The organism is Moraxella sp. K127, assembly GCF_015223095.1.
In the GTDB taxonomy this organism is placed as follows: Bacteria; Pseudomonadota; Gammaproteobacteria; order Pseudomonadales; family Moraxellaceae; genus Moraxella.
This window is the reverse complement of record NZ_JADFBZ010000014.1, coordinates 1-53,671: the sequence shown is the minus strand read 5'-3', so window position 1 is coordinate 53,671 and position 53,671 is coordinate 1. Positions and strand designations below refer to the sequence as shown.

Annotated in this window: 56 protein-coding genes; 13 read left to right on the top strand and 43 right to left on the bottom strand. The window is 45.5% G+C overall.

Annotated features, from left to right (window positions below):
• The first annotated feature begins 143 nt into the window (after positions 1-143).
• Complete coding sequence (locus IM753_RS04695; protein ID WP_065255739.1) at positions 144-608, top strand: Lrp/AsnC family transcriptional regulator; 465 nt, start codon at positions 144-146, stop codon at positions 606-608.
• On the opposite strand, the gene IM753_RS04690 is transcribed toward IM753_RS04695, so the two are convergent.
• The 8 genes from IM753_RS04690 to IM753_RS04655 form a co-directional block, all read right to left on the bottom strand.
• A complete protein-coding gene (locus tag IM753_RS04690) occupies positions 605-1,204 on the bottom strand; it encodes a manganese efflux pump MntP family protein (protein WP_065255740.1) in 600 nt (199 codons plus the stop codon). The two genes, IM753_RS04695 and IM753_RS04690, sit on opposite strands and share 4 nt — an antisense overlap.
• Positions 1,205-1,213: 9 nt before the next feature.
• A complete protein-coding gene (mfd, locus tag IM753_RS04685) occupies positions 1,214-4,888 on the bottom strand; it encodes a transcription-repair coupling factor (RefSeq protein WP_194108779.1) in 3,675 nt (1,224 codons plus the stop codon).
• A gap of 57 nt (positions 4,889-4,945) precedes the next feature.
• Entirely contained in the window at positions 4,946-6,766 is a 1,821-nt protein-coding gene (locus tag IM753_RS04680) for a SurA N-terminal domain-containing protein (protein WP_227713072.1), read from the bottom strand.
• Between the two features lie 108 nt (positions 6,767-6,874).
• On the bottom strand, positions 6,875-7,600 hold the full coding sequence (locus IM753_RS04675) for a DUF1345 domain-containing protein (protein WP_083141350.1): 726 nt from the start codon (positions 7,598-7,600) through the stop codon (positions 6,875-6,877).
• Positions 7,601-7,676: 76 nt separating this feature from the next.
• Positions 7,677-8,306 carry a MarC family protein gene (locus IM753_RS04670; RefSeq protein ID WP_065255742.1) on the bottom strand — a complete coding sequence of 210 codons (630 nt, stop codon included), beginning with the start codon at positions 8,304-8,306 and terminating at the stop codon, positions 7,677-7,679.
• Positions 8,307-8,486: 180 nt separating this feature from the next.
• Positions 8,487-9,194: a hypothetical protein gene (locus tag IM753_RS04665; RefSeq protein ID WP_065255743.1), complete on the bottom strand. Its 708-nt coding sequence runs from the start codon at positions 9,192-9,194 to the stop codon at positions 8,487-8,489.
• A 132-nt stretch (positions 9,195-9,326) separates the two neighbouring features.
• Positions 9,327-10,526, bottom strand: a complete 1,200-nt coding sequence (locus IM753_RS04660; RefSeq protein ID WP_227713071.1) for a glycosyltransferase — start codon at positions 10,524-10,526, stop codon at positions 9,327-9,329.
• 5 nt (positions 10,527-10,531) lie between these two features.
• On the bottom strand, positions 10,532-11,029 hold the full coding sequence (locus IM753_RS04655; RefSeq protein ID WP_227712958.1) for a peroxiredoxin: 498 nt from the start codon (positions 11,027-11,029) through the stop codon (positions 10,532-10,534).
• Between the two features lie 74 nt (positions 11,030-11,103).
• Between IM753_RS04655 and IM753_RS04650 the strand changes: the two genes are divergently transcribed.
• Complete coding sequence (locus IM753_RS04650; RefSeq protein WP_194092573.1) at positions 11,104-11,250, top strand: hypothetical protein; 147 nt, start codon at positions 11,104-11,106, stop codon at positions 11,248-11,250.
• Positions 11,251-11,426: 176 nt separating this feature from the next.
• Positions 11,427-12,740, top strand: coding sequence for an NCS2 family permease (locus IM753_RS04645; protein WP_194108776.1), 1,314 nt, complete (start codon positions 11,427-11,429; stop codon positions 12,738-12,740).
• Between the two features lie 83 nt (positions 12,741-12,823).
• Here the strand turns inward: IM753_RS04645 and IM753_RS04640 are convergent, their stop codons facing one another.
• The 3 genes from IM753_RS04640 to queC all read right to left on the bottom strand — a co-directional run bounded on the left by IM753_RS04640 (position 12,824) and on the right by queC (position 14,636).
• Entirely contained in the window at positions 12,824-13,414 is a 591-nt protein-coding gene (locus IM753_RS04640) for a TetR/AcrR family transcriptional regulator (protein ID WP_194108775.1), read from the bottom strand.
• Between the two features lie 45 nt (positions 13,415-13,459).
• Positions 13,460-13,801, bottom strand: coding sequence for a multidrug efflux SMR transporter (locus IM753_RS04635; RefSeq protein WP_194108774.1), 342 nt, complete (start codon positions 13,799-13,801; stop codon positions 13,460-13,462).
• A gap of 85 nt (positions 13,802-13,886) precedes the next feature.
• Positions 13,887-14,636, bottom strand: coding sequence for a 7-cyano-7-deazaguanine synthase QueC (queC, locus tag IM753_RS04630; RefSeq protein WP_194108773.1), 750 nt, complete (start codon positions 14,634-14,636; stop codon positions 13,887-13,889).
• A 229-nt stretch (positions 14,637-14,865) separates the two neighbouring features.
• Here queC and IM753_RS04625 point away from each other — a divergent pair, with 229 nt between their 5' ends.
• Positions 14,866-16,173: an NCS2 family permease gene (locus IM753_RS04625; protein WP_065255751.1), complete on the top strand. Its 1,308-nt coding sequence runs from the start codon at positions 14,866-14,868 to the stop codon at positions 16,171-16,173.
• A gap of 46 nt (positions 16,174-16,219) precedes the next feature.
• On the opposite strand, the gene lptB is transcribed toward IM753_RS04625, so the two are convergent.
• From lptB to IM753_RS04555, 15 genes are all read right to left on the bottom strand, one after another.
• The gene (gene lptB, locus IM753_RS04620) at positions 16,220-16,945 is read right to left on the bottom strand and encodes an LPS export ABC transporter ATP-binding protein (protein ID WP_065255752.1); all 726 of its coding nucleotides are present in this window, start codon (positions 16,943-16,945) and stop codon (positions 16,220-16,222) included.
• Positions 16,942-17,442, bottom strand: a complete 501-nt coding sequence (gene lptA, locus IM753_RS04615; RefSeq protein ID WP_370582575.1) for a lipopolysaccharide transport periplasmic protein LptA — start codon at positions 17,440-17,442, stop codon at positions 16,942-16,944. Before lptA ends, lptB begins: the two co-directional genes overlap by 4 nt.
• A 44-nt stretch (positions 17,443-17,486) precedes the next feature.
• Complete coding sequence (gene lptC, locus IM753_RS04610; RefSeq protein ID WP_065255754.1) at positions 17,487-18,062, bottom strand: LPS export ABC transporter periplasmic protein LptC; 576 nt, start codon at positions 18,060-18,062, stop codon at positions 17,487-17,489.
• Positions 18,063-18,119: 57 nt separating this feature from the next.
• Positions 18,120-18,641, bottom strand: a complete 522-nt coding sequence (locus IM753_RS04605) for an HAD family hydrolase (protein WP_066887790.1) — start codon at positions 18,639-18,641, stop codon at positions 18,120-18,122.
• A gap of 35 nt (positions 18,642-18,676) precedes the next feature.
• Complete coding sequence (locus tag IM753_RS04600) at positions 18,677-19,666, bottom strand: SIS domain-containing protein (protein WP_194108782.1); 990 nt, start codon at positions 19,664-19,666, stop codon at positions 18,677-18,679.
• 164 nt (positions 19,667-19,830) lie between these two features.
• On the bottom strand, positions 19,831-20,433 hold the full coding sequence (gene hfq / locus IM753_RS04595) for an RNA chaperone Hfq (protein ID WP_065255757.1): 603 nt from the start codon (positions 20,431-20,433) through the stop codon (positions 19,831-19,833).
• 65 nt (positions 20,434-20,498) lie between these two features.
• A complete protein-coding gene (gene miaA, locus IM753_RS04590) occupies positions 20,499-21,638 on the bottom strand; it encodes a tRNA (adenosine(37)-N6)-dimethylallyltransferase MiaA (RefSeq protein ID WP_065255758.1) in 1,140 nt (379 codons plus the stop codon).
• Positions 21,635-22,072, bottom strand: coding sequence for a tRNA (adenosine(37)-N6)-threonylcarbamoyltransferase complex ATPase subunit type 1 TsaE (gene tsaE, locus IM753_RS04585; RefSeq protein ID WP_194108781.1), 438 nt, complete (start codon positions 22,070-22,072; stop codon positions 21,635-21,637). Before tsaE ends, miaA begins: the two co-directional genes overlap by 4 nt.
• Positions 22,044-22,175, bottom strand: coding sequence for a hypothetical protein (locus IM753_RS13445; protein WP_370582826.1), 132 nt, complete (start codon positions 22,173-22,175; stop codon positions 22,044-22,046). Before IM753_RS13445 ends, tsaE begins: the two co-directional genes overlap by 29 nt.
• A gap of 41 nt (positions 22,176-22,216) precedes the next feature.
• On the bottom strand, positions 22,217-22,813 hold the full coding sequence (locus tag IM753_RS04575) for a 6-carboxytetrahydropterin synthase (RefSeq protein ID WP_065255760.1): 597 nt from the start codon (positions 22,811-22,813) through the stop codon (positions 22,217-22,219).
• A 125-nt stretch (positions 22,814-22,938) separates the two neighbouring features.
• Entirely contained in the window at positions 22,939-23,340 is a 402-nt protein-coding gene (locus IM753_RS04570; protein WP_065255761.1) for a biopolymer transporter ExbD, read from the bottom strand.
• Positions 23,341-23,349: 9 nt separating this feature from the next.
• Complete coding sequence (locus IM753_RS04565; RefSeq protein WP_065255762.1) at positions 23,350-23,904, bottom strand: MotA/TolQ/ExbB proton channel family protein; 555 nt, start codon at positions 23,902-23,904, stop codon at positions 23,350-23,352.
• 43 nt (positions 23,905-23,947) lie between these two features.
• Positions 23,948-24,751: a cell envelope integrity protein TolA gene (gene tolA, locus IM753_RS04560; protein WP_227713073.1), complete on the bottom strand. Its 804-nt coding sequence runs from the start codon at positions 24,749-24,751 to the stop codon at positions 23,948-23,950.
• Positions 24,705-24,992, bottom strand: a complete 288-nt coding sequence (locus tag IM753_RS12960; RefSeq protein WP_227713074.1) for a hypothetical protein — start codon at positions 24,990-24,992, stop codon at positions 24,705-24,707. Before IM753_RS12960 ends, tolA begins: the two co-directional genes overlap by 47 nt.
• A gap of 177 nt (positions 24,993-25,169) precedes the next feature.
• Positions 25,170-26,366, bottom strand: coding sequence for an AI-2E family transporter (locus tag IM753_RS04555; protein WP_065255764.1), 1,197 nt, complete (start codon positions 26,364-26,366; stop codon positions 25,170-25,172).
• Between the two features lie 351 nt (positions 26,367-26,717).
• On the opposite strand from IM753_RS04555, the gene ilvD reads away from it, so the two are divergent.
• Positions 26,718-28,616, top strand: coding sequence for a dihydroxy-acid dehydratase (ilvD, locus tag IM753_RS04550; protein ID WP_065255765.1), 1,899 nt, complete (start codon positions 26,718-26,720; stop codon positions 28,614-28,616).
• An 87-nt stretch (positions 28,617-28,703) separates the two neighbouring features.
• Here the strand turns inward: ilvD and IM753_RS04545 are convergent, their stop codons facing one another.
• Positions 28,704-28,919, bottom strand: coding sequence for a hypothetical protein (locus IM753_RS04545; RefSeq protein ID WP_065255766.1), 216 nt, complete (start codon positions 28,917-28,919; stop codon positions 28,704-28,706).
• A gap of 70 nt (positions 28,920-28,989) precedes the next feature.
• On the opposite strand from IM753_RS04545, the gene IM753_RS04540 reads away from it, so the two are divergent.
• The 4 genes from IM753_RS04540 (at position 28,990) to IM753_RS04525 (ending at position 33,848) form a co-directional block, all read left to right on the top strand.
• Positions 28,990-29,415 (top strand): helix-turn-helix domain-containing protein, encoded by a 426-nt coding sequence (locus IM753_RS04540; protein ID WP_156065075.1) that lies wholly within the window; start codon positions 28,990-28,992, stop codon positions 29,413-29,415.
• A 12-nt stretch (positions 29,416-29,427) separates the two neighbouring features.
• Positions 29,428-30,006, top strand: a complete 579-nt coding sequence (locus tag IM753_RS04535; protein ID WP_065255768.1) for a hypothetical protein — start codon at positions 29,428-29,430, stop codon at positions 30,004-30,006.
• Between the two features lie 246 nt (positions 30,007-30,252).
• Positions 30,253-31,977 (top strand): Hsp70 family protein, encoded by a 1,725-nt coding sequence (locus IM753_RS04530; protein ID WP_194108772.1) that lies wholly within the window; start codon positions 30,253-30,255, stop codon positions 31,975-31,977.
• The gene (locus IM753_RS04525; protein ID WP_194108771.1) at positions 31,977-33,848 is read left to right on the top strand and encodes a J domain-containing protein; all 1,872 of its coding nucleotides are present in this window, start codon (positions 31,977-31,979) and stop codon (positions 33,846-33,848) included. The genes IM753_RS04530 and IM753_RS04525 overlap by 1 nt, the downstream gene beginning before the upstream one ends.
• A 67-nt stretch (positions 33,849-33,915) precedes the next feature.
• On the opposite strand, the gene gloB is transcribed toward IM753_RS04525, so the two are convergent.
• The 5 genes from gloB to IM753_RS04500 form a co-directional block, all read right to left on the bottom strand.
• Positions 33,916-34,701, bottom strand: a complete 786-nt coding sequence (gloB, locus tag IM753_RS04520; protein ID WP_227713070.1) for a hydroxyacylglutathione hydrolase — start codon at positions 34,699-34,701, stop codon at positions 33,916-33,918.
• Between the two features lie 88 nt (positions 34,702-34,789).
• Complete coding sequence (serC, locus tag IM753_RS04515; RefSeq protein WP_194108769.1) at positions 34,790-35,872, bottom strand: 3-phosphoserine/phosphohydroxythreonine transaminase; 1,083 nt, start codon at positions 35,870-35,872, stop codon at positions 34,790-34,792.
• Between the two features lie 88 nt (positions 35,873-35,960).
• Positions 35,961-36,878: a hypothetical protein gene (locus tag IM753_RS04510; protein ID WP_194108768.1), complete on the bottom strand. Its 918-nt coding sequence runs from the start codon at positions 36,876-36,878 to the stop codon at positions 35,961-35,963.
• A 275-nt stretch (positions 36,879-37,153) separates the two neighbouring features.
• A complete protein-coding gene (locus IM753_RS04505) occupies positions 37,154-39,553 on the bottom strand; it encodes a M48 family metalloprotease (RefSeq protein ID WP_194108767.1) in 2,400 nt (799 codons plus the stop codon).
• A gap of 14 nt (positions 39,554-39,567) precedes the next feature.
• On the bottom strand, positions 39,568-40,158 hold the full coding sequence (locus tag IM753_RS04500) for a LemA family protein (RefSeq protein ID WP_065255775.1): 591 nt from the start codon (positions 40,156-40,158) through the stop codon (positions 39,568-39,570).
• Between the two features lie 217 nt (positions 40,159-40,375).
• On the opposite strand from IM753_RS04500, the gene rodA reads away from it, so the two are divergent.
• From rodA to IM753_RS04490, 3 genes are all read left to right on the top strand, one after another.
• Entirely contained in the window at positions 40,376-41,518 is a 1,143-nt protein-coding gene (gene rodA / locus IM753_RS04495; RefSeq protein ID WP_194108766.1) for a rod shape-determining protein RodA, read from the top strand.
• Between the two features lie 218 nt (positions 41,519-41,736).
• Positions 41,737-41,859: a hypothetical protein gene (locus IM753_RS13275; RefSeq protein WP_255518641.1), complete on the top strand. Its 123-nt coding sequence runs from the start codon at positions 41,737-41,739 to the stop codon at positions 41,857-41,859.
• A gap of 342 nt (positions 41,860-42,201) precedes the next feature.
• Positions 42,202-42,771 (top strand): septal ring lytic transglycosylase RlpA family protein, encoded by a 570-nt coding sequence (locus IM753_RS04490; RefSeq protein WP_079325281.1) that lies wholly within the window; start codon positions 42,202-42,204, stop codon positions 42,769-42,771.
• Between the two features lie 166 nt (positions 42,772-42,937).
• Here IM753_RS04490 and folD read toward each other — a convergent pair whose 3' ends face one another.
• The 11 genes from folD to moaA all read right to left on the bottom strand — a co-directional run bounded on the left by folD (position 42,938) and on the right by moaA (position 53,101).
• Positions 42,938-43,792: a bifunctional methylenetetrahydrofolate dehydrogenase/methenyltetrahydrofolate cyclohydrolase FolD gene (gene folD / locus IM753_RS04485; RefSeq protein ID WP_194108765.1), complete on the bottom strand. Its 855-nt coding sequence runs from the start codon at positions 43,790-43,792 to the stop codon at positions 42,938-42,940.
• A 153-nt stretch (positions 43,793-43,945) separates the two neighbouring features.
• Positions 43,946-46,285 carry an ATP-dependent Clp protease ATP-binding subunit ClpA gene (gene clpA / locus IM753_RS04480; RefSeq protein WP_194108764.1) on the bottom strand — a complete coding sequence of 780 codons (2,340 nt, stop codon included), beginning with the start codon at positions 46,283-46,285 and terminating at the stop codon, positions 43,946-43,948.
• 350 nt (positions 46,286-46,635) lie between these two features.
• Positions 46,636-47,646 (bottom strand): tRNA dihydrouridine synthase DusB, encoded by a 1,011-nt coding sequence (gene dusB, locus IM753_RS04475; protein WP_065255780.1) that lies wholly within the window; start codon positions 47,644-47,646, stop codon positions 46,636-46,638.
• 20 nt (positions 47,647-47,666) lie between these two features.
• A complete protein-coding gene (locus IM753_RS04470) occupies positions 47,667-48,686 on the bottom strand; it encodes a ribonuclease Z (RefSeq protein WP_065255781.1) in 1,020 nt (339 codons plus the stop codon).
• A gap of 115 nt (positions 48,687-48,801) precedes the next feature.
• The gene (locus tag IM753_RS04465) at positions 48,802-49,290 is read right to left on the bottom strand and encodes a molybdenum cofactor biosynthesis protein MoaE (RefSeq protein ID WP_194108763.1); all 489 of its coding nucleotides are present in this window, start codon (positions 49,288-49,290) and stop codon (positions 48,802-48,804) included.
• Position 49,291: 1 nt separating this feature from the next.
• Positions 49,292-49,561, bottom strand: a complete 270-nt coding sequence (locus IM753_RS04460; protein WP_065255783.1) for a MoaD/ThiS family protein — start codon at positions 49,559-49,561, stop codon at positions 49,292-49,294.
• On the bottom strand, positions 49,551-50,024 hold the full coding sequence (moaC, locus tag IM753_RS04455) for a cyclic pyranopterin monophosphate synthase MoaC (RefSeq protein ID WP_065255784.1): 474 nt from the start codon (positions 50,022-50,024) through the stop codon (positions 49,551-49,553). Before moaC ends, IM753_RS04460 begins: the two co-directional genes overlap by 11 nt.
• A complete protein-coding gene (locus IM753_RS04450; RefSeq protein ID WP_227514679.1) occupies positions 50,021-50,731 on the bottom strand; it encodes a molybdenum cofactor guanylyltransferase in 711 nt (236 codons plus the stop codon). Before IM753_RS04450 ends, moaC begins: the two co-directional genes overlap by 4 nt.
• A 14-nt stretch (positions 50,732-50,745) precedes the next feature.
• Positions 50,746-51,312, bottom strand: coding sequence for a molybdenum cofactor biosynthesis protein B (gene moaB, locus IM753_RS04445; RefSeq protein ID WP_065255785.1), 567 nt, complete (start codon positions 51,310-51,312; stop codon positions 50,746-50,748).
• Positions 51,313-51,346: 34 nt separating this feature from the next.
• Positions 51,347-52,048 (bottom strand): MOSC domain-containing protein, encoded by a 702-nt coding sequence (locus IM753_RS04440; RefSeq protein WP_065255786.1) that lies wholly within the window; start codon positions 52,046-52,048, stop codon positions 51,347-51,349.
• Between the two features lie 48 nt (positions 52,049-52,096).
• On the bottom strand, positions 52,097-53,101 hold the full coding sequence (gene moaA / locus IM753_RS04435) for a GTP 3',8-cyclase MoaA (RefSeq protein WP_227514680.1): 1,005 nt from the start codon (positions 53,099-53,101) through the stop codon (positions 52,097-52,099).
• 338 nt (positions 53,102-53,439) lie between these two features.
• On the opposite strand from moaA, the gene IM753_RS04430 reads away from it, so the two are divergent.
• Positions 53,440-53,613, top strand: a complete 174-nt coding sequence (locus IM753_RS04430) for a hypothetical protein (RefSeq protein WP_156065081.1) — start codon at positions 53,440-53,442, stop codon at positions 53,611-53,613.
• The last annotated feature ends 58 nt before the right edge of the window (positions 53,614-53,671 follow it).

Below are 53,671 nucleotides of genomic sequence, written 5' to 3'. Positions count from 1 at the left end.
TTTAATAAATCATTGTATTATCATACCAAAATTTTGCACTAATTTTTACCAATTTTACAAAAATTTTTGGCATATTTTAGCCATATTTACCAAAAAATGATGATTTTATGGTAAAATCCGCCAAATTTTGATAATTTCCCAACATGAACGCTATTAACCTAGACCCCATTGACCATAAAATCCTAAAACTACTCACGGGCAATGCTCGCCTTGCCGTTGCCGACATATCTGAGCAAGTCAATCTCTCCGCCACGCCTGTCATTCGCAGGATTAAACGGCTTGAAGACATGGGCGTTATCACAGGCTATCACGCTCATACGTCCGCACGCTCGCTGGGTAACACACTATCCGTCTTTGTGGCGGTTAGCATGGATAAGCACACTGCCGAACGCTTTGGCGAATTTGAAAATCACATCAAAACCTTTGATGAAGTGGTGTCGTGTAGCCTTGTTACAGGGCGGTCGGAAGATTATCTGTTAAAGGTCGTGGTGCGTGATATGAGTCATTATGAAGAGTTTTTGCTTCATAGACTTAGCAAAATTGACGGGGTCAGCCAGCTTCATACCAGTTTTGAGTTACGGGAAGTGTTTGAGAGAAGTGCGGTTTAACCATGCTCCACCAAATGCGTCCCTAAAATAAACATGCCAATGCCAATTAGCATCGCCCCACCCACGCCCATGGCATAACGCCCAAAACTCGCTCCCAAACGGTTGCCAAGATACAGTCCGCCTGTTGCCATAACAGTCGTGGCAAGCCCTATCAGCACGCACGCCAAAACGATGTTCACGTCCAAAAACGCCAGCGACACGCCCACCACCACCGAATCAACGCTTGTGGCAATGGCGGTAATGAGCATTAGGGCGATGTTTGAAGTGTTTGCTTGTTTTTGCTTGGTTTGTTGTTCATTGGTTTGCTTATCTACTTGTTCATCATGACACACCGCCCCATAAATAAACCGCACACCCAACACCCCAAGCAGCCCAAATGCAACCCAATGGTCAAAGGCTTGCACCCAGCTTTCAGCAGCCTTACCCAAGCAATAACCGACAAACGGAGCAAGTCCTTCCACCACCCCAAAGAATAGCCCGCCCTGCACCGCTTGCCATAGGCGTGGATGTCGCTCGCTCGCCCCTTTTGCCACCGCCACCGCAAAAGCGTCCATTGCCATGCCAAAAGATAGGGTGGTGAGTGTAAGTGCGTTCATGATTTATCCTTATTCTTTGATGATATGCCCATGCAAATATTTTAACAGCTCAAACACCGCATTCGTCCGCCCCACCACGTCTTTTTCGTCTTTAAAGGTGTATTTTAGTCCTGTCGCCCCGTTCATGCGATAGCCGTCATTAGACTGAATGAGCTTGATAATTGCAAGTCCGTCCACAGGCATGTCCGCTTTAAATTCCATACTAAGCCCATGAGCGGTTACGTCAATTTTACCAATGCCAAGCGGTATGCTCTGCACTCGCATTTTATGTACCAAAAACAGATTGGCAAGGGCGGTCGGCATCGCCCCAAAACGGTCAATCATCTCGGCACGCATCTCGTTTAGCTCGTCCATCGTCTCGGCATTGGCGATACGCTTGTAGCACAAAAGCCTCTCATGCACGTCCGCCAAATAATCGCTCGGTATCAAGGCAGACGCATGAATGTTAATATCACTCACCAAATCAAGCGGTGTGGCGAGACTTGGCGTATTGCCCGATTTTATCGCCTTGGTGGCACGTTCTAGCATATCCATATACAGCCCAAAGCCAATGGTCTGCATGTTGCCAGACTGCTGCTTACCCAAAATCTCGCCTGCCCCACGAATCTCCAAATCCTCGCTCGCCAGCATAAACCCTGCCCCAAGCGTATTGGCTCGGCTAATGGCATCAAGGCGTTTTTTGGCATCAGCCGTCAGCCCCTTGATAGACGGCACAAACAAATAACAATACGCCTGATGATGAGACCGCCCCACTCGCCCACGCAGTTGGTGCAACTGGGCAAGCCCAAACTTATCGGCTCGGTTGATGATAATCGTATTGGCATTTGGCACGTCAATGCCTGTTTCAATAATGGTACTGGCGACAAGCACATTGGTTTTTTTATGATAAAAATCACTCATGACATCGTGGAGTTCTTTTTCCGCCATTTGCCCATGAGCCACGCCCACACGCACCTCAGGAATCAGCTCGGACAAGTTCTCTGCCACCGTGTCAATGCTCGCCACGTCATTGTGCAAATAATACACCTGCCCCCCACGCAAAATCTCACGCAAAATCGCATCTTTGGTTGTCTGCTCATTTTTTTCGGCGACAAATGTTTTAATGGCAAGCCTTCTGGCAGGCGGTGTGGCAATGATAGAAATGTCCTGCATACCCGACAAAGCCATATTGAGCGTGCGTGGAATGGGCGTGGCGGTCATCGTGAGCGTGTCCACGTCCGCTTGCATGGCTTTGATTTTTTCTTTATGGCGTACGCCAAAACGGTGCTCTTCGTCAATTATCATCAAGCCTAGATTTTTAAATCTAACATCGTCCTGCAAAAGCCTATGCGTACCGATGACAATATCCACCTTGCCGTCCGCTAGGTCAGCCAGCACCTTATCTTGGGCTTTTTTACCAACAAAACGGGACAGGCTTTCAATCTTAATCGCCCAATCGGCAAATCTGTCCTTAAAACTGTCCTCGTGCTGTCCCGCCAGTAGCGTGGTTGGCACAAGCACCGCCACCTGATAGCCTGCCTGCACCGCAATGAATGCCGACCGCATGGCGACTTCCGTTTTGCCAAAACCCACATCGCCACAGATGAGCCTATCCATGGGCTTGGTCTGTTTCATGTCAAACATTACCGCTTCAATGGCACTTTGCTGGTCGGGCGTTTCGTCATAGGCAAAGCCACTGGCAAACAGCTCATAACTTGCCATGTCAATGTCAAAACTAATGCCCTGCTTGGCATTTCGCCTTGCCTGCACATTTAACAGCTCCGCCGCCACGTCATAAATGTCGGTCAAGGTCTTTTGGCGTGCCTTATCCCACTTGCCTGAGCCAAGTTTTGACAATTGCACCGCTTCGCTGTCCGTACCGCTATACCGCCCAATCAAAGCAAGATTGGTAATCGGTACATAGACGTTGGCATCATCGGCATATTTGATATGGATAAATTCCTGCTCGCCCTCACCCACATCAAGCACGACAAGCCCTTGATACCGCCCAATGCCATAGGACAAATGCACAACAAGCGACCCTTCGGTCATCTCGCTTACCGACTTTATCAAAAAGGCTTGCGATAAGGCATTCTGGCGTTTGCGTTTGGTAGTGGCGACCACTCGCCCAAAAATTTGGGTTTCGCTGATGACACAAAAGCCTTGATTTTGCTCATTTTTTAGCCATAATCCACGCTCTATCGGAGCAACGGTTAGGGCAATTTTGCCAAAACCGTACCCTTCGACAGGCTCAGGGCGAACGGTTTTGTTAGGGTTAAATTTATCCAAATTTGCCAAAAACTCACCAAAATCCGCCACCGTGTCGCTGTCAAGTTTGCCCTTTAATAATTCTAAAATAATCTCACGGCGACCAGCACTTTCACACACCAATAAAATCGGCTCATCGCACGCCCCCACAAAGTCCAAAAATTCGCCCAATGGTTCGTCTTTTTGATGATTGATTGGCAAATTGGGGACGGTGTGGGCGGTAAATTGGCGAAATAAGGAAAGCGGATTTTCTTTGTTGCCATTCGCTGTTTTCCGTTCGCCCTGAGCCATGCCTGCGGGTGGCGGAAAACCGTCATGGTTCGACAGGCTCACCACGAACGGTTGTTGGAATACTGCTCTTGGGTAAGTTTTTAAGGCTTGAAAAAATTCATTGCTTGGCAAATACAAATAATCAGGGGGCAGGATTGGCACGTCCTTATCAAACGCCCGAGAATGATAGCGTGCGTTTACCTGCTCCCAAAAGTTGTGATGATGAGCGGACAAATTGTCATCACAGACAACCAGTGTATTTTTGGGCAAATAATGAAACAGCGTGCCTGTCGTTTGCCATTCGTGCAAGTCAAAAAACAGCGGTGCGTAATATTCCACCCCAGACGGCTGTATGCCATTCATAACGTCATTATAAAATTCCACCTTGCGAGCGGACGCATTGGGAAAAAGGCTTGCAAAATTTTGGCGGAACGTCTCTTTGTCGTCTAGGTCAAATTCACGGGCAGGCAGTAGGCGAAAACTTGCCACTTTGGGCGACGTTGGGGCGGTTTTGTCGTCAAATACGCCGTCTTTTTTGAGCTTATCAAGCTCTTCATCGGTAACGGTTCGCTGAGTATCAGGATTAAAAAATTTAATCGTTTCTATCTCATCATCAAATAATTCCAAACGAAACGGCAAGGCTTGCCCCACCGCAAAAATATCCACAATGCTCCCACGCACGGCAAATTCGCCTGCCATATAGACGTTGTCCACCGCCTTGTAGCCTGCCTTGGCAAGGCGTTCACGCTCACGCTCTATATCAAAGTTATCGCCCACATTCAAATCAAAAAACCGCCCCAACAGATAGCTTGGCGGTGTGATTTTTTGCATGAGTGTCTGTACGCTCACCAGTAGCACACCCCTTGTTGGCATATGCGTCAAAAGGTCAATCCGCTCGGAGATGATGTCTTGGTGTACCGACAGATTGTCATAAACAAGCGTCTCATAATCGGCAAACACATGGGTAGATATGCCAAAAAAATGTAGCTCATCGGCAAGGCGTTGCAGTTCGCTTTGGGATTGGCAAATGACTAAGGTCAAATCCGTGCCGTCTTTGGCAAGGGTAGCAAGCCACAGGGCGAAACTTGCATCCGCTTGGGTGGTAAAGTGGGTGTGGAAGTTGGGTTTATGAGTAGGGGTATTGATATTGATATTTATCATTAACATGACTCGTCTAATGAAAAACCCATATTTGGCATATGGGTTTTTGGTATTGTGCTTGTCTTAGTGCGACATGGCTTGTTCGTTGATTTGTACTTCTTTGGTGTCACGCAAGTAGTGCAAATAGTCTTGGAGTTGGTCTTGACCGACATTATCACGGATGATTTGTGATGCTGACAGACGTTCTGCATCCGAGATTTGGGCGGTTGCCGTGCTTTGGGCTTTATCGCCCACCATGACACTCGCCCCTGCGTCCGTCTCTACCACCCATGCACTCATGCCGTCTTTATTATGCACAAACAGGCTGGCACGCTCGGCAGGCAGTAGCTCTGGGCTTTGGCGAGTAACCACACCCAAACGCTGGGCAGACTTGGTAAGGGTCGCTGGGTCTTCTTTGGCACGGGCATTGGCTGTGTCTAAGGCAAGTTTGATGGCTTTTTGCTTGGTTAGGGTCGCCTTGATTTGCTCACTCGCTTCTGCCAATGTCAGCTCTCTGGCATCTTGGTAGTTGGTCGGCTGTACCCACACCGTTTTGTCAGCGAGCGTGATGTTGGGGCTGACCGACTGGTCGCTGATGGCAAAGTCATCAAAGGCCGCCGATACCACCACAGGAGCGGACAGCTCGCTGGTGTTATTGTCCTCGGTGTAACCCTTAATGCTACGGGCGGTCAGTCCCGTCTCTTGGGCGATGTCGCTAATGCCCATGCTGTCGGTCGCCATGGTGTTGATTTTGGTAATCATCTCGTTCATGGCATTGGCACGCTTACGCTCGGTCGCTCGTTTGGTCAGCTCATCACGCATGCTATCAAGACTTGGAGCGTCACCCATTTTGGTGACTTTAAAGATGTGATAACCAAACCCTGTCTGCACAGGCTCACTCACACCCCCTGCCGTCAGCCCACTGATGGCATTCTCCACAGCACTGCTACTGTCGCCAAAAAAGGCAGGGTTATAGCTTCCGATGTCGCCACCGCTCTCGCCCGTGGGGTCATCTGAATGTGCCTTGGCAAGTGCTTCAAAAGACTCGCCTGCATCGAGTTTTGCCTTGATGTCTTTGGCACGACTCTCAGCATCATCGCCTGTTAGCAAGATGTGCGACAGCTGTCTGCCATCGCCTTGACCTTGTAGGCTGGCTTGATATTCTACACGAATCTCATCTTCACTCACGGCATCCACTTTAATGTCAGCATCGCTTAGAGTTACATAAGCCAAATCCACGCTTGGCGACTGAATCATGTCCTGCTTATTGGCGTTATAATAGGTCTCAATCTCGGCAGGGCTGACCGTTACTTGGTCGGCAAAATCCTGCCAGTTGTAACGCACCACCCACGCTTCACGGCTTTGGGTTTGCAAATCTATCAAGCGACTGATTTGGCTGTCAGGATAAACAGCCGTTCCCAAAATACTGTTTGTCAGCTGTCGTAGCGACAACTGCGTGCGGAACATGGCAAAGAGCATGTCCTTATTCATGCCACGGCTTTGTAGATAATGAGCAAAGATGTCATTAGAAAATCTACCATTAGCATCATGGAAAGTCGGGTCAGCTTGTAGCAGGCGAGTGATGGCATCATCAGAGACAGTCATGCCAAAAAACTGAGCTTGGTTTTCTAGCAACGCTCTGTCAATCATACTGTCTAGCACTTCATCATTTAGAGCTTTGTTATTAATCAGACTGCCATCCACTTGTTCAAGCAGGCGAGCCCGATAGTTATTGACTTCTGACTGAAAGGTTGCGGTATCAATGGCGGTATCGCCCACTTTGACGATTTGGTTGGGAGCAATCTGTCCGCCACCGCTAAATGACTGCACGCCCAAAAATGCCATGGGAATGAGCGTGATGACAAGTACCGCCTTACCCACCCAACTCTGCATAAAATTACGCATCTGTTCCATAATACATCACTTTTTTAAAATCATAAAAACTCTTTATGATACAACATTTTGGCAAAATTCTCCACCACTTTTACGCCCATTTGACCACATAAAACCATTTTATGGCGAAACCAGCGACCCCATCATCTCCATCACCAGCGACAGCACTGCCGTATTAAAGAAAAAGGACAATACGCTATGAAACGTTCCCACACGACGCAGTTTTTTGCTGGTAAATGAGACGTCAGGCACACCCCCTGTCGCCCCAATGCCCAAGGCAAAATACAAAAAATCCCAATAATCAGGGTTGTTTTCATAAGGAAAATCAAGCGGATACTTGTCATCATGTGTGGTGTCATAATAGCCATGAGCATAATACAAGGCAAATAAGGTGTGGATAAACAGCCATGAGACAATCAGTGTACCAAAAGTGATACAAACATGCAAAGTAGAGAGCCAGCCTTCGTACTGAGCACTGATACGCATCTCATTGATGATGGCAATCATGCTAATAAAAGACGTGATAAGAATCAAAATGAGCATGGTGCGTTTGCGTTCATACTGCTCATGGGCTCGTTTTTTGATGTCTTCGGAGTTCGTTGTGATGAACATTCTAAGTGCCAGTAGCAAATATGCCACCAAAAAGCTGTCCCACGCCAGCAAATACACCGTCTCCATGTTGATGCTTGGCACAAACCGCTTTAAAAAACGCACATCAGACAAAGAAAAATACACACAAATGGCGACGATGACCGAGATAACAAGATTGATGTTGTCCCGCAAAAAGTCATAGATTTTATAAAGCAAGGTGCCTTTTTTGGGTGTTTTGATATTAAATATTGACATGGATGCGTTCAAAAAACAAAAAGGCAAAAATTATAACACAAGCCCCATCTTGGCATGTTTGGTTTTTGTAGTGTGGTTAGCTCATCAGCTGTGGAAACAAGGTTCGCAATCCATTAATCAAAATCTCAATCGCCACCGCCGCAAGTAGCATGCCCATGATACGACTTAGGATATTGAGCCCTGTATCGCCCAAAAAGCGACTGATTTTACCTGCCGCCATGAGCGATGCATAACAAAACACACTGATACACAGCCCTGCCGCCAAAATCATGCCCACCTGAAACACGCCTTTGACCTGACTTGAATAAATGATGACCGTTGAGATACCCCCCGGCCCTATCATCATGGGAATGGCTAGGGGCACCACCGCTGATGCTGTCAAAGACGAGCTGACTTCCACATCTTCTTCGTTGGGCTTGACAGGATTACCACCGCCATTCATCATATTAATGGCAATCAAAAACACCAACACCCCGCCTGCCACCTGAAACGACCCCACCGAGATGCCCAGTACTTTTAGCAAACTCTCGCCTAAAATGGTAAAAAAAGTGATGCCCACAAACACCGTCAAACAGGCGATTTGGGCGACTTTTTGGCGGTCTTTGGCAGGATAGCCTTTGGTTAGATTTAAAAAAAGCCCCAAAGCACTAAATGGGTTTATCAACACCACAAAGGCAAGAATGATTTTGATGAGTTCGGTGTCCACAAGATGTCCTTGATGTCGTTGTCATGGCAAAGAGCGTATTTTATCATGACTTCTTTGTTTTTCCTATGACAATCATCGCCATCACAGGGCAATCATCCGCAAAAACTTATGGTACATGAGATAGGCATAAAAATAGGACGCAGCCAAATACGTCCTATGTATCAACCATAAACTTTAATATCAGTCAAAAATTTGCCCGATGATTTGCAGTGGCAAGGTGACCACGTCAAAAGCGGCGGCGAAAGGAAACAGCACCAGTTTTTCAACAGGGTTGCTTTGCCCTTCACGGTAAGCTGTGGTTTGCTCGTTGGTGTAGATGGTGACAGGGTAGGCTTTGCTCAGTGCTTTTAGGCTAGACTGATTGCTCACGGCAGGATAGGTGTGACCTTTTAGGGGGATGTCGAAGCAGTAGCTTTGAGCCCCAAGCTGTGATTCGCTGTGGCTGGTGCATTCTTTGACGCCATTTTGCAAAAAGAAGTTTAGTTCTTCGTTGGTCACTTCGGCTTTTAGCTTGGTGTATTTAAAGGCAAGCTCACCAGTAAAACTGCCGTCATTATTGGCAGAATAAAAGTCCAAGCCTTTGGTGAGATTGATGTGGCGTGGGTCAAGGCGAGTGATGAGATTGTTAAAGCGAGTACCGCCTTCAACCAACACATAGCTGTTACGCTGACCGACAATCACGATCGCATCCGATGGGATGTTGGGTAGCTTTAATGACGGCTTACCAAATGCCACAACGACATCATTGGTGAGTACTTTCTTTTGGGTGGTGGTGTAAGTACCGCCTGAGTCCTTTTCTAACAATGCACTGGTTGCACAGCCTGATAGTAGGGTTGCTGATAGGGCGGATGTTAGGGCGATTTTGCCAAGCTTGCTTAGTTTTTTCATAAAACAGCCTTATATAACCAATAAAAAGGTAGATTATTTTTATAAAACCAAATAATCTACAAAACCGATTATAAATAATTTTAAAACGCCTGTAAACGCTCCGCATAAAAATAACTTGCAAACCCATGATTTTTAGGCACTTTCGGCTTTGACACAGACCAGATTATCATGTTTATCTTTATCAACCAAATGACAGTCTGGCACGAGCGACTGATACACCGCCAAAGTCTCAGCGGTCATCTGCTCGATGGTGTATTCGTGCGTCATTGGGGGGCGAGTTTTGTTTTGTAGGTGGAATTTGATGTTTTTGCACAGGACAAGGGCGGTCTCTTCTTTGACCAGTCCTTGAGGGTAGGTGGTTTGTAGGATGTCGGCAAAAGCCCCCTTTGCCCAGCCGATGACAGGCGTGCCAAGATGTATCGCTTGAATGGCGGTAATGCCAATACTCTCGGGGCGTTCGGCAAGGGCAAGCACCACGTTGGCAGATGACAGCCATTCTTTCATGTCGGGGGGTCGCCGTCCGATGAACGTCACACGGCTGTTTAGTCCTAAGGCATGCAGGCGTTGGACGAACTCTTCGTGGGCGACGTCTTGGTCGGTGACGTTTGCCAAATCATCTTCCATGATGATGGCGTGGATATTGGGGAATTTCTCTTGTAAGTTGCCCAAAATGTCCACAAGCCAGTCTTGACCGTATTCATGCCCGACAGGCGTGGGGAATACGAGCCATTTTTTGTGTTCAAGTTCGGGATATTCGGCAAACACGCCATGAAGCCAATGCACGGACGCATGATGGCGATAGGGGTATTTACGAGTGTCCACGCCACGGCGGACGCAGACGATTTTAAAGGGGAATTCTTGGATGTTGTATTCTTCTTTTTTGATGGCGAGCTTTTCTTTGAGATATTTATCAATACTGCGAGACGCACTGATGATAACATCAGAGAAAAACAGGGCTTTGCCGTAGTTGTTAAACGGATAAAAGCCATAGATGGTCGCCACGATTTTGGGTTTTTTGTCGTCAGGTAGCGGACGGATTGCCCAATGTAGCACCCATGCAGGCGTGCGAGAATGGACGTGGACGATGTCGGGTTCGTGTTCGCTGATGAGTCGTCTAAGTTTTAGGACGTGTACCAATGACAGCCACGATTTTTTTGCCATGGGAATGCGATAATACTCGGTGTCATCACGAAGCAGGCGAAGCACAAGCTCATCATCAGTGGTGGCAGAGCCGATGACCACGGATTCATGCCCCGCTTTGGACAGGGCGTGCGTGATGGCAAAAATACCCCGTTCGGATTCATCGTGCTTTAACGATGATGATAAGTGCATGACTTTCATAGGGGTTTTAAAAAGTCCAATAGGGCGTTGGCGTGTTCTTTGGCTTTGACGTTGCGAAAACTTGCGACCATCTCCCCTGTTTTGTCAAACACGAATGTTGAACGCACCACGCCTAGGTGGGTTTTGCCATACATCATTTTTTCTTTGATGACATCAAAATGTTGGCACAGCGTCTCATCAGGGTCGCTGATAAGCCCAATACCCAGCTCTTTTTTGCTGATAAAATTCTGATGTGAGCGTACGCTGTCACGAGACACGCCAAGCACCACATAGCCAAGTTTGGCAAACTCATCGGACAAGGCGGTAAAGTCACTCGCCTGCACGCTACATCCTTGGGTGTTGTCTTTGGGATAAAAATACAAAATCAAGCCTTGACCATAGGTGCTGATATACTCTGCCAAATTAATGTCTTCATTAATAAAGTCATCATCATGCTGACGAACCAGATGAACATTAAAGTTGGGTAGGCGGATATTTTCTTGGGAGTTTTTCATGATGGTGTTTTGTAATTTAAGTGGGCAAAAGATGATAAAAACAATCTAGGGCGTGCTGAATATTGGTATTTGCCATGAAAAATGAGAAAAATCGCCCGTTTTTCAAGGAAAAAACGCAGGCTGATAGTCATTCTATCAGACAAGTTTTTGACGATGAAAAACAAGATTTAGCCATTTTTCATGCAAAAATTGATAAAAGCGTTAAATTTTCATCATTTTAATAAATAATGTTATCAATGTTCAACACGTCCTATCTATTTTACCCAAAAACCGCCTAAATTACCAATGTTAAAAAAGCATACATAATGAAAAAAATTTTCGTTAATATTTGTAAAAATTGTAATTATACGGTAAAATTACCCGCTAATTTTTTGGGCAATTTAAGATAAGGCGATTTATGTCTTTGCTTTCTTTTTTTAACATCAATGAGCGTGGCTCAACGGTACGCCAAGAAATCATCGCAGGCTTGACCACGTTTTTGGCGATGGTGTATTCGGTGATTGTCGTTCCGGGGATGCTTGCTGATGCTGGCTTTCCTGCCGAGTCGGTATTTATTGCCACCTGTCTTGTGGCGGGGCTTGGCTCTATTTTGATTGGCGTGTTTGCCAATGTACCAATGGCAATCGGCTGTGCCATTAGCTTGACAGCATTTACCGCGTTTAGCTTGGTGCTGGGTCAAGGCATTAGCATTCCTGTCGCCTTAGGAGCGATTTTTTTAATGGGGGTGCTGTTTACGCTGATATCGGTCACAGGCATTCGGGCGTGGATTTTAAAGAATCTACCCAGTTCTATCGCTCACGGGGCAGGGATTGGCATTGGCTTATTTTTGCTACTCATCGCTGCCAATGGTGTGGGACTGGTCATCAAAAATGATGCAGGACTGCCTGTCAAAATGGGTGAGTTTACATCTTTTGGGGTCATCATGTCGCTCTTGGGTTTGGCGGCGATTGTTGGTCTTGAAAAACGTCAAGTCAAAGGCAGTATTCTATGGGTTATTATCGCCATCACCATCATTGGGCTAACTTTTGACCCAAATGTCAAATTTGGTGGTTCTGTTTTTAAACTGCCCACCTTTGGCAATGAATCGCTGTTTGGGGCGATGGACATCATGGGAGCATTAAATGCCGCCGTACTGCCTGCGGTATTCGCCCTTGTCATGACGGCGGTGTTTGATGCCACAGGAACGATTCGTGCGGTGGCAGGACAGGCGGGTCTCATTGACAAAAATGGACAAATCTTAGGCGGTGGCAAGGCACTCACAGCAGACTCGGTATCATCAATCATGTCGGGGGTGTTCGGTACTGCCCCTGCGGCGGTCTATATTGAGTCAGCGACAGGTACAGCGGTGGGGGGCAAAACGGGACTTACGGCGGTGGTCGTGGGTGGTCTGTTCTTGCTCATGCTGTTTTTTGAGCCATTGGCATTTTTGGTGCCAAACTATGCCACTGCTCCTGCACTCATGTATGTGGGTTTGCTCATGCTAAGCAATGTCTCAAAACTTGATTTTGATGACTTTGTGGGAGCGATGAGTGGGCTTATCTGTGCTGTGTTTATCGTCTTGACGGCAAATATCGTTACAGGCATCATGCTCGGTTTTGGTTCATTGGTGCTAGGTCGCATCATCTCTGGTGAGTTTAAAAAACTGAACACCGGCACGGTTGTCATTGCCATCTCTTTGGTGGCATTCTATGCGTTAGGCTATGCCATTTAAATTTCAATACTGTAAAAATAAAAATCATTTACCAACGGTGAATGATTTTTTGGTAAATAGATGTTATACAATAAATGGTTATGTTAATGCACATCGTCTGCCAATTTTAGCAAATACGCCCGCATGGCAGGCAATTCATCATGGGGGATGCCATTGAGCCATGCACCATCTACGGCACAGCGTATGGCGGATAAACGTGGGTTGCTGTCGGTGCCTGCATGAGTTTTGATTTTTTGGGCAAGCCAATTTCTCCATAGCCCATACATCTGCACATTGGTGGTCATGGCTCTAATAAGACCTGCCCAATCGCTTTTTAGTCCAATCTCTTGATTGTCAAACATCACCCGAACATAGGCTTTGGTAAACGCTCCCATCTCGGTGGGGTGTGCGTCCATGTCGGCTAAGATGGCGGTGTTAATTTGGGCAATAAATAGCTCCACCACGCTGGTGATGAGTTCATCTTTGGATTTGAAATGATGAAACAGTCCACCCTTGCTCACACCTGCCATGTCTGCCACTTTTTGCATGGATAAATTGCCAGTGGGGGCATCAAGCATGAGATTTTTGGTACAGACCAAAATGGTATGGCGTAACAGCTCGGGGTTGTTTTTACGTTTGGGGGTTTTATCATCAGGTGTGGGCATGGCGGTGTTGGTGGTAAATAAGTCATTCATAAGAATCTCTTGGGGTTAAAATGATTTAAAGAATAATCTTGAAGGCTAATGGGCGGTGGCAGACGAGAAGACATTCATAATCACCACACCTGCCACGATAAAAGCCATGCCGATGATGGCAGGCGTGTCTAAGGACTGTTTTAGGATAAACACGCCAATCAAGGCAGTCAAGATAATGCCCACGCCCGACCAAATGGCATAGGTCATGCCAAGGGGAATGACCTTGACGACATGAGACAGAAGGTAAAAAGCGATGGCAAAACAGATGAGCGTAATACAAGTGGGAATGAACCTGCTAAATCCGTCTGATTTTACCAAAAAAGTCGAACCTGTTACTTCGCTGATGATGGCAAGGGCGAGCAAGGCGTAAGCGGTGGGTAGTTGCATGATGATTTCAATGTTAACTATGATGAATAAAACCGACTGGTCGGTTTTGTATTTTACAAAAAATCATAGCTAAGTGCAAGTTTTTTTAATTTATCCCTGTCTTATCTTGATAACGAGTGGGGTCGGATATGCCTGCTTGCACAAAGCCTTGATGACGTAACACACAGCTGTCACACTCGCCACAGGCTCTCCCATCACTGTCGGCACGGTAGCATGACACGGTTTGGGCATAGTCCACACCCAACGACAATCCAAGTTTTAGAGTTTGGGCTTTGGATAAATATTGCAAAGGGGCGATGATGGATAAGCGTCTGCCTGCTCGCCCTGCCACGGTGGCAAGATTTGCCATGGTCTCAAAGGCACGAATATAGTCATCTCGGCAGTCAGGATAGCCTGAAAAATCAACCGAACTTACCCCGATGATGATGGCACAGGCTTCGGTTACTTCTGCCACAGCCAAGGCATAAGACAGAAAAATGGTATTACGTGCAGGGACGTACGTGACAGGCACAGCATCGCTGTCTGCTTGATGGTCAGGCACCTCAATACTGCTGTCAGTCAGTGCCGAGCCACCAAGCTGAGCGATGTCAATATCAATGATGCGGTGCGACACACCAAGCATCTGGGCAATGGCGGATGAAAAAGCAAGTTCGCTTAAATGACGTTGTCCGTAACGAAAACTGATGGCGGTAATCTCTTTAAAAACTGCCTTCGCCCAATACAGGCAAGTGGTGGAGTCAAGCCCCCCTGAGAGCAAAACGACCGCTTTTTGGTGGGCAAAATCATCAGAATGGGGGATGTTTAGGCTATTGTTATCGGGGCAAAATGTCGTCATGAAGTACAAACCATGCAAATAATCAAACGGTTAATTTTAGCATAAAATTTAAAAATTCGTTCAATTTTAATAGGGTGTGTTGAGCCTTTACAACCCCATTTACATTTTAGAAAGTTTATAGAAAGAAAATGATTGTATTTTCCCAAACAATTTGCTACAATTCGCCAGAAAAACAAGCCTTTTGTTTTTCATTGGTCTTTTTATATCTCGCTTATCTTTTGGCTCACCAATGAAAACTCTCCTAGACAACTTCTTTAAATTATCCGAACATCACACCACCGCCAAAACCGAACTCATCGCTGGCATTACCACGTTTTTTACCATGGTTTATATCGTCTTTGTCAATCCGTCCATTTTGGGCGTGACAGGCATGGACACACAGGTCGTCTTTGTCACCACTTGTCTTATTGCCGCCTTTGGCACGATAGCGATGGGACTGTTTAGCAACCTGCCCATCGCCCTTGCTCCTGCCATGGGGCTTAATGCCTTTTTTGCGTTTGTGGTCGTCTCTAAGATGGGCTATTCGTGGCAGACAGGCATGGGGGCGATTTTTTGGGGGTCGGTGGGACTGTTCTTGATGACGATTTTTCAGATTCGTTATTGGCTCATGGCAAGCATTCCTTTGGGGCTGCGTGTGGGTATTAGTGCAGGCATTGGGCTGTTCATCGCCTTGATTGGTTTTAAAAACATGGGACTGGTCATACCTAACGAAGCCACGCTTGTGACGGTGGGCGATCTACATTCGCCCACGCTACTGATGGGCGTGCTTGGCTTTTTCATCATCGTTGTGATGGCAGCCAAAGGTCGCCACTCTGGGGTGTTGGTCTCTATCGTGGTGGTTACCGCCCTTGCCCTGATGTTTGATGACAACGTCAAATTCTCAGGACAGATTCTCTCACTACCCCCTGCGCTCACGCCCGTGGTCGGACAGGTGGACATCATGGGGGCGTTGGATGTGGCATTGTTTGGGATTATTTTCTCATTTATGCTCGTGAACTTGTTTGACTCATCAGGCACGCTCATTGCGGTGGCGGACAAGGCAGGTTTTGCCGACAAAGACGGTAAATTCCCCAAAATGAAGCAAGCCCTGCTCGTGGACAGCACCAGTGCCATGGCGGGGTCATTCATGGGAACATCCGCCATCAGCACCTACATCGAAAGTGGCTCGGGCGTGTCGGTCGGTGGTCGCACGGGGCTAACAGCGGTGGTCGTGGGCGTGCTGTTTTTACTTACCATTTTCTTCTCGCCACTTGCCAGTATCGTCCCCGCCTACGCCACGGCAGGTTCACTCGTGTTTGTGGGGATTTTGATGGCGAGCAGTCTTATCAAGGTAGAATGGGACGATTTGACCGAAGCCACGCCTGCCTTTATTACCACTGCCATGATGCCGTTCACCTACTCCATCACCGAAGGCATTGCCTTTGGCTTTATCAGCTACTGCGTGATGAAGTTTGCCACAGGTCGCTACAAAGAAATCAACGCCCCTGTTGCGGTGGTCGCCCTGTTATTTATTATTAAATTTGCATGGGTGGGTTAGGTGTGTATTTTTGTAAAAACACCATCAATGGCAGTCACGCTCCAACCTACACCACAAAATCTTTACCCAGATACACCCGTTGCACCAACTCATTTTGTAAAATATCATTGGGCGAGCCTTGGGCGATGATGTTGCCTTCGGACACGATATAAGCCTTTTCGCAGATGGATAAGGTCTCACGCACGTTATGGTCAGTAATCAGCACACCAATGCCCCGCTGTTTTAGGGCAGTGATGACGTCCTTGATGTCGCCCACCGAAATGGGGTCAACCCCTGCAAACGGCTCATCCAATAAGATAAACTTAGGGTTGCTTGCCAACGCTCGGGCTATCTCACAGCGACGACGTTCGCCCCCTGACACACTCATGCCCAGCGAATGCCGTACATGTTCTAAGTGGAACTCGCCAATGAGCTTTTCAAGCTCGGCATGTTGGGCAGGTTTGTCCAAATCCTGACGGATCTGTAATATCGCCAAAATGTTCTGCTCAATGGTCAGCTTACGAAAAATAGACGCTTCTTGGGGCAGATAGCCAATGCCCGCCTTGGCACGTTCATGCATGGCTTTTTTAGACAAATCAGTATTGCCCAGCATGACTTGCCCTTTATCCATCGGCACAAGCCCGATAACCATATAAAAACTGGTGGTCTTGCCCGCCCCATTAGGCCCTAAGATGCCCACCACTTGCCCTTCGTCTATCTCAAAGGAGACATCTTTGACCACCCAACGCTGTCCATAGCGTTTGCCCAAATGGTGCATGGCAAGCGTGGTCATGGGCGAACACCTGTTTGACTGTTGGACTCGCTCGGCGGAAACACCAACTCCACACGGCGGCCATCGCCAGCATTAGCCTCCACATCGCCCAGTTTTAGGCTATAACGGATGGTATTACCTGAAAAGCTCGCCCCTGCTTGGGTCAGTTTGGCATTGCCTGTAAGCGTGATGATGCCCGTCAGTGCATTATAATCAATCCTATTTGCTCGCCCCTTGGCAAGCCCCTTTTCTTGGGTAACGATTTGTTGCATGGTTGCAGGGCGACCTGTTGCCACGGCAGTTTTGATACTGCGTTTGTCATCTAAGTTTAGCGTAATGTTGTCAGCGGTGATTTTAAGCGTGCCTTGTTCAATGATGACATTACCCAAATAATTGGTTACACCTGTACGCTCACTATATGTTGCTTTATCGGCAAGCAGACGAATGGGCTGATTGGCATCCGATGGCAGTGCATGGGCGGATGATGCCATGCCAATACCTGCCACAGCCAGCAACATTTTGGGTGATATTAAGTGTGATGTTCTCATAAACTGTCCAATGGTTAAAATAATGATTTATCTACACGCTTAGGCGGAGTAAATTCCATTTGAATGTGGTAAAATTCATATTCACCTGTCTGCAAATCCCCAGTAAAGCCCTGTGCTATAAAACTATCTGCACCTTGGGTGATACTGATGGGTTTGTTGCTTGCCACTTGATACTGTTTGGTATTGGCTGTTAGCAAGTCGCCTTTGATGGTCATCTTAGGTTTGGTATCATCGCCTTGTCGTACCAACACAAAACCCTCTTGCAATAACAAATCACCCGTGGTCTGCTCCAAAATGGCAAGATTGGCTTCTAAATAATGGCTTTGCCCATTTGGGGGTGTCCAGTCCATTTTGACATTTCTCATCTCATCCATGCCTGCACTATTTTTTATCAAACTGTCTGCCATTAACGTGTATTCAATCTCACCTGTTTTGGGATTGGTCTGCACCGCTTTAATTTCGGTTACCTCATAGAAGACAGTAGGAGCAGATGGTACGGTAGGTTCAATTTTGACGTCTTCTTTATAAAAAAACCACACCCCAACCATGAGTGCCATCACACCCAGCACGCTAATAATTTTTAGATTCATGAGTGATTGTCTCTTATTATTACCAATTCTGATTGATATCAATCTAAGCGTATTAGGCTAGGTATATTGGGCGATAAAAGCATCATAAACGCCTTTTGCTTTTAATAACTGCTCACACACTTCACGCACCGCACCATGCCCACCTGTTTTGATGGTTATAATATCCGCCACCGCTTGTATCTGGGCACAGCCATTTGGTACAGACACACCCACACCCGCTTCACGCACAGCTTTTAAGTCGGGCAAATCATCGCCCATATACATACACTCACTCATAGACAATCCAAGCTCATCGGCAAGAGTGGACAAAGCGATAAATTTATCATCTCGTCCCTGTACCACATGGTCAATGCCAAGCTCATCAGCACGACGCACCACCATGGGTGAATCCCTGCCTGTAATGATGGCAAGGATAATCCCTTGCTTTTTGAGTGCTTTTAACCCCACACCATCTTGAACATAAAAGGCTTTGGTTTCTACACCATGGCTGTCATAGATGATTTGCCCATCCGACAAAATCCCATCCACATCCATGGCAAAAAGCTTGACGGTCTGCAATCGTTTGGTTAAGTCGCTCATGCCTCCTCCTTTTTTGTTTTTTTGTTATCAATCAGTTAATTCACGCCTGCTTTTAGCAAATCATGAATACCAATCACACCTTCAAGCCTACCCTTATTCAATACCAATAATTGGTTGATGGCACACTCATTCATAAGCGTTAAAGCATTGGATGCTCGCATATTGGCAGTTATGTGCTTAGGGTGCTTGGTCATGAGTGTACTCATGGGGGCGGATAGCGACACGTTATCCGCCAGTTTACGCCGTAAATCGCCATCGGTAAAAATACCCACCACATCATCTTGTTCATCAGCCACCACCGCCAAGCCCAGTCGCCCCCCCGTCATCACAAGCAGAGCCTTATCAAGACTGGTATCGGCTCGCACCACGGGCAGATTCTCAGTGTGCATGACATCCTTGACACGGGTCAATAGTTTACGCCCCAATGCCCCTGCTGGGTGCGACAAGGCAAAATCATTACTGGTAAAACCCCGAGCATGCAACAGTGCCACCGCCAACGCATCGCCTAATGCCAGTGTGGCAGTCGTGCTTGATGTCGGTGCCAATCCGAGCGGACAGGCTTCTTCAAAATTACCAAGGGTCAAAGCGATATTGGCAGATTTGGGTAAAAACCCACGACGGTCACGGCTGATACTGATTAGGGGAATGCCCAACTGTTTGACGACAGGGATGAGCATTTTAATCTCATCAGACTGCCCTGAATTAGAAATGGCAATCAGTACATCGCCCTGTACCAACATGCCCAAATCGCCATGCCCTGCTTCCCCTGGGTGCATAAAAAACGCAGGCGTGCCTGTGCTTGCCAATGTCGCCGCTATCTTACGCCCGATATGCCCGCTTTTGCCCATGCCTGTCACCACGACACGCCCCCGACACGCCAAAATCGCCTGACACGCCTGCACAAAACGCTCATCAAGCTCATTTTTAAGTAGTGCCAATGCTTCTTGTTCGGTATTAATGGCGGTCAAGCCCACGCTGATAAAGTCAGTATCAAGGTCGGCTGTGTTCGGGGTTTGGTCATTCATGAGTGGCAGATAGTCTATAAAATAAAATAGGTATGATACCATATTTGACGATGTTTTATGGCAAATTTTTATCAAACTGCGATAACTTTTATCATAAAAACTTTTACGATAAAAAAGCCCACATCATGTGAGCTTTTTGGCATGGTTAATTACCACGAGTGACGTCATTCATCGTCATTGGTTTTGTCAAACCCTTGGCGGTCAAAGGTGCTGTTGTCAAAGGCTTTATTATCAAATCCCTTGCCATCAAAACCACGTTCATTTTTCTCAAAGCCTTTACCATCAAAACCACGCTCTTCAAAACCTGAACGCTCAAAGCCCTGATTAAAGCCCATGCCCCCTTGTGGATAGCCACCACGTTCAAAGCCTTGACCGCTAAAACCTTGGTTTGGCGGAGTGCGAGTAAAGCCACCCACAGGACGGGTCGTGCCCGCCCCACCGCCAAAGCCTTGACGGTCAAAGCCTGCATTAGGATAGCCTGTGCCTTGATAGTTATTGCCACTCATCACGCCCACCGATGACGGATAACCCGTACCTGTGCTAGGGGTTGCACCATCTGTGCGTGGGTTGCGAGTGGGGACAACGGTAGAAATGGCGTGCTTATAGACCATTTGGCTGACGGTATTTTTAAGCAATACGACATACTGGTCAAATGACTCAATCTGACCTTGTAGCTTGATACCATTCACCAAAAAAATAGATACAGGAATGCGGTCTTTACGCAGAGCGTTTAGGAAGGGGTCTTGTAGGCTTTGCCCTTTTGACATTGTTGTTCTCCAAAATTAACACAAGAAAAAGCAACCAGCGGTGCTTGGAAAAATACGTTAAAAAATCACGCCAAAAGCTCATTTTGTGCGTCTTTCATGCTTGCAAATGAAAAAATCCGTTGCTGTGATTGGGGGTCACTTGTTATGCTGGCCTTTGTTTTATTCATTTCGTTGGCGTTTATAAATTGGGGTAAACTGGTCAGTTGTTTTTGCCATGTTGATTGGCGTTTTGCCAGTTGCCTTGTTGCATATAATGCCTTATTTTTCATGTCTTGGCAAGCCATATCATGCATATTTTGCCCTTTTGTTACAAAATTCTTGCCATTTTCGGCAGTCATTTTGTTGTTTTTTTGTAAATTTAGAGCAAACGCTTGCCAAATGGGGGAAATTTGCATAATCTCATGGTCGGTTATCGCCAAAAATTCCAATACCTGCCGATAGCCCACGCACCGCATGGACGGCATATCAGGCGTTAGGTCGGGGTATTTTTGCAAAAGATAAATCACTTCATCTACCAGACCCTGCTCCCACATGATATCAAGGCGTTTGGCGATACGCTCATGTAACCACGCACGCTCAGGCTCTACCGATAGGGTTAGCCAATATTGGTGCGGATTTTGGCACGGGGCGACTTTGGGCGTATCTTGCCAAACACTCATGGGCGTGCCTGTCTGCATATGCACTTCTACTGCCCTTGTGATACGCTGGGTGTCGGATATTTTTAGACGCTGACAAATCTTAGGGTCGTGCATTTGCAGATAAGCGTACAACTCGCCAATGCCTTTGTCAGACAGCCACGCCATGACCTGTCCACGAATGACGGGGTCGGTGTCAGGCACGGCGGACAAGCCGTCAAGTAGTGCCATATAATACATCATCGTACCGCCCACAAGTAGCGGAATCTTACCCCGTGTGTGAACGTCGCCAATGAGTCGCTCCACGTCCGCCACAAAAGTCGCCACATTATAAGTTTCGGTTGGCTTGATGATATTAACGAGATGATGCGGAAAACGGGCAAGCTCATCATCGGTCGGTTTTGCTGTGCCGATGTTCATGTCCTGATAAATCAACGCACTGTCCACCGAAATCAGCTCAAACCGCCCCGTCTCATACAGACGGCACGCCAAATCGGTCTTACCGCTAGCAGTCGGGGCGATAAGGGATAGGACGGTGTTATCAGGCAGGGATTGATAATGTAAATTCATGACAACTCTAGCTCAATCCCAACAATCTGAACCGCCCTACTCTCATCGGCTTGTCTTGTAATGTTTATCGTTATATCAGGCTTTAGTAAAATGCTCTCGGCACGACTTGCCCATTCGATGACAACCAGCGAATTTGACTCATCAAAATATTCAAAAAAGCCAATAAAATCCAGCTCTTCTGGGTCATTTAGGCGATATAGGTCGGCATGGTACACGGGCTTGCCGTTGATGCTATACGGCTCAACTAGGGTATAAGTTGGGCTTTTTACCGCCCCTGTATGCCCTAATGCACGCAAAAGATAACGGGTAAAGGTCGTCTTGCCCGCCCCCAAATCGCCCGATAGCCACAGACTGCCTGTGGGATTGATTTTGGCAAGGGCGTTGGCAAGACGCTCGGTGTCGGTTTCATTGTTTAAAATAATGGTATTCATCATCGCTAAGAGTATCATCACAATTGGCAAATAATGTTTTGCCACGTTCAAAAAGAGCTTTCATTTTTTCATTGGGTTCGGGCGGATTTTGTAGAATTTGCAACATTCGTTCCCATTCTTGTTCATTTAAATAAACACCCTTATCCGTCATACTTTAACCTGTCTTAACGGCTGTGGATTGACAAATTTCTCACCACGTTTTAGCTTATCAAACAGCTCGCTATCGCCCCACTCGGCTTTGACTTGTTCGCTAAAATCAAACATATCCAGCGACAATTTGCCCATGCGTTCGTTTTCCACATCTTCTTTAAAACACTGAGCATAGCCTGTGGCGGTCTCGTGGACGATGACCGAATAGACAGATACGCCTGTTTCGCCATTTTGGGTGGTGGTATTTTGCATGACTTTGTCCGCCCAATAAAAAATCACACGGCTAAACTGCTCGGCAGACGGCGACACAGGCAGGCTTATCCAGCGAGCCGAAAAGTCCTTGCACGCACGGATATAATCGCTATCGTCCTTATCCCAAAAGGTAATGGCATGGTCAAAGCTGTCAATCAAGTCCTTGATGTGCGACTTTAATAGCCCAAAATCATAGACCATTTGCCCATTGTCAAGGGCGTGGGCTTCTAAAATCAGCTCCACTTGGTAGCTATGCCCATGAATGGAACGACTACAACGGTCGGACGTGCAGTTACGGACGATGTGGGCATTTTCAAATTTAAAGAGTTTACGGATACGCATTTTTGAATGTTGTGTAGTTAATTTTTTGTATTATATCATGAAATTTGGGTTTTGGACGGATACGCATTTTTAGCCCAAATAAATAAAACCCCACATAATGCAGGGCTTTATTGATTGAAAAGTATTTATTCATTGACAAAAGCAATCTTAGTCAGCCCTGCCCCACTTGCCGTTGCCAGCACTTGGGCGACTGTGTCATATTTGCCTTCTTTATCAGCACGCAGATGAACCTGTGGGTCTTTACCTTTTGCCACTTCTTCGCCAAAACGAGCGGAAAGCTCATCTAGGCTCAGTTTGGTCTCGTCCCAAAAAATCTCGCCCTTGTCATTGATACTCACCTGTATCACATCGGGGGGCATGTCATTGACCTGTGCCGATGTCTTTGGTAAATCAAGCGGTACGGTCGGGTTTAGCACCGTTGCCGTAACCAAAAAGATAATCATGAGTACCAGCATGATGTCAATCAAGGGAATAAGGTTAATCTCATTCATGCCCCCATTGTCGTTGTCGCCTAGCTCAAATGCCATATCGCCCCCTTAGCGAGCCACACGGGCAAGCAGTGCGTGAGCGGTATCGTTGGCGTGATGAATGGCACGCTTATTGATACGTGTGATGATGTTAAAAAACACCACCGCAGGAATCGCCACCGCCAGACCTAAACCTGTCATAATCAAGGCTTCACCCACCGGCCCTGCCACTTGGGCAAGTCCTGCCTGCCCGCTCTGACCGATAGAATGCAAGGCATGAAAAATCCCCCACACCGTCCCAAACAGCCCGATAAATGGGGCAATGGCAGCGGTCGTACCCAGTACCGATAAGCCCTTTTCAAGCTCAAAACGGTAGCGAGCGATGTTCTGTAACAGGCTCTGCTCGGTGATGATTTTGCGTTGATTAAAATCAAGCTCGCCAAAATCTTTGCTGACGTTATCAATCTCGGCAGTGAGCTCATCGCCAATCACGCCTGCCATTTGGCGAGAGCTAAGCAGGCGAGTAATACCCACAAACCATGAAACCAATGACAAAGCAATCAAGATAAAAAATAATGTTTTACTGACCATGTCAGTATATTGCCAATAATGTGCAAAATCCATAATCATTCCTTATAAAGAATGGGTTAAGTAAAATTGTTGTATGCTAATTTTTTTCATTAAAATTAATCCCATAGCTTGCAGTACCTGACATCGGCTGACCACTTGCTGATTTAAAGGGATGTAATCTGGCTTGTGTTAATGCTCGCCTGATTTGTCTGTTTAGGTTTGCATTACCCGTATTAATACCAGATATATTCGTAATTTTACCAGTGGCATCTACCGTCAGTGTTACTGTAAAAGGTGGTGGTGTACCCGACACTTCACTAAAATCAAGCCCACGAAAATTCGGCGGTCTTTGCCAACTGGCATTGGAGACAGTGCCAAGATTTTGACCTTTTAGCTCGCCGCCGCCAGTACCACCACTTTTTGTCGTGTCTTTATTGCCAGTTTTATTGTCGGTTTTGGTGTCTTTACCATCACCGCCCCTGCCTTGACCTTGTTCGGCACGGGCTTTGGCATCGGCTTCGGCTTTGGCACGAGCATCGGCTTCTGCCTTGGCTTTTGCTCTTGCGTCCGCTTCGGCACGGGCTTTGGCATCGGCTTCGGCTTTTTGGCGTGCCAATTCTGCCTGTCTGTCTCGCTCAGCTTGTTGGCGTGCTAACTCAGCTTGTCTGTCTCGCTCAGCTTGGCGTTCTCTTTCTTGTTGCTCACGCTCACGCTGTTCTCGCTCTCTTTGCTGTTGTAGTTCAAAGGCTTTTTGAGCCCGCTCCTGAGCGATGATGTCCACCTGTGGCTCTGTAACCTTGGGCGGTTCTTTGGATTCGAGTTTAACAGATTCTTTTTTGGGTTCAGGTCTAGACTCAGGCGGGAGCTTTTGGTGGTGGTGGACTTGCCTTTGGTGGGGCAGGTGCTGCCACAGACTGTGCAGGGGTGGGCGTTGGCTCAGGAGCAGGTATGGGAGTTGGTGGCTCGGGCGACTCTTCGTTATTAAGCTTAATCATCTGAATTTCAAGCGGTGGCGTGATTTTGGGTGGCTCGATATGGAGCATTTGCATGGTCGCCAAACCCACGCCTGCCACGCCATGCAAAATAATCGCCACAGCCGCCGCCAACACCTTGTATTTATTAGAATGCTCAAAAGTCATCATCACAAGCCCACAAAAGAAAAACGCTGTTTTTGGGTTTAAACAGCATTGATCATAACAAAAAGTTATACAAAACGGATAAAAAAGTAAGAAACGATAACAATTATCAATCGGTATATTATCTTAAATTTTGTACAAATTGCAAGGGGTTAAGAATGATTATTTTTAAAAATTTCACAATTAAGATTTCTCGTCCGTGTCGTCCGTTTCTTGCTTTGGAGATAACACCACCACTTTCGGCTCGCTTTTTGCCTTATAAGCGTCATAATCGGCATAGGGGTCGGTTTTCATGTCGTTTTCGTTTTGGTCAAGCACTTTGATTGAATAATCTTGTAAGACAAACTTCACATACACCACCTGCACCCACACAATCGCTACCACCATAAGCGGTGTCGCCATGGCAATGCCAAGCACGCCAGTAAGCGTTCCCATGATGATTTGCGAAAGTAGCAGAGCCACAGGGGGCAGGTCGATGAGTCGTTGTTGCACCATTGGGGCGACCACATAGCTTTCTAACTGCTGAACCACGACAATCATAACAAGTGTCCACAGTAACAAATCAGGCGAGACAATCAGCACAAGGAGCAAAATCGGCACCGCCGACAGCCAAGGACCAATCACAGGCACAAAATCCAGCACAAAGGCAATCACGCCCATTGCCAACGCAAACGGAATGCCCATAAGCCACAACGCCACCCCTGTCGCCACACCCACAAACGCCATGACCACAAACTGCCCGATGAGCCATTGCTCTATCGCTCCATAACTGCGTTTTAGCAGGTATTCGCCCTTGTCTCGATACGGCTTTGGCACAAGGGCAATGGCACTTTTGGTGTACACGCTTGGCGATAATGCCAAAAACAGCCCCACCACCAAAATCACAAAAAACGTCCCCAAACCGCTTAACATACCCCCAAAAAATGCAGGCAATCCGCCGACAATGTTTTCTTGGAATTTGGCAAAAAATGCCTTGGGGTCTTGTTGAAATTCCACTGCCCACGCATTTTGGGTCAGCCATTCATAGATGACAGGATAGCCCTTGGCGTACTCTTTTATGGCATCAAAGGACTTGGGGGCAAGCTCTTTCATGTCTTGAAATTGGGCGACAAGCTCCGAGCCAAACATCGCCAAAAACCCTGCCACCACCGACAGCACCGCCACCGTTACCGCACCGACTTGCACGCCGTGGGGCAGTTTGGCAAAGTAGTCGCCCACTTTGGGAATTTGGCAGGTGAGCCGTGCCAAACTTAGCAAAAACACCGCCACCAAAATGGACGCAAATACCATAAGCCACACTTGGATAAGATAATAAAAACTCATCAAAAATAGGACAAGGGTGACAAAAAAGACAATGGCGGATTTGTAAGATGTGGTCATGGCAGGCACTTAGATGAATGGGCTAAATTGGTTTGATGCAGATTGGATAAATAAAAGTGCAAATGTAGCCCAAAATGGCGAATTTGGCAAGGGATTTTTGTAAAATGCTGATTTATGGTCAATTATCCCAATTTGCACCAATGCTAACTTTTAAACAATTCATTTGTCGTATGGCAGGGTGCGTAATACACACCTTACTGCCATTGGTGCATTTTAAAGTTAAATGATTGTATTTTTATAATTAAAAGTTTGTAAATTTATAAAAATTATAAATAAAATTTGTCAAATATTATCCTTTAAAAAGTGCTAAAATAACCCTTTTAGCCAACCGCCAATTTAGGAAAAAAAATTATGCCACAATACCGCTCAAAAACTTCCACACACGGTCGCAACATGGCAGGGGCAAGAGCCTTATGGCGTGCCACAGGCATGACGGACGATGATTTTAATAAGCCAATCATTGCCATTGCCAACTCATTCACGCAGTTTGTGCCGGGTCATGTTCATCTAAAAGACATGGGGCAACTTGTCGCCCGTGAGATTGAAAAGGCAGGGGGCGTTGCCAAAGAATTTAACACCATTGCCGTGGATGACGGCATTGCCATGGGGCATGGCGGTATGCTGTATAGCTTGCCAAGCCGTGATTTGATTGCCGACAGCGTGGAATATATGGTAAACGCCCACTGTGCAGATGCCCTTGTGTGTATCTCCAACTGCGATAAAATCACCCCTGGTATGCTCATGGCTGCCTTACGCCTAAATATCCCTGTGGTCTTTGTCTCAGGCGGCCCTATGGAAGCTGGCAAGGTGCTGGCAAGCGAAGTACATGACGGACACATGACGCACGAGACCATTACCGATGAGAGTGGTAAAAAGATACGTAAACTTGACCTAGTCGATGCGATGATTGATGCCGCCGATGACCTTATCAGCGATGAAGACGTGGCAAATGTGGAGCGTTCTGCTTGCCCAACTTGTGGCTCATGCTCGGGTATGTTTACCGCCAACTCCATGAACTGCCTAACCGAAGCATTGGGGCTGTCATTGCCTGCCAACGGCTCACTACTTGCCACGCACGCCAAGCGTAAAGAGCTTTTCTTGGAAGCAGGTCGGCTGATTGTTGAGCTTGCCAAACGCCATTATGAACAAGATGATTATAGCGTTTTGCCACGCTCTATCGCTACCAAAGATGCATTTTTAAACGCCATGAGCCTTGATATTGCCATGGGCGGTAGTACCAACACCATTTTGCACCTATTGGCGGCGGCAAATGAAGCAGGCGTGGACTTTAAAATGGCGGACATTGACCGTCTATCTCGTGCCGTGCCGTGCCTATCCAAAGTCGCCCCTGCCACGCAAAAATACCACATGGAAGACGTGCACCGTGCAGGGGGCGTGATGGGGATTTTGGCGGAGCTTGATAGAGCAGGACTAATCCGCACCAACGTGCCAACCGTGCATAGCCCGACCCTAGCGGACGCCCTTGCCAAATGGGACGTAATGAACCCTGATAACCAAACCGCCCGAGAGCTGTACATTGCCGCCCCTGCTGGCGTACGCACCACGCAGGCATTTAGCCAAAACAAAGTCTGGGGCAATCTTGATTTGAACCGTGAATCGGGCTGTATCCGCTCCAAAGAATTTGCGTACAGTCAAGACGGCGGTTTGGCGGTGCTGTTTGGCAACATTGCCGAGCGTGGCTGTGTGGTCAAAACCGCAGGCGTGGACGAGAGCATTTTGACCTTTACAGGGCGTGCCAGAGTCTTTGAAAGCCAAGACAGTGCAGTAGAAGCAATTTTGGCGGACAAAATCGTGGCAGGCGACATCGTCATTATCCGCTATGAAGGCCCCAAAGGCGGGCCTGGTATGCAAGAAATGCTCTACCCCACGTCTTATCTAAAATCCAAAGGTCTAGGCAAGGCGTGTGCGTTGCTCACGGACGGCAGATTTAGCGGTGGTACATCGGGGCTGTCTATCGGACACGCAAGCCCTGAGGCTGCCGAAGGTGGTGCGATTGGGCTTGTGGAAGAGTTTGACATCATCAAGATTGACATTCCAAACCGCACCATTCATCTGGACGTATCGGACGATGAGCTTGCCAAACGCCGTGCCGCCATGAACGAGCGTGGCAAACAAGCGTGGAAACCTGTAGACCGTGAACGCTATGTGTCCCAAGCCTTGCGAGCCTATGCCGCTATGGCGACAAGTGCCGATACAGGGGCAGTGAGAGATGTGAGTCAAGTTGAGTGATTGTCAATTTGGCATAAAAAACTGGACAAGGTTGATTGTCCAGTTTTTTATTAGGTAAAATTTAATGGTTGGAATTTTCAAATTAGATTAGTTATATCTAAATCCTTTTGATTTCATGCATTGATTTAGTAAAGCAGTTTTTTCGTCTTTACTGACCTTTGCCAATCCAATTTCATATTGACATTTTGCCAACTGGTTTTGGGTTTCGTATAGATTAACACCTGCTTTATTCCATGTTGGGTCAGAACACGCTGTTAAAAATAATGGCAAAACCGCCACAATAGCCAAAGAAGGTTTTTTCATGGTAAATTTCTCCAAGATTGAATATATTGATGATTTTATCATTTCGTGATATGCTTAACCATTCCAAAAAGTGAAATTTACTGGCGAAAAAGTGGAGAATTGTATGCTGGTTTTTGAAAAAATAAAAGACATAAGAGAAACCAAGGGGTTTACACAAGAAGAGATTGCAAATGCGTTGGAAATCTCCCCAAGTGGTTATTCTAAGATTGAACGTGGTGAAACTAGGATTAGCATTGACCGCCTACAACAGATTGCTGATATTTTGGAAGTTAATATCTTTGATTTAATCCCAAATAAAGAACATAATATTATCTATGAGTTGAATGGTGGATACAATAATTTTCAAGGCAATTATTATAGCGGAGATAAATCACAAGCTGAAATTGAAAAATTGCAACTCATTATCGCTCATAAAGATGAATTACTTGCCCAAAAAGATGATGAATTAAAAACCTTAAAAGGAATTTTGGCATTACTCCAAGAAAAACTTGCCTAGTTTTACATTATTATGCTAAAAGCCTTTTTATTATTCCTTTATGCCACTATCAAAACCATAGGCTTAATTATCCTATGGTTTGTTTTAGCAGGTGTCATTTCTCATGGTATCAGCGAATTAAACACAGAGCGTTATCAGCTCAATGATACGCCCCATGATGGATTTATGATAATTGGTACAGATGCCGATAATGGCTATTATCGTCAAACGTGGCAAGAATATCAAACCAATCCCAAACTGCCATTAACCATACCTGACAAGGATTGCATAGAAGATTGTTTAAAACAGTTGGATAATGGCAACTATCTGTTTATCAATGAAAGTGCTATGTATATGAGCCATTCTGAATATCAGATTAAGGGCAATAAAATTATACCCATATCTTTTAAAACCTATCATCTAGGGCATATATTTGTCGGTATGATTGGGGCGTTTTTTGTCAGGGGATTTTTAAAATACTTGTTTAGCATTTTTCAAATCAGAAAAGACAAACAAGCGATGATAAGTTATCATAAAGAATTGGCTAAAAATCTACTTATTGCTTGTGCTGTCTTAGGCATATTTTGGGCGGTAATTTATCTGACGGCATAGTTTTGGTAAAATGGCATGATTTAAACTTTTGGTATTATTCATTAACTATACCTTTGGATAAATTTGTAGGGGAAAATCACATTTGCCCTTTGATAAGATGTTGATTTTTGGGCGAATTGCAATTCGCCCCTACACATTCAAATTTTAAAATATATTTTTATTTAACAATCCCAAACTCTTAAAATAACCCATTTTACCGCCAAAATCTGTTATAATTCTTATTTTCATTTTAAAAATAGGATTATTATGATAGTCGGCATTGATTTGGGGACGACCAACAGCCTCATCAGTTATTTTAAAGACGGCAAACCCACACTTATCCCAAACGCACTTGGCAAGGTGCTAACGCCGTCTGTGGTGAGCGTGGACGATGACGGGCGGATTTTGGTTGGCGAACCTGCCAAAGAACGCTTGATTAGCCACCCGACCGCCACCGCCAGCACCTTTAAACGCTTTATGGGAAGCCAAAAAACCTACACGCTCACCACAGGCAAGCACAGCCAAAAGTTTAGCCCCGAAGAGCTGTCGGCACTTATCCTAAAATCACTCAAACAAGACGCACAAACACATCTGGGGTATGACGTTACGGACGTGGTCATTACGGTGCCTGCCTACTTTAACGACCACCAACGAGAAGCCACCAAAACATCAGCAACACTTGCAGGGCTAAATGTCGTCCGTCTCATCAACGAGCCGACCGCCGCCGCTATGGCGTATGGCTTGCATGAGTATGATGACGATGATGAACGCAAATTTTTGGTACTGGATTTGGGCGGAGGGACGTTTGACGTTACCTTGCTTGAACTGTTTGCAGGGGTCATGGAAGTCAAAGCGTCCGCAGGGGATAACCTGTTGGGCGGAGAAGATTTTACCGACATCATCATCAAAGATTTTATCGCTCATCACGAAAAACAAGGCACGCCTGCCGACTTTTGGCAACGTCATTACGCTCTGCTGTACGATGCTTGTGAGTCTGCCAAACGAACCTTATCCACCCAAAATAACACCGAGATTCGTCTAACGCTTGATGAAAAAGAGTACAATTATACACTAAATGACGATGAGTTTGAGACACTCTGCCAGTCCCTATTTGCCAAAATCACCGCCCCCATAGAACGCACGGTGCGAGATGCAGGGCTAAAAGTGCGAGAGTTGGACGCCATTGTGTTAGTTGGCGGTTCTACTCGTATGCCCATGTTTAAAAAGATGATAGCCCGTCTGCTTGGGCGTTTTCCCACCGCAAGCCTAAATCCTGATGAAGCCATTGGCATTGGGGCGAGCATTCAGGCGGGACTTATCGCCGAAGATTCTGCCTTAGATGAGCTGGTTCTGACAGACGTATCGCCCTATTCGCTTGGGGTGCAGACCAGTATGCAGATAAGTGAAACCGAGAGACGGGACGGCATTTTTGCCCCTATCATTGAGCGAAATACGGTCATTCCTACCAGTCGTGTGCAAAATTTTAGCCCTGTTTATAATGACCAAACCGAAGTGCGATTTGGCATTTATCAAGGCGAAGCTCGGCTGGTCAAGGATAACATCAAACTGGGCGAAATCACCGTCAAAGTCCCCCATGCCTACAAAGGCAAAACCACCGAGCTATCCATAGACGTGCGTTTTTCTTATGACGTGAACGGGCTTTTGGAAGTGGACATAGACGCAGGGGGCAATCAGCACAATCTTGTGATAGAAAATGGGGCAAAACGCCTAACCGACACCGAGCTAAAAGCGTCTAAAGACAAACTTTCCGCCCTAAAAATCCACCCACGAGACACGCTAGAAAGTCGCACGCTCATCGCACGATCCGAACGCTTGTACTCTCAACGGCTAGGACATGACAGGGACGAAGTGGGGCGACTCATCGCATGGTTTGAGAGCGTGCTTGACAGCCAAGACACCGACAAAATCCGCCACGCCCAAGTCAAATTTGGTGAATTTTTGGATAACATAGAAAGCAGGGACGACTGGTGATGACGGCATGGCAAATACTGGGCATAGAGCCGACCGATGACGAATCCGCCATTAAAAAGGCTTATGCCAAACAGCTCAAACACAACAAACCCGACAAAAATCCAGACGGCTTTAAGGCGTTGCGTGAAGCCTATGAAACCGCCCTTGCCACACGCTATTATTATGCCAATGATGACGATGATGATTATCAAGATGATGATTGGCAAGATGACAGCGTGGGCGATGAATGTGCGGACGATGACAAGACTAATCATCTTGATAACAATCATGATGACACAAAGGACATAGCCAAGCCTAGCCAACACGGGCTTATCATCACAAATTATACCAGTGCGTTTGATGAGTCGCTACTGGATAAATCGCCATTGGCGGACGATGACGAGCATTCGCACGATACGCCTTATGATAAGACAGCCGATGACAGCCATAACAGCGATGATGATTGGCAGGACGTGGACAACAGCCCACATTTTAGCTCGTTGTGGTATGACATTGACAATGATGATGACGTGGCAGACAAAGACCAAGCCCTACTTGACGTACTCTACGCCCAAACCGACAGTTTGTACACATTCGCCCTTGATGAACGTATGGATTATGAACAGGTATTGTTGGACTTTTTGACATGGTCAAATGCCGAATATCCCAAAAGCTATCGCCATGCGTTTGGGACATTTGCGTGGCATGAAATCATACAATCATGGCAAATAGAGCGTTATCCGTGGTCTCGGTTGATTGAGTTGCAAGAGCGGTATCAATACCAAGCACCGCCCTTTTCGACTTATGGTAAATTCCATGAATTTTTAATGGATAATTACCCTGTCTTATATAATTATTATTATTCGCCAAAACCCAGAAATCGGGCGGTGTTTTTATGGCATTTTATCAAAAAATCTTTTTATCCTGAATATCTGCTTGTATTAAACCATGATTTACAAAAGGTCAATGAATTATTAACCCGACACGCCAATCAAGAACAAGAAAACTCAAATGGTAATAACCTGTATCACAATATCCTAAATCATGATAAAGAATATGGCTTATTAAATCAATGTGTCAATAAAGGCGTATTTAGACCCATTTATCTGGCATTTGCTTTTGGTGGGGTGTTTTTAATAGGTTCAATTATTTCCTTAATCATCGCTGGCGATTTGTCATGGTTAAATCGCCATGTTTTGCTGATTGCTTTATTTGTATTTGCCATGATGATTTTTTGGCAATTACGTTGGCATTTATTTGCCAATCCCAGTGAGTTTTCTTATCAAGATTATGCCTATCAGCCCAATGCTCATTTTTTAAGAAGTTTATATATTTCATTGCCGTTAATTTTTGGCATTCTGTCATTTTCATTTTATCGGGTTTGGAAAGAACATGAAGTTGTCATAGACGGCGTAACGAATATTACCGAGCTGTATGACAAACCAAGCTATTTCTTGACTCATTTGGCAGGATTTGGACTGTGGTGGTCGCTCATGCGAGCCAATCGCTATGGCAATCCTTTTGTCATACAGGCGTATTGGGTGGCGGTATTTGTGTTTTTGATATTGGCGGTATTTTATCCGAGCGTGGTTTTAATAACTCAGGATTTAGAAGTTAAAAAATTCATCATGGCATATACGCCTTTATTGTGGGTTATTATTTGTTTGCCGATTGGTATTCATCTATTTGCCCATAATGACAAAATGCACTGGCTACACCCTATGGCGAATTTAAGCCTACAAATACTGGTTGGTGTCTCCATGCTATTTATGTTTTTTGCAATGATTTATGCTTTATGCTTATTATTGTCATTGCCGTTACTTAGTGTGATTGTCGCTTTTGGGATATTTTTATTTTTTAAATCGTTCACTTATGAAACAGAAGAAGAGTGATAAATAGTTACAGTAGGTGCGTATTACCATATTTGGGCATGTTTTGGACAGTGATCTATCTACCTGTCTAAAACTTATTTTTTAATTCACGCAGTGCCGAAAATACCGATAATTTATCGTCATGATTTAAGGGATAAATTTGCTTGATATTATTTATCATCGCTTCATTATCCGTTTGCAAAAAGACGTTAATCAGCCGTTCTTGCTTTAAAGACGTTGGCAGGGACGGGATATTGTTTTTTAACTCATTTTCCACCGTATTTTTATAACTCAAAATCTCTTTTTTGGTCGTCTCATCACATACCGACAAGCCAAAGTTGAGATTGGAGAGCGTATATTCATGCGTGGGATAAAACAGCGTATCAGCAGGCAAGGTATCAAACCGCTCCATGCTATCAAATAACTTCCCAATCGTCCCTGTAAACACCCGTCCACAACCGCCACTAAATAGCGTATCGCCACAAAATACATGGGTCGTATTAGCCATATCGCACAAATAGGACAAATGCGTGTCGGTATGCCCTGCCGTTTTCCATACTTTAAAAGTCAAGCCTAACAGGTCAAATTCGCTGTTCTCATCGCACGCCACATCAGGGGTCATGCCAATGGCGTTAAGGTGCGACTTATGGGCATAAATCTTGGCATTGGGATAAGCGGATTTGGCACTTGCCACACCGCCAATGTGGTCATCGTGATGATGCGTGATTAAAATGGCAGATAGGTTAAGATTATGCTGATATAGATAATCCAGCACGGGCTTATCATCGCCAATATCCACGGCAATGGCGTTGTCGTCCTTCGCGATAAGCCAAACATAATTGTCATTTAAAATCGATATGGGGATAATGTGCATGAGTTTTTCCATAATATAAAAAACCGACTGGTCGGTTGTAAAAATAAGGGCGAACCAAATCCACCCCCTATGTCAAATTATCATAAAATTAAGCGTGCGTTTTTTCAAATTCTTTCATAAAATCTGCCAACGCCTGCACCTGCTCATAGGTTACGGCATTATAAATGCTCGCTCGCATACCACCAACGACACGATGACCTTTTAGGTTTAACAGCCCTGAATTTTTGGATTTTTCCAAAAAGACTTTATCAAGCTCGCTGTCGGCAAGCGTAAACGGCACGTTCATGATAGAGCGGTGGCGTGGATTTACAGCATTGTCATAAAAGCTAGAATTATCAATCACTTGATACAGTAGTTCGGCTTTGGCTCGGTTGGTTTTGGCAATACCTTCTACTCCGCCATTTGCCAATAGCCATTCAAACACCAAGCCCGACAAATACCATGCAAACGTAGACGGCGTGTTGAGCATACTGTCGCTATCTGCTTGATTTTTATAATTTAAAATGCTAGGACACCACGCACTTGCACGCTCCATTAGATCTTTGCGGACGATGACAAGGGTCAAGCCAGCAGGTCCGATGTTCTTTTGAGCCCCTGCGTAAATCAGCCCAAAATCATTTACGTTAATTGGCTCAGATAGGATACAAGACGACATATCCGCCACGATAGGAGCATTTACTTTTGGGGTGTCAAAAATCTGCACGCCGTGAATGGTCTCGTTGGGGCAGTAGTGAAAATAGGACGCACCGTCTGTCAGCTCCCAAGTGTCAGGCGTGGGTACGTCTTTGCCGTTACCCTGTGCGACTAAGTTAATCTTACCTAAGCCTAGCGTTTCATAGCGTTTGGCTTCTTTATAGGTCTTTTCTGACCATGTGCCAGTATTTAGGTAATCAGCCGTACTGCCATTTAGCAGGTTAAAGGGAATGGCAGAGAATTGCAATGACGCACCGCCTTGCAAAAACAGCACGGCATAGTCGTCCGAGATACCCATGAGCGTGCGTAAATCCTGCTCGGCTTTGGTGGCAATCTCAATATAATCGGCACTGCGGTGGCTAATCTCCATGACGGAAACGCCCTTGCCACGCCAATCTAACAGCTCGGCTTGGGCTTTTTGTAGGACTTCGGTGGGCATGGTGGCAGGGCCAGCACAAAAATTGGCAAGACGGTTCATAGCTATCCTTTAAAGATGGGGAAATGATAGGGCATTGTAGCAGATTTTTGGCAAAATTTTAACAGTTATCGGCACATTTAGCCACAACTTAGCCCACAACCGTTTGCCAAAACTGCTTTTTTGGGGCGGGATTAGTCATCATTTGGCGGATACTCGGCAAGGTTTGGGTGGTTTGGGCGATGACACCTGTGGGCGTATCTGTCAAAAACGCCACTTGCACCGCTTGATGATGGGTGGGCGACACACAAAGACCAATGACAAAGCCGTCAAAGGTATATTGGGCGGGGTTTAGCTCCACGTCCGAGCGAAACTCGTTTTTGACCAATGGGTAACCAATCTCACGATAAAAGGCAGTAATGGGCTGATGATTGGCTTGATTACTTAGGGCGTTTTTGAGCGACTGCCATAGCGACTGCTCATCACGGCTCATCAGTAGCATATCTACAATCAGCACCCACTGTCCGAACCGCACGCCTTGTAGAGCAAAGCGGATGTCAAGATGAGCAGGCGAAGCAAAGGGCTGGGCTTGGGCAAGGTTGGTTATGGGATTTGGTTGGACTGGGGGCTGGGCTGTGGATTGGGCTTGCTCATCTGTTGTATTACCCCCCAGCTTTCTTTGTGGTTCGGGCGTGGCTTGGGGTGGTTGTTTATTTATGATGTCGCTAGGTGCTAAATCAGCAGATGGCGGATTATCGGCAGATGAACTGACAGGACTAAGCAACGCTCTGACATCCACAGCAGATGAGATTTGTGCTTTGTCCGATGTTGGCTTGGTATTTGGCGTAGTTTTTGGTTTGTCATGTTGCTTGGCAGGCAACTCATCAGGCAACAAATGAGTCAAGCGTGGATTGGGTTGCAAGCGGTCATACACAGGCGGTAGGGCTATAATCTCTGCCCTACTCTGCCCTACTACTGAATGTCTTTTTGCCCACAAAGGTATGCCCGCCAACGCTAGGATATGGCGACTTTGGGCAATCTTTGGCGGACAGTCAGACAGGGTATTCATGTTATATGGGGCGTTTTGCCAAGATAATTTTACAAATAACTTAATAGACTTCTTTCCAAACCCTGATTTTTATGGATTTTTAAAAACTTCAACTCCAATACTTATAAGGGTTTATTTTTAGTTTGGAAAGAGATTTAATATACATCACAGACTTGCAAGGGCTGGTTCTACATGCTCTTTTGATGACTTTGTTGATAAGCGTGCTCAGCACGCCCCTACACCCAAATATCATTGTGTTTGTAGTAGTTTTAAAGTTTTGTGGTTATTATTGAAAATCAATACAAAACAAATTCATCATCAGGACACCAATATTGATGTAAGGTTAATAATATTTCATAATCACGCTCACACAATATCCCATCGCCCAATAAAGCGGTATGTAGTGTATCAATATATCGCTTAGCCGTCAATGTATTTTTCTGCTGATATTTTAACAGCCATAACGCCATATCTATCGCACTAAATGCACTCATGGCTTGCATTAATTTTGTCATGTCCATCTCATCAATCACAATCTCATGATTGATAAGCTGAATCAGCCGTTGTATGCTTGCACGGCATTTTATGTCATCGCCATCATCATAATGAGCCATAACCATATATATCATTACTGTTATCATTATCCAATCATTCATGTCCATGTCATATTTATGATACATGAATGTCAGCTTTTGTAATAATGGTTTATCAGTAACATCCATATCATCGGCAAATATCGCCAATAAACGATATAAATGCACACCCTGCCATAATAGACTCAAATCATCGTGATGATTATTTTGATGATGTGGCTTGTTGATAAATACCAATAGATGATGAACATCATTTTTTAATAAAACCTGTTTATCATCATGTTCCAAATCCTTGATAATACGCTGATAAATTAGCATTAATAAGCCATTATCAATACGCCTATCCATCTCTGCCACGGTTTTTAATAAAGACTTATCTATTTTTATGGTATCATTATTATCTAATTTTACATAAAAAACATTCGCCAAATCCAGTGAGTCGGATAAATAAAACCCATCATTATCATGACAAAAGACAATCGCATAAAACAGCGAAAACAATTTACTCATGGGGCGATGTAGGTCATCATTACGCAAATAACGGGCGATGATAAGGGGTAGTGTCATGCTTTTGACATGAGTCATATTGACATGATGAATATTTTTTAATTCATAATCAGCTCTGGCTTGTTTGGGGTATATCATCTCGCCTTGGGCTTGCCACGATTTATCCACAACCAATCTGCCATTAATCACTTTATCTTGTGATATTTCAATGTCATTATTATAAATAGCAATGTCAATCGTTTTTTTATCATCACTAGGACTCACAAATAAATGAGCATCTTTATCTTTACCTATATCTTTATCATCACATAATACCAACTCCACGGTTTTATAATCGCTCACGCCTGATTTTTTATGCCAATTGATAAGCATCATTTTATCATGAGTTTGTTGTAATACATTCACGTCCAAATCATCAATCGCCATCTTGGCAAAGTCATCATAATAATGCTCATTCAACGCCAGTATTCGCTCATGGTTGCTCGGGTGCGTGCTACCCATATGCCCCATTCGCTCACGCCAATTAATAGACGTCTGGGCATCTTGGGGGTTTAGGAAGAAAAAATAACTCAAATGCGTGGTATAGCGTTTTTGGGCGTGTGCCAAATACGGCGTTCGCTGCAGGGTTTGCAATAATTTTGCCACGCCATCGCTACGGGTTAATTGTACCGATGTCGCATCCGCCAAAAACTCACGCTGACGGTTAAAATGCTGTTTTATCCATTCGCTACTTGCCATGCCCAAAAAGCCCAATAAGCGAATCACCAAAGAAATAAACTCTATGGACAATCGCCCCGTACCCATCACAATCACATATTCTTGACTTTCGCCTTTATCATCTTGGTATTGATAGCGTTTGGCTTTGGGTTTTTGTCGCCATTTGGATAGCCATTCTAAGCCATCGGCAACATCATAAAGCCATGACAGCCCCGACATTAAGACATACATTTGCACATTTAATTTGGCATCGCCATGTAAGATATGCCCATATTCATGCCCAATAAGTCCATAAAGGCTTTCATTATCTAATTCTAACGTCCCTTTACTGACAACGAGCATCATATTGGCTTGATTCACCCCTGCCACAAAGGCATTTACCCCCGTCTCATCCATGACGTATAATTTAGGTAAAGTAATGTTTGACGCAATGGCTAACTGCTCAGCAAATTCATAATACCGACGATATTTTGGTTCAAAGTCTTTGATGTCTTTGGCATAAATCACCTGTTGTCTTTTTTTATTTTTATTATTATCTTTATCATCATTAAAATGATTAACAGGTAAATCCACGCCTGACATATTAATAAATAAGCGTGTGACATCAATGTCTTTTAATAAAAAGTCATTATCATGGCTGATTTTATTATAATGATATAAAACACTCATGATAAAATAACTGGGTACAAGAATCAGTACCCAAAACCAAGCAAAACCACTTAAATCACCAAAGATGACATACCATATTATCATAAAAAATAATAAGGCAAGTAATACATGAATCATCATCGCCATGACAAATAACGCATATAACACCATGCTGTTTCTTTTGTAATGGCGTTGTAATTCAAAAAAGTTTTGATAAATTCGCTGTGGCATACATCACCAATACATCAAAGGCTGACTGCTGGTGCAACATCAATGGCGGATTTATCGGCAAATTCTAATTGTGCTATTGGCATAAATCCAAACCAATTTGCCACCAGATTATTAGGAAAACTTTCACGTTTGTTATTATAAAACATCACGCTGTCATTATAAAACTGACGGGCAAATCCAATGCGGTTTTCGGTGTTTTTAATCTCATCAGACAGCTCTTTTAGGGCAGAATCGGCTTTTAATTCGGGGTAATTTTCTACCACGGCATAAAAACTGCCCAACGCTCGAGACAGGTTGCTCTCAGCATTTGCCAGTTTGGCAAGCCCGTCCGTGCCTGACAGTCCTGTATTTTTAAGGGCATCCAATCCACTTTTGGCGATGTTTCTGGCTTCGGTCACTCGGGTTAGTACCTGCTCTTCGTGGGTCATGTAGCGTTTGGCGACATTGACGAGATTGGGTATTAGGTCGTGGCGACGTTTGAGCTGAACATCAATCTGTGCCAGTCCGTTTGCCACTTGGTTTCTTAGACGAACCAGTGCGTTATACACCGCTATCAAAAAGCCGATAATAACTGCCAATATGATGAGTGTCACGATAATAGCCATAATTTTTCCTTATTTTGCAAAATTTTGCCCTAACACAAAATTTTACTGTTAAAAATCATCAAGATGAATTAAAATAGTACGTTTTGATAAAAATGTCGGTCACTGATACATTAGCAGTCATGCGACCATCTTATTAATTTATCATGAAATCCGCCAACTATCAGCAATTTTTTGATAAATTTTATCAAAAGTTTATCCAACCGCACCACGATTTGCCATGAGAGAAGAACAGTACCGATTTTCACGCCAAAGCCATCACTTCGTTGGGCGAGATTTAGAGCCGAGCGTGTGGCAACGCATTCACATCGACCCGTGGCTGACCCTGATTTTGTTCAGTATCTGCTTTGTGGGTTTGACGGTGCTATACAGTGCGTCCACGCAAAACACCGCCATGGTCATCAGACAAATGGTGAGCTATGGCATTGCCTTTGTGGTCATGGCAGTCATGGCACAGATTCCCCCGACTTTTTATCGCACGCTAAGTCCCATTTTTTATGTACTGGGGCTGATTTTGTTGGTGCTCGTTGAGATTATTGGCGAAGTTCGCATGGGGGCAAGGCGTTGGATTGACATCCCCGGCTTTGGTAGCGTTCAGCCGTCTGAATTCATGAAGCTTGGCATGCCGATGATGTGTGCATGGTATCTGTCGAGAAAAGAGCTACCGCCAAGCATTCCCACGGTCTTTACCACGCTTGCCATCATCGCTGTGCCTGTGATACTCATCGCCAAAGAGCCTGATTTGGGGACGTCTATTTTGGTGGCGACCAGTGGCATGTTTGTGCTGTTTTTGTCGGGTTTGCCTTGGTGGATGATTGGTGGGGCGATTGCGGTGTTTATTCCTTTTGTGTGGGGCTTGTGGAATTTTTACATGCACGACTACCAAAAAACCCGTGTCATGACCATGTTTGACCCCGAAGCGGACGCCTTGGGAGCAGGCTGGAACATCATCCAATCAAAAACCGCCATCGGTTCGGGTGGCTTGACAGGCAAAGGCTATCTAGAAGGCACGCAGTCGCACTTACACTTTTTGCCCGAAGGTCATACCGACTTTGCCATCGCGGCGTTTAGCGAAGAGTTTGGTTTAGCAGGCGTTGGGCTGTTGCTGTTCTTTTATCTGTGCTTGTTGGCTCGTTCTTTTTATATTGCCGTTGTCAATCCTGACACTTATTGTCGTCTGCTCGCTGGGGCATTGACCATGTCATTTTTTGTCTATATTTTTGTGAATATGGGCATGGTCAGTGGCATACTGCCCGTGGTTGGCGTGCCTTTGCCATTTATCAGTTATGGCGGTACAGCGGTGATTACCCTGATGGCAGGTTTTGGGCTGCTAACCTGCGTGCATACTCATACCAAGCAGTAGGATACAATACCTTTTGTCGCTATTTTAAGACCTTATGTCATAAAACGATGTACGGTTTTGTTATAAATCATGTTAAGATAAGAGCATGACAGATTTATGACAAAAAATCATAAATAATGGTTTTTATTGAAGTTATTTTAGCAAATAATGGTTAAAAAACTCCTTTATTTTGTTAAATTTGAAAAAACAATAGGGCGTGCCTGCCTTTGGTATTTGCAATGAAAAATGAGAAAAATCGCACGTTTTTCAAGGAAAAAACGCAGGCTGATAGTCATTCTATCAGACAAGTTTTTGACGATGAAAAACAAGATTTAGCCATTTTTCATGCAAAAATTGATTGAAACGTTAAATTTTCATCTTATTTTATAAAAATGTTATCAATGGCAGGCACGCCCTAACATCATTGTGGTTATTTGGCATAAAACTTGCAACAATTAATTTTATACTATGGGACGGATTTCATTTTAACCTTTGCAAATTTGTAAAGTAACTTATTTTTTCAAGTGACTCATATAGCAACCTTGCAAAATAAAAAAGAAACCCCCATCTTATTAAGATAACTAACGATTGGCTTGCTTAAATTGACTTAACACCAATCATTAACCCACCAGAATGCCATCATGCTTTTGTATGAATAAGTATGAATGACAAAAAATGTCAGGCATTCCTTTATAGGTTCTCACATGAAATATCTAAAAACTGGTGCGATTGCACTTGCAACAACCCTAGGAACAGTCGCTCCTGTTCAAGCGGTCAATGCGGCAAATACAAGTGCCAATATTGATAAAGTATTGGGCGAGCTTAGCCGTCAGCACAATAACGCATCAAGCCTTGTCAAATCCACTCGTGACAACACTTCATTGGCGTTATCAAGCTCTTTAATCAAGGACGCTAAGAGTGACTCTCAAAAAGACTCGGACATGCTAGGACAGCTCTCTGCCGTTGCTTCTAACACCGTCAGCAAATTTAAACAATCAGGCATGGCATCATGGTACGGTCGTCAGTTCCACGGCAAACCTACCGCCAGTGGCGAAACCTTTGACATGAATGCCATGACTGCCGCTCACAGCTCATTACCAATGAACTGCTACATCAAGGTCACCAATAAAGACAATGGCAAATCGGTCGTCGTTAAAGTCAATGACCGCCCTGCCCAAGCCAACCGCATCTTGGATTTGTCTTATGGTGCCGCCAAAGCCATTGGGCTAACCCAAAAAGGTGTGGGCAATGTCAGTATTGAGCGTATTGATTAACCCCTTTTTTTCCTTTTAACTCCCTATTTAATAAGAAACCACGAATTTACATTTGTGGTTTTTATTTTACAAGCAATTTAGCACATAAAATTACAAAGGACGTGTTTAACACGTCCCTACGCCCACACATCATAAATCTGTGGTAATTTTAGCTCTTTGGCTCTATTTATAAACCTGCTTCTAACTCGCCTGCCTCCACGCTTTGGCGGATTAGAGTGTTAATGGTCATCGGCCCCACACCCCCCGGTACAGGCGTGTAGAAACTGGCAATATTCTCAATACCATCAAGCTCAATATCGCCCACACCGCCTGTCTCTGTCGGATGAAAGCCTGCGTCCACGACCACCGCCCCTTGTTTTATCCAGTCTTTCTTGATAAGCTCAGGCACGCCCACCGCTCCCACCACGATGTCGGCTTGGCGGACGTGGTCGGCAAGATTGGCGGTTTTAGAATGGCAAATGGTTACGGTGCAGTTGGCGTTTAGGAGCATCATCGCCATCGGCTTACCCAAAATCGCACTACGCCCTACCACCACAGCGTGCTTACCCGCCAGTGGTACGTTATAGTGATTTAGCAGGTGCATAATACCTTGTGGTGTGGCAGAGCCATAAGCACGCTCGCCCATCGCCATACACCCAAAGCCTAGACAAGTCACACCATCCACATCCTTAGATAGGGCAATCTCATCAAAGCAGGCACGCTCATCAATCTGAGCTGGCACAGGGTGTTGCAATAAAATACCGTGCACATCAGGATTGGCGTTGAGTTCACGGATTTTGGCGAGTAGCTCATCGGTGGTCGTCTCGCTTGGCATTTCCACACGGATAGACTCCATGCCCACACGCTTACAGGCATTGCCTTTCATACGCACATAAGTCGCTGACGCTGGGTCATCGCCGACTAGGATAGTCGCCAAAATGGGCGTACGTCCTGTTTTGTCTTTGAGTGTTTGCACTCGCTCTTTTAGGGAAGTTTCGATTTGGCTGGCAACGTCTTTGCCGTCTAGTTTGGTCGCTGTCATGATGATTACCTTGTGTTGATGGATGTTTGGTGGTTTTGCCGTGGTTGGGGAATGGCTTGGCTATTTAAATACTACTACCAACTTTACATAACCAAGGGCGAACAATCCACCCTTGGTTTAAAAAACCATTGAACAATCGCCAAGATTGGGCATTTATGCCATTTCTGACGTTTGGATTTGGCTTGCTGATTTTACCACATCAAAGATAAGTTTTGAATGCTTATCATTGGTTGAGTCATCGGATGGGTCATCAGACAGTCGCACTCTGACCACCCCACCTTGTGCCAGCTCGCCAAAGAGTATCATCTCGGCAAGGGGTTTTTTAAGCTCATCGGTTACCAATCGTGCCATCGGTCTTGCTCCCATGAGTTTATCATAGCCCTTCTCACCCAGATATGTACGCACGTCATCGCTGACTTCTAATACCACGTTTTTGTCATCCAAAGTGCTTTGTAGTTCGATGATAAATTTATCCACTACCGAACCGATGGTCTCACTAGATAACGGAGCAAACTGCACCACTGCATCCAGACGGTTGCGAAACTCTGGGGTAAAGGTACGCTTCATCGCCTCGCTGTTATCACTGCTATGGTCTTGCTCGGTAAAGCCCATCGATGTACGGCTGATACTCTCCGCCCCAACATTGGTCGTCATGATAAGGATAACTTGTTTAAAGGACACGCTTCTGCCGTTATTATCGGTCAGTGTGCCGTGGTCCATGACTTGTAGCAGTAGGTTAAAGACGTCATGATGGGCTTTTTCGATTTCATCGAGCAGTAGCACGCAGTGGGGGTGCTGATGGACTTTTTCGGTCAAAAGTCCACCTTGGTCATAGCCGACATAACCCGGGGGTGCTCCGATGAGCCGTGACGCGGTGTGGGCTTCCATGTATTCACTCATATCAAAACGGATAAGCTCCACGCCCAAGGCAAAGGCAAGCTGACGGGCGATTTCGGTTTTACCAACCCCTGTTGGACCTGCAAACATAAACGCCCCGATGGGTTTTTCAGCGGATTTGAGTCCTGCCCGAGCCAGCTTGATACTGTCGGCTAATTTGCCAATCGCTTCATCTTGTCCAAAGACGACATGTTTTAAATCTCGCTCTAAGTTTTTCAACACTTCCACATCATCACGACTCACCGATTTGGGCGGTATGCGAGCGATTTTGGCGACGATTTCTTCGACCTGTGCCACATCCACCGTGCCGATGATGGCTGTTTGTGTGTCATTGTCAGCATTGTCCAACTTCTCGCCATGTTGCAGTCGCATTCTCGCCCCTGCTTCATCGATGACATCAATGGCTTTATCAGGTAAAAAACGGTCATGGATATGCTTGGCGGACAGCTCCACTGCCGATTTGATGGCGTCATCGGTGTAGCTGACCCGATGAAAAGCTTCGTACTGAGCTTTTAAACCTTGTAAGATACCAATACTGTCTTCTATACTTGGTTCTTTGATGTCGATTTTTTGAAAACGCCTGGATAGGGCATGGTCTTTTTCAAAGACTTGACGATATTCGGCAAAGGTCGTTGAGCCGATACAGCGTAACTCGCCATTGGCTAAGGCAGGCTTGATAAGGTTGGATACGTCCATCGTACTGTTCATGGACGAACCTGCCCCGATGATGGTGTGAATCTCATCGATAAATAGCACGGCATTGGACTGTTTTTTGATGGCTTTTAACAAGTCCTTGATACGGTTTTCAAAATCGCCACGAAACTTCGTCCCTGCCACGAGCGAACCGATGTCAAGGCTATAAATGATGGTATCAGCTAGGGCTTTGGGGGCTTTGCCACTGGTGATGAGCCATGCCAAGCCTTCGGCGATGGCGGTCTTGCCCACCCCAGGGTCGCCCACCAGCAGGGGATTATTTTTACGGCGACGGCATAGGATTTGGGCGGTGCGTTCTATCTCTGCCATGCGTCCGATGAGTGGGTCGGTCAAGCCTTGTTTGGCTCGCTCATTGAGATTTTGGGCGAACTCTTTGAGCGGGTCTTTTTTGGGGGCGGACTTTTGGGCTTTGGGATTCTCATCTTCTTCGCTCTCGTCCTGCTCATCATTAGGCTCATTCATGCCGTGCGACAGGTATCGCATGACCGACAACCCCGATATGCCCTGCGATTTGAGCAGTGCCACCGCCTGTGAATCTCGCTCTTTAAATATCGCCACCAACACATCAATGCCTGACACCGCTCGCCCCTGCCCACTGGTCTGCACGTGCCAAATCGCCCGTTGTAGCACTCGCTGATAGGCTTTGGTCATCATCGGTGTGGCGTGCGTGCCTGTAATGCGTGGGATATAGACTTGCAAATACCGCTTCAACTCATTTGCCAAAAAGTCCAAATCCACCCCGCACGCCGTCAAAATCTCTCGTGCTTCGGGGTCGCTGATAAGCCCCAGTAGCAAATGCTCAACCGTGATGTATTCGTGCTGTTCTTTGTGGGCAAAATCTTCTACCGCTTGGCGAGTATTTTCAAAGGTTTTATTAAACATAAAGTCCTACTTGATGAATGCTTTGATTAAGGCGTGTCTGCCCTTTGTATTTGCCATGAAAATAGGGGAAATCGCCCGTTTTTCAAGAAAAAGCCCGCAGTTGATATTGCAATATCAACAAGGATTTTGACGCAAAAAACATCCGACCGCTTAATTTTAAAAATGAAGTAAAAAAATCTTAAAATCAAACAGTTAAGTGGTCGGATAGCCATTTTTCATGCAAAAACAGATGGTTTGTTTTATAAATTTTAACATGTAAATTGTGCTATAAAGGGTAGGCACGCCCTATTAATATGGGGATAATGCCACAAAAAACCATGATTATTTTACAAAAATAATGAATAATGGGATTATTTATCCATCTGTGTGACTTTTAAAAACTCATCAACCACTTTATATTGTCCGCTTGTCGTCTCTTCACGATACATCGCCTCACGAAAGGCGTTGGAATTGGCAAGTCCGCCTGTGTACCAAGCGATGTGTTTTCGGGCAATGCGACAGCCTGAATATTCGCCATAAAATTGATACAGCTCGTCCAAGTGAGCCAGCACAATCTCACGCAGTTCACTCACGCTAGGCGATGGCAAAAGCTCGCCTGTGGCAAGATAATGAGCAATGTCCCGAAAAATCCACGGTCGCCCCTGCCCTGCTCGCCCTATCATGACCGCATCCGCCCCTGTGTACTCTTGCACCCATTTGGCTTTTTGGGGGCTGTCAATATCGCCATTCACAATAATAGGGATTTTGGCAGTTGCCTTGACCTCTTTGATAAGCTCATAACGGGCATTGCCTGTATAAAAATCCTCTCGGGTGCGTCCATGTATGGCAAGGGCGGAGATGCCTGCGTTTTCGGCAATTTTGGCGACCGTTAGGATATTTTCTTGTCCATTGGCAAAGCCCAAGCGTGTTTTTAGGGTAATTGGCACGCCCAAATCGGCAACCGATTCCACCGCACTGTCAAGCAATTTTTTTACCAAATCCAAGTCTTGCAAAAGTGCCGACCCCGACAATTTGCGACACACTTTTTTGGCAGGGCAACCCATGTTAATATCCACGATACACGCCCCATTTTCTACCTGAAATCGTACCGCTTGGGCGAGCTTATCAGGCTCCGCCCCTGCCACTTGGGCGGATATAGGGGCAATCTCACCCGAAAAGTTGGCACGATACAGCGACTTTTGGTGGGCGTATAGGGCGGTATCGGCGATAATCATCTCACTGACGGCATGACCTGCCCCAAAGGACTTAGCAAGACGGCGAAAAGGGTTGTCCGTTACCCCTGCCATTGGGGCAACGATAAGGCGATTGGCAATGGTTTGATTGCCGATATTTAGGGGAGTTAAGAGTATGTGTTTATTCATAAATGGTTGGTTTTATTAGGTTAATTGATAGTATCCAAACCCACTGCCACTTGCAAAAAATCCTTTGCCAGCACCAGTTTGCCGTCATAATACCGCTCCACTTCCTTGCGGATATGCCCCATGTTGGGCTGTTTGGCAGTGTCATTATCAAAAGGGGCATATCTGGCACTAAAATGGGTCAATATCAGCATGGGAACGTGGCAGGCGTGGGCAAATTGAGCAACCATTTTGGCACTAGAATGCTTGGGGTCAAATCCGCCCAGCTCGGCAGGTTTGTTCACTATTTTTTGCATGACATCATCGGTATAGGTCGCCTCATGGACGAGGGCGTGGCAGTCTTTGACGGCTTGGGTCAGTAGGCTTGGCGTGTCGTTGTCGCCTGCGATGACGATTTTGGTGGTGCTTTGGATATTGACTTTGTAGTCATGCGGATTGATGGTATTATCATCAAGTGTTAGGGGCGTATCCGCCTTCAAAATCTCATGCCAATACCTATTGGCGATGTTATCGGCTTTTAATTTATCGGTCAAAAGTTTGTCTTTGTCAAGCGTCTGGTTAATCTCAAACCCAAACGATGCAATGCGGTGCGATAGCGTGTGCAGGCGTATATCAATGCGATGATTATCGCCCAAATCAAGGGATAGCTCACGCTCCAAATTATCCTCAATGGCAATAAAATCAATGGGATAATTAAAATACAGTTCGCTCACGATGGTTAGCGTATCCAGCAGTTTGGCGATGGCTTTTGGGGCGATGAGCGTCAAAGGCTTGGTGCGTCTGTTCATGCCAAGGCTCGCCAAAAGTCCGCCCAGCCCATAACAGTGGTCGCCATGCGTGTGAGTGATGAGTATGGTGGATAAGCCATTGGGCGACAGATGGCTTTTTATGAGCTGATGCTGTGTACCTTCTCCGCAGTCGATGAGTAGCCAAGCATGGCGTTTGGCATGGGCGTTGGCAATGCATTCTAAGGCAAGAGCAGAGACGTTGCGTTCACGGGTTGGCACACCGCTTGATGTGCCTAAAAAAGTGAGCTTGAACATGGGGTTAATTGATAAATATGGTGGCACATTGTACCATATTTATCAAAATGGGTTGGGATTTATCAAAATAAATCAGGGCGATTTTACCACCCCGATACGTAACTATTCGTCGTCCCTAGCCATTATTAGACAACCACAAACTGCTGTCATCATCATAGAACTCCTGCTTCCACACAGGAATGTCGGCTTTGATGGCGTTTAATAGCCATTCGCAAGCATCAAAGGCGGGCGTGCGATGAGACGCACACACCCCAATCCACACCGCCATATCGCCAATGCCAAGCTCGCCAATGCGGTGAATGGCGACAGCGTGCGTGATGTCAAAGTTGGCTTTGGCTTCACGGATGAGCTTCGCCCCGTGGTTGATGGCGAGCTGTTCATAGCCGTAGTAAGTCAGACGGCTCACCGCTCGCTTGTTATTATGGTTACGCACCCACCCTTCAAACGTTACCAACGCCCCTGCGGTGTCATTTAGTAGATACGATTTTAACAATCTATCATCAATGGGGCAATCCGACAAAGCAAAACCGTCCACTCGGGCAAGCTCATAGGCTTGCTCCACAGGCAGGCTTGTGATTAACGCATTATCATGAACCGTTTTCATATCAGCCCCCTGCCACAGGCGGAATAAAGGCAATCGTATCGCCTGATGAGACCGTATCACCCCAACCGCCAAACTCGTGATTGATGGCAACCGCCACTTTGTCTTGGGGTAAATCAAAGCCGTATTGGGCGGACAGCTCATTATAAATCACTGCCAAATCATCGCTATCTACCTGCACAGTCTCACTATCCTTACCTGCTTGTTCGGCAAGGCTGGCAAAGTACAGCACAGTAAGGCTTATCGTATCAAATGGTTGATTGTTATTTGTCATAATCGGATTTTCCCCCTGTTTTTTGGACAAGATGAATGTCAGTTATCGTGATGTCATGGCTGATTGCCTTGGTCATGTCATAGATGGTCAGACACGCCACAGATACGGCGGTCAAGGCTTCCATCTCAACGCCTGTCTTGTGGGTAACTTTGGCGACCGCCCCCACCACGATGGCACACTCATCATCAGCATACTCAAAGCTCATCTTGATGGTGTCAAGGGGCAAGGCATGGCATAAGGGTATCAGCTCGTGCGTTTTTTTGCCCGCCATAATCCCTGCGATGTGGGCAGTCTGAATGATACTGCCCTTTTTGGTCATGCCGTCTGTGTCTTTGATGTGGCGGTACACGTCAGGGGTGAACACCACCTTGCCCTGTGCGGTGGCGGTGCGTGCGGTGGCGATTTTGTCGCCCACGTCCACCATGGTGATGTTGCCGTCTTTGTCTAAATGGGTAAGATTCATGATTGCTCTTTTTGTGGGTTGTTTTTAAAATACGACAATGCCAATTTAAATTCATCAGGCGTATTAAAATTGGCAAGATTTCGCCAATCTGTTGGCATGGATATTTGGCAAATATCTTTATCCTTTAAAAATTTCATCACAGACCGCTCGCCCTTATCCAAATACACTTTTAATTCATTATATAAAGACAACGAATAACAGCCCAATAACGGATAATCTTTATCGCCCGATGTGTCTTTTAAATACGCCCCATGATGATTGTTTAAATCAGCCTTTTTTAATAAATTAAAAATTTGGCTAACATCAATCAAGTTATCACAGCTCATCACCATTAAAAATTTATCGGATAAATTTTTATTTTCTAATTCATCTTTATTATTTAAAAAATGATTTTGGCAATAATGAAAAGCGGATAATATACAAGACAACGCCCCTGCATTTTTGATATAGTCATCAATGATAACAACAGATAAATTGATTGAATTGGCATTATTAAAAAAAGACTTATCCAAAAACCCTTTGTCATTATCGCCAATGAGTATCGGCAGATTTAATGTCTTAGCATTATTGACATGAAAATCAAGCAATGTCTGATGATTTGGCAAGGGCAACAACGCCTTGGGCGAACCCATACGTCGAGAATTGCCCCCTGCCAAAATCAATAGACCAATCACGCTCATGGCTTTATCTTTTTTACCTTTTTGCATTTCATATTTATGCCTTAGCCGTGCGTGGGATTTTGACGCATAAGATGTGGCACAAAGTTGCAAGGACGTGTGCGGTTATCAAGCTGTTCTAACAAAATGCCTTCCCAGCCCGTACGGCACGCCCCTGTCGAACCTGGCAAGCAAAAAATCGCTGTGCTGTTTGCCATGCCTGCCACCGCCCGAGATTGCAAGGTGGACATACCAATGTCGTCTTTGGAGAGCAGGCGAAACATCTCGCCAAAGCCCGCCACTTCTTTGTCAAACAGCACCGACACCGCCTCTGGCATATTGTCCCGATGATAAAAGCCCGTACCGCCCGTGCTGATGACGGCATGAACATCAGGGTCGGCAATCCACGCACTCATCACGGCACGGATTTGGTAGATGTCGTCTGTTGTGAGCTTGCGGTCGATGAGCGTATGCCCTGCCTTTTTGATACTGTCCGCCAGATATTGCCCTGACGTGTCTTCGTCCAGCGTGCGAGTGTCGGAGACGGTCAGCACGGCAATGTTGAGCGGAATAAATGGCTTGTCCGCTTTTGGCGGAGCGATGTGGTTGAGGTTGTTGCAAAGTTCGCACATAGGATTGCCCTTTTAAATAAAAATAAATGAAATATCAATGAGCTTTACGTTTGTCGTGAATTTTCTTTTTCCAGCTGATTTCTAGGCAGTCAATACCAAGCCATTTATCCGCCGTCTGTGCCTCAATGCCAGATTTTTGGTTAATCAATGACCATAACGCTGTCAAATTAGCAAAAGGATAAGGGCGGTCAATGAGATAAACAGGCATGTCCGCATGAAGTACCCCTGTTCGCACCACCTGATAATACCACCCTGCAATACCCTCTCGTGCCACGAAATAGGACACGCCTGCATTGCCAAGCTTGTCGTTAATCTTGTAGCAGGGACGACGCGGCTGTATCAGACGCACTTGCACGCTGTCATCGCCCTCGCCAAACTGATAGATATCACCAATGCAGACATTATCCTCGCACATCGGCTCGCCTGATGTCATCACGGTTAGGTTCTCGCCCAATGAGCCGATGGGTACGTTCAAATTAAATTCTTGATTGATGGCGTCATAGGTCGTGATGGGCATTTGGTGCAGGGCTTTTAGGTGTCCGCCGTGAAATTTATGCTCCGCCTGCTCATCTTCGGACAGACCCAGCAGATTCACCTTCATACTACCTTCAATCGCTATTTTGTTAATGGCACTCACGCCACGCACGAACGGCTCTACCTTGCCTGCTCGTACATCGGTTAATGTGCCGATAAGTCTTGGCAAATCATCTAGTTGTGTGATTGTCTCTGCGGTCATGATTGAACACCTTATACATGAAAAGCAACATCATATCATAAGATATGACTAACCGCCCACCAATGAGAGATTATTCATAATACCGCTATGACTGTCTAAATAATGATGTTCAGGTTTTATTGGCATTAAGCCTTTTAGTGCTGTCATTAGCCCTTTTTTGTCTTGTGTGGCAAGATAAGGGCGAATGTCATAATTTTGAGAATCAAATAAGCACAAATGCACTTTACCAAGACTGCTGACTCTTAACCGATTACAACTATCACAAAAGTTTTTGGCATATGGCTCAATAATGCCAATACTGCCTGCATAATCAGGGTGGGTATATTCAATGGCAGGTCCATCGTCTTGGGCTTTGGGTTTTGGTTGCCAGCCGTGTGTGATAAGGTGGTCTTTGATAAAATAAGCGGTTTGATTTTGAGCAAAAAACAAATCGGCATTATCACTGGTTTGCATAAATTCAATAAAGCGATAAGTAACAGGACGCTCTTTGACAAAATCAAGGGCGGATAATAAATTATCATAAGCGGTATCGTGCATTAAAATACCGTTCATTTTTAATTTGATATCAGTCGTTTCTAATAATCTATCCACGTCATTTAATAGCGTGGGCAATATGTCAAAGCCTGTGATTTTTTTGAATATGTCTTTATCAAAACTGTCAATGCTAAGATTTAATTGATTAAGCCCAGCGTTTTGCCAAGATGATAGATGTTTGGCAAGTTTGTAGCCGTTTGATGAGATGGCGACTTTGGCAATGCCATGCTGTCTAGCAAGGGTGATGATATCCGCCAAATCACGGCGAACGGACGGCTCTCCGCCTGTCAGACGCACTTTTTTTGTGCCAAGGCTGACAAAGCCACCAAAAAGCGTGTCAATCTCGGCAAGTGTCAGCTCGTCATCAGGGCGTTTGCCTTGATAGCCATTCGGCAGACAGTAATCACAGCGAAAGTTACAAAAGTCGGTAACGGATAGGCGTAGGTAGGTCAGCTGTCTGTTAAATCCGTCCACAAGCGGCGTGGGGGCAAGTTGGGTGTGTAAGCCTTGCCCGCCCATGTCGGCAAAGGGGGCTTTAGCGTGGTAGGTGGGGACGGACGTTTTCATGGCTTCGTAAGGCGTTGCCTCGGTTGTGGGTATGGGCTAAGTGTAGCAAAACCGTGCGTTCGCCCCAATCGCCCAAAAGGCAAACGGCATACTACTTTGGGGGTAGGGGTGAGATGATGGGATTTTTATTTGCATGACTACAATATGTCATCATAAAACCACTTGAACACCAAACCAAATCGCTGTATGATTTAAAAATCCAAATAAAAAGTTAGGGCGTGCCTACCATTTGGTAACATTTTATTGAAATTTAACAAAAACCTAATAAATTAAATCAAGGAAATAACCCCATGATATTGATATTATTCTTTATTCTTTGGTTGGTTGGGGCGATTGTTTTTGGCACGATATGTACATTTATTGGCGGTTATGTCCGTTCCTATAATGATACAGGTATGTGGCTTGGTCTGGTATTATCTGCACTTATTTATGTCGTGGCGACCATGATATGGTTGTTGGGTTGATGAGTTTATTTAGCCATTTTATTAAAAAGGCAAATTGATTAAAAAAGGGCAAAAAAAA

Coding starts and splice junctions, on each gene's coding strand:
- IM753_RS04695 (WP_065255739.1), top strand. CDS start 144: ATGAACGCTATTAACCTAGACCCCATTGACCATAAAATCCTAAAACTA.
- IM753_RS04690 (WP_065255740.1), bottom strand. CDS start 1,204: ATGAACGCACTTACACTCACCACCCTATCTTTTGGCATGGCAATGGAC.
- mfd (WP_194108779.1), bottom strand. CDS start 4,888: ATGTTAATGATAAATATCAATATCAATACCCCTACTCATAAACCCAAC.
- IM753_RS04680 (WP_227713072.1), bottom strand. CDS start 6,766: ATGCGTAATTTTATGCAGAGTTGGGTGGGTAAGGCGGTACTTGTCATC.
- IM753_RS04675 (WP_083141350.1), bottom strand. CDS start 7,600: ATGTCAATATTTAATATCAAAACACCCAAAAAAGGCACCTTGCTTTAT.
- IM753_RS04665 (WP_065255743.1), bottom strand. CDS start 9,194: ATGAAAAAACTAAGCAAGCTTGGCAAAATCGCCCTAACATCCGCCCTA.
- IM753_RS04660 (WP_227713071.1), bottom strand. CDS start 10,526: ATGCACTTATCATCATCGTTAAAGCACGATGAATCCGAACGGGGTATT.
- IM753_RS04655 (WP_227712958.1), bottom strand. CDS start 11,029: ATGAAAAACTCCCAAGAAAATATCCGCCTACCCAACTTTAATGTTCAT.
- IM753_RS04650 (WP_194092573.1), top strand. CDS start 11,104: ATGAAAAATGAGAAAAATCGCCCGTTTTTCAAGGAAAAAACGCAGGCT.
- IM753_RS04645 (WP_194108776.1), top strand. CDS start 11,427: ATGTCTTTGCTTTCTTTTTTTAACATCAATGAGCGTGGCTCAACGGTA.
- IM753_RS04640 (WP_194108775.1), bottom strand. CDS start 13,414: ATGAATGACTTATTTACCACCAACACCGCCATGCCCACACCTGATGAT.
- IM753_RS04635 (WP_194108774.1), bottom strand. CDS start 13,801: ATGCAACTACCCACCGCTTACGCCTTGCTCGCCCTTGCCATCATCAGC.
- queC (WP_194108773.1), bottom strand. CDS start 14,636: ATGACGACATTTTGCCCCGATAACAATAGCCTAAACATCCCCCATTCT.
- IM753_RS04625 (WP_065255751.1), top strand. CDS start 14,866: ATGAAAACTCTCCTAGACAACTTCTTTAAATTATCCGAACATCACACC.
- lptB (WP_065255752.1), bottom strand. CDS start 16,945: ATGACCACGCTTGCCATGCACCATTTGGGCAAACGCTATGGACAGCGT.
- lptA (WP_370582575.1), bottom strand. CDS start 17,442: ATGTTGCTGGCTGTGGCAGGTATTGGCATGGCATCATCCGCCCATGCA.
- lptC (WP_065255754.1), bottom strand. CDS start 18,062: ATGAATCTAAAAATTATTAGCGTGCTGGGTGTGATGGCACTCATGGTT.
- IM753_RS04605 (WP_066887790.1), bottom strand. CDS start 18,641: ATGAGCGACTTAACCAAACGATTGCAGACCGTCAAGCTTTTTGCCATG.
- IM753_RS04600 (WP_194108782.1), bottom strand. CDS start 19,666: ATGAATGACCAAACCCCGAACACAGCCGACCTTGATACTGACTTTATC.
- hfq (WP_065255757.1), bottom strand. CDS start 20,433: ATGTCAAAAGGGCAAAGCCTACAAGACCCCTTCCTAAACGCTCTGCGT.
- miaA (WP_065255758.1), bottom strand. CDS start 21,638: ATGAATTTACATTATCAATCCCTGCCTGATAACACCGTCCTATCCCTT.
- tsaE (WP_194108781.1), bottom strand. CDS start 22,072: ATGATGAATACCATTATTTTAAACAATGAAACCGACACCGAGCGTCTT.
- IM753_RS13445 (WP_370582826.1), bottom strand. CDS start 22,175: ATGTTGCAAATTCTACAAAATCCGCCCGAACCCAATGAAAAAATGAAA.
- IM753_RS04575 (WP_065255760.1), bottom strand. CDS start 22,813: ATGCGTATCCGTAAACTCTTTAAATTTGAAAATGCCCACATCGTCCGT.
- IM753_RS04570 (WP_065255761.1), bottom strand. CDS start 23,340: ATGGCATTTGAGCTAGGCGACAACGACAATGGGGGCATGAATGAGATT.
- IM753_RS04565 (WP_065255762.1), bottom strand. CDS start 23,904: ATGGATTTTGCACATTATTGGCAATATACTGACATGGTCAGTAAAACA.
- IM753_RS12960 (WP_227713074.1), bottom strand. CDS start 24,992: ATGATGACTTTTGAGCATTCTAATAAATACAAGGTGTTGGCGGCGGCT.
- IM753_RS04555 (WP_065255764.1), bottom strand. CDS start 26,366: ATGACCACATCTTACAAATCCGCCATTGTCTTTTTTGTCACCCTTGTC.
- ilvD (WP_065255765.1), top strand. CDS start 26,718: ATGCCACAATACCGCTCAAAAACTTCCACACACGGTCGCAACATGGCA.
- IM753_RS04545 (WP_065255766.1), bottom strand. CDS start 28,919: ATGAAAAAACCTTCTTTGGCTATTGTGGCGGTTTTGCCATTATTTTTA.
- IM753_RS04535 (WP_065255768.1), top strand. CDS start 29,428: ATGCTAAAAGCCTTTTTATTATTCCTTTATGCCACTATCAAAACCATA.
- IM753_RS04530 (WP_194108772.1), top strand. CDS start 30,253: ATGATAGTCGGCATTGATTTGGGGACGACCAACAGCCTCATCAGTTAT.
- IM753_RS04525 (WP_194108771.1), top strand. CDS start 31,977: ATGACGGCATGGCAAATACTGGGCATAGAGCCGACCGATGACGAATCC.
- gloB (WP_227713070.1), bottom strand. CDS start 34,701: ATGCACATTATCCCCATATCGATTTTAAATGACAATTATGTTTGGCTT.
- serC (WP_194108769.1), bottom strand. CDS start 35,872: ATGAACCGTCTTGCCAATTTTTGTGCTGGCCCTGCCACCATGCCCACC.
- IM753_RS04510 (WP_194108768.1), bottom strand. CDS start 36,878: ATGAATACCCTGTCTGACTGTCCGCCAAAGATTGCCCAAAGTCGCCAT.
- IM753_RS04505 (WP_194108767.1), bottom strand. CDS start 39,553: ATGCCACAGCGAATTTATCAAAACTTTTTTGAATTACAACGCCATTAC.
- IM753_RS04500 (WP_065255775.1), bottom strand. CDS start 40,158: ATGGCTATTATCGTGACACTCATCATATTGGCAGTTATTATCGGCTTT.
- rodA (WP_194108766.1), top strand. CDS start 40,376: ATGAGAGAAGAACAGTACCGATTTTCACGCCAAAGCCATCACTTCGTT.
- IM753_RS13275 (WP_255518641.1), top strand. CDS start 41,737: ATGAAAAATGAGAAAAATCGCACGTTTTTCAAGGAAAAAACGCAGGCT.
- IM753_RS04490 (WP_079325281.1), top strand. CDS start 42,202: ATGAAATATCTAAAAACTGGTGCGATTGCACTTGCAACAACCCTAGGA.
- folD (WP_194108765.1), bottom strand. CDS start 43,792: ATGACAGCGACCAAACTAGACGGCAAAGACGTTGCCAGCCAAATCGAA.
- clpA (WP_194108764.1), bottom strand. CDS start 46,285: ATGTTTAATAAAACCTTTGAAAATACTCGCCAAGCGGTAGAAGATTTT.
- dusB (WP_065255780.1), bottom strand. CDS start 47,646: ATGAATAAACACATACTCTTAACTCCCCTAAATATCGGCAATCAAACC.
- IM753_RS04470 (WP_065255781.1), bottom strand. CDS start 48,686: ATGTTCAAGCTCACTTTTTTAGGCACATCAAGCGGTGTGCCAACCCGT.
- IM753_RS04465 (WP_194108763.1), bottom strand. CDS start 49,290: ATGAAAACGGTTCATGATAATGCGTTAATCACAAGCCTGCCTGTGGAG.
- IM753_RS04460 (WP_065255783.1), bottom strand. CDS start 49,561: ATGACAAATAACAATCAACCATTTGATACGATAAGCCTTACTGTGCTG.
- moaC (WP_065255784.1), bottom strand. CDS start 50,024: ATGAATCTTACCCATTTAGACAAAGACGGCAACATCACCATGGTGGAC.
- IM753_RS04450 (WP_227514679.1), bottom strand. CDS start 50,731: ATGCAAAAAGGTAAAAAAGATAAAGCCATGAGCGTGATTGGTCTATTG.
- moaB (WP_065255785.1), bottom strand. CDS start 51,312: ATGTGCGAACTTTGCAACAACCTCAACCACATCGCTCCGCCAAAAGCG.
- IM753_RS04440 (WP_065255786.1), bottom strand. CDS start 52,048: ATGACCGCAGAGACAATCACACAACTAGATGATTTGCCAAGACTTATC.
- moaA (WP_227514680.1), bottom strand. CDS start 53,101: ATGGGCGGGCAAGGCTTACACACCCAACTTGCCCCCACGCCGCTTGTG.
- IM753_RS04430 (WP_156065081.1), top strand. CDS start 53,440: ATGATATTGATATTATTCTTTATTCTTTGGTTGGTTGGGGCGATTGTT.